This is a genomic window from Duganella radicis (assembly GCF_009720825.1).
Taxonomy (GTDB): domain Bacteria; phylum Pseudomonadota; class Gammaproteobacteria; order Burkholderiales; family Burkholderiaceae_D; genus Rugamonas; species Rugamonas radicis.
The window spans coordinates 1-57,671 of the sequence record NZ_WNKY01000024.1; the positions used below are offsets into that span (position 1 = coordinate 1).

A 57,671-nucleotide genomic window follows, 5' to 3' on the forward strand; every position below is an offset into this window, starting at 1 on the left:
CGGCCGTGGCCGGCGACCCCGCCATGCAACCGCCCATGGGCGCCGCCGCGGACACGGCCGGCGCGCCGCCGCCACCACCGCCCGCCTTGACCATGTCCGGCGTGCTGCGCAGCAGCGACAACCAGGTCACGGTGTGGCTCAACGGCGTGCCGCAACCGGGCCTGCAAGGCTTGCTGTCGCCGCAAGGCGTGGCCGCCACCAATCTGACCATGGTGCTGCCGTCGGGCCGCAAGATCACCCTCAAGGCCGGCCAGCGCTACGACCTGAATGAAAGCCGCATCAAGGATGTCAATGAACCCTAAGCTTGCGCGCCGGCGCCGGACGCAGTCCGGCTTCACGCTGGTGGAAATCGCCATCGTGCTGCTGATTGTCGGCCTGCTGATCGGCGGCCTGATCGCGCCGCTGTCGTCGCAGATGGAACAGCGCCGCGTCAGCGACACCCGGCGCGTGATGGACGAGGCGCGCGAGGCGCTGTTCGGCTTCGCGCTGCGCAACGGTTACCTGCCCTGCCCGGCCATCTCGGCCAGCAACGGCCTGGAGGATCGCACCAACAACAGCTGCAACAAGCGCTACGGCTACCTGCCATGGGCCACGCTGGGCGTCGGCCGGCTGGACGGCTGGAACCGTTTGATGGGCTATTCGGTGACGCCGGAGTTCGCCGATTCCAGCGCCCTGTTCACCCTGCGCAGCGCGCGCGACATCACCATCGCCACGCGCGCGCCCAACGGCCAGTTGACGGCGGCGACCGGCGTGAATGACATTCCGGCCGCCATCATCTCGTTCGGGCGCAATGGCTACGGCGCCACCAGCGACCAGAACACCATCGTCGCCGACGCCGGCGTCGGCAACATCGACGAAAAGACCAATCTGCAAAGCTCCGGCACCGCGCTGATCGCGCGCGAGCCAAGCGACGACCAGCGCGCGCCCGGCGGCGCGTTTGACGACATGGTGATCTGGATCTCGCCCAACATCCTGTACAACCGCATGGTGGCGGCGCAGCGCTTGCCATGATGCGGCCCGCGCTCACCATCGCCCGCTACACGCTGCTGGAGGCGCTGCGCAACCGGCTGCTGTGGCTACTGCTGATCATGGCGGCCGGCGCGGTGGCGGTCAGCGGCTTCCTGAATGAGCTGGCGCTGACCGAAAGCCGCCAGCTGCAAGCGGCCCTGCTGGGCGCGGTGCTGCGGCTGGCGGCGGTGTTCCTGATCGCCACCTTCGTGGTCACCAGCATGGCGCGCGAGGCCAACGACAAAGGATTGGAGCTGCTGCTGGCGCTGCCCATGCCGCGCGCCGTCTACCTGTTCGGCAAGCTGGCCGGCTTTGGCGCGCTGGCGGTGCTGCCGGCGCTGTTGTTCGGTGCGCTCGGCCTGTTTTTCGCGCCACCGGCGCAGGCGGCGCTGTGGGCGTTCTCGCTGCTGTGCGAATGCTGGATCGTGGCCGCCTTCAGCGTGCTGTGCATGCTGACCTTGAGCCAGGTGCTGCCGGCGCTGGCGGCGGCGTTCTCGTTTTACTTGCTGGCGCGCGTGGTGGCCGCCTTGCAGTTGCTGGGCCACGCCAGCGCCACCGTGCAAAGCGCCAGCCAGCGGGCGCTCAACGCCGGCATCGACGGCCTGGCGCTGCTGCTGCCGCATCTCGACCAGTTCACCCGCAGCGACTGGCTGGTCTACCACAGCGGCAGCGGCGCCGAGTTCGCCGCCATCGCCACCCAGACCGCGATCTACGTCGCCCTGCTGGCGGCCGCCGCGTTGTTCGACCTGCACCGCAAAGCCATCTGAGGCCGCGCATGACCGCCGCCGCCCCGCCGCCCGACGACCACGCCTCCTCGCCGGAGGGCGCCGGCCGTGCCGTCCCTTCGCCACCGCCCGGCGCTCGTATTGACGACGCGCCGCAGGGCGCCAGCCGGCCCGCCCCGGCCTCGCGGCCCGGCTTCCGTATCGGCGCCGCTCAGCGTCAGGCGCCGCGGGCGGTGCTGCTGGCGGTGCTGCTCGCGCTGGCGCTGCAAATCGGCTGGCAGGCCAGCCGTCCGCCGCCGCGCGCCCGCGCGCAGGATTTGCCGCCTGCGCCGTCGCTGGCCAGCCTGCGACTGGCCGCGCTGGGCGACCCGGTGGCGCTGTCCAAGGCCACCATGCTGTACGTGCAGGGCTTCGACGAACAAGCCGGCATCAGCATCGCCTGGCGCGACCTCGACTACCGCAAGGTGGTGGCCTGGCTGCAACGCGTGCTGGACCTCGACCCGCGCGGCCAGTACCCGCTGCTGGCCGCCAGCGAAGTGTATGGCGGCGTGACCGATCCGGCGCGCGCGCGCCTGATGCTGGACTTCGTCTACGCCAGCTACCTGGAAGACCCCGACCGCCGCTGGCCCTGGCTGGCGCACGCCGCGCTGGTGGCCAAGCACCGCCTGCACGACCTGCCGCTGGCGCGCCGCTACGCCGAAGCCATCCGTCTGCACGCCACCGGTCCCGGCGTGCCGGCCTGGGCGCGCGAGCTGGAGATCTTCATCGCCGAGGACATGAATGAAAGCGACAGTGCGCGCGCCCTGATCGGCGGCCTGCTGCGCAGCGGCCAGATCACCGATCCGCACGAACTCAAATTCTTATCCGACCGGCTGGACCAGCTGAATGCCGGCCACAAGCCCTGACCCGCTTGCTATACTAGCGCCATAAAAATCGAAAGGAATTCCCATGCGTCCAAGCCCACACATCACGCGCCAACGCGGCTTTACCCTGGTTGAAATCGCCATCGTGCTGGTCATCATCGGCCTGCTGCTGGGCGGCGTGCTGAAAGGCCAGGGTCTGATCGACAGCGCGCGCGTCAAGAACATCATCCAGCAATCGACCTCGCTGACGGCGGCGGTCAACGCCTACCAGGACAAATTCCGCGCCCTGCCCGGCGACGACGTGCAGGGCACCACCCACGCGCCCGGCGCCACCGGCAACGGCAACGGCGACGGCCAGATCGCCGAGTACCTGCTGGCGCCGCAGCACCTGGCGTTGTCCGGCTTCATCACCGGCTCCTTCAACGGCACCACCGACTTCATGACCAGCGCCCAGGGCGGCGCGGTCTACATCTACAACGACGTGGTGGCCGGCCGCGGCGGCAACGGCGTGCGCCTCGATAACCTGCCGGATTCGTTCGCCGAGCAGGTCGACAGCAAGCTGGACGATGGCAAATACAACACCGGTTCGGTGCGCGCCACCGGCCCCTACACCAACAACGGCAGCGTCATCCAGCGCACCGCCCTGTTCTTCTGAAATTAAAAGCACGGCCGTACTTTTATTCGTTTAGAATAGCTGTCACACCAACCAGCGGGAGACAGCATGTTTGAGGAATTCATCGGCACCAAGGCCGTGTCGGCGCGCCACCAGTTCGACGTGGCGGCGCTGGACGCCTGGCTGCGCCAGCACGTCGCCGGCTACCCGGACGGCGCGCTGAGCGTGGAGCAGTTCAAGGGCGGCCAGTCCAATCCCACCTTCAAACTCAGCATCGGCGGCCAGCACTACGTGTTGCGCACCAAGCCGGCGCCGGCCGCTAAACTGCTGCCCTCCGCCCACGCCATCGAGCGCGAATACCGCGTCATGGACGCGCTGCAAAAACACGGCTTCCCGGCCGCCCGCCAGTACGCCCTGTGCACCGACGAGTCGGTGATCGGGCGCGCCTTCTACGTGATGGAATTCGTCGCCGGGCGGGTATTGTGGGACCAGGCCCTGCCCGGCATGACGCCGGCCGAGCGCGCAGCCATCTACGACGAGATGAACCGCGTGATCGCCCAGCTGCACACGGTCGACTACGAGGCCATCGGCCTGGCCGACTACGGCAAGCCGGGCAACTACTTCGCGCGCCAGATCGAGCGCTGGAGCAAACAATACCTGGCCTCGCAGACCGAAACCATCGACGCCATGGAGCGGCTGATCGCCTGGCTGCCGGCCAACATCCCGGCCGGCGACGGTGGCGACAACTGCGCTTCCATCGTGCATGGTGACTTCCGCCTCGACAACCTGTTGTTCCACCCGACCGAGCCGCGCATCCTGGCGGTGCTGGACTGGGAACTGTCGACCCTGGGCCATCCGTTCGCCGATTTTTCCTATCACTGCATGAGCTGGCACATCGAGCCGGGCAAGTTCCGCGGCATCGCCGGCCTCGACCTGGCGGCGCTGGGCATTCCCTCGCAGCAGGAATACATCGCCCGCTATGCCGAGCGCACCGGCAAGCGGATCGCCTTGGCCGACTTCAATTTTTACCTGGCCTTCAATATGTTCCGGCTGGCGAGCATCATGCAAGGCATCATGAAGCGCCACGTCGACGGCACCGCCGCCAGCGCCCAGGCGCTGGAATCGGGCCGGATGGCGCGGCCGATGGCCGAACTGGGCTGGGCCTACGCTGGCGGCAAGGCCATCTGAGGCTGTGGCGGCCGAGCTTCGCCGCGGACAAAACCCCTTTGTGAAATCGTCCGCCTCGGCTACTATCGTGCTGCCAGCCCCCGACCGAGGCCAGACGCGTGCCAGAGACACAACGCAAACCGCTGCCATCCATCCGCTCGCAGATAGCGCTGCTGGTACTGGCTTGCGCCTTGCCGACGGTGGTCGGCTTCGGCGCCCTGGTGGCCCAGTTCTACGCCAACGAACGCGAAACCCTCAAGACTGACACCCAGCAGGCCGCGCGCGCCGTGGCCGCCGCCATCGACCGCGACCTGGTGCAAAGCGAGGGCGCGGCCATGGCGCTGGCCACCTCGCCCAGCGTGCGCGCCGGCGACCTGGCGGCCCTGCGGCTGCAGGCGGGCGCCTTGCTCAGTCCGCAGTTCCCGGCCTCGCAATTCATCCTCAGCGACGCCAGCGGCAAGATCGTGCTGAATGTGGGCGCGCCGCTGCCCGACACCTTCAATCCGGTCAACAACGCGCGCCGGCTGGCGCCGCTGTTCAGCCATGGCCGGCCGCAGATGTCGGTGGTGGTGGTGGCCGGCAGCGCGCTGCTGGCGATCGACGTCCCGGTGTTCATCGACAGCCGCATCCCCTACACCCTGACCGCCCTGCTCAAGCCGGACCGGCTGGCGCGCACCCTCAAGGACGAACACATCACCGCCGACCAGGCCATGACCCTGTTCGACGCCGACGGCAATATCGTCGCCCAGGCCGGCGGTCCGCGCCTGCTGCTGGGGCACGCGGCCGATCCGGCGCTGCGCGAGCACCTGCAAAAAGGGCCGGAAGCGCTGCTGGCGATCGAGGACGCGGCCGGCATCCCGGTCTACATGGGCCTGAGCCGGGCGCCGGTCAGCGGCGCCGCGGTGGCCATCGCCACGCCGCAGTCGCATGCCAGCCGTTCCCTGCTGGAAGCGGTGTCGCTGATCGCCCTGACCATGCTGGCGGTGCTGGCGGCCGGCTTCTCGCTGGCGTGGGCGGTGGGCGGCCGCATCGCCCGCTCGGTGCGCGAGCTGGTGGGACCGGCGCAGGCGCTGGCCAGCGGCAAGCCGTTCGCCATGCCGGCCACCTCCTTCCGCGAAGCCGACATGGTGGCGCACGCGCTGGGCGCGCTGGAGGGCGACCTGTTGCGCCACAGCCAGGAACTGGAAAGCCTGGTGGCCGAGCGCACCAGCCAGCTGGAAAAAAACCGCAGCCAGCTGGAAACCCTGTACGCCACCGCGCCGGTCGGCCTCAGCTACGTCGACGCCGAGCTGCGGGTGCTGCGCATCAACGACTACCTGGCCGCGCTCAACCGGCAAAAGGTGGTGGCCCACCTGGGCCGCCACATTGGCGACATGATTCCCGACGCCGAGGTGCGCAACACGGTGCTGGCCGATTACCGCATGGTGCTGGAAAGCGGCAAGCCGCTGACCGGCCTGGAACGCACCGGCTACCAGGGCGGCGACCCCAGCCAGCGCCGCCACTGGGTGGCCAGCTACTACCCGCAATTCGGCCCCGACGGCAAGATCATCGGCATCACCGCCCTGCTGCTGGACGTGACCGAGCAAAAGCGGGTGGAGGCGGAGCTGCTGCGCTCGCGCCAGCTTTTGAGCTCGGTGCTGGAAAACATCCCGGCCATGATCTTCCTCAAGCGCGCCGGCGACCTGCGCTTCGAGATCTTCAACCGCTACGGCGCCCAGATGCTGGGCACCACCAGCGAACGCATCATCGGCAAGACCGACTACGAGCTGATGCCGGCCGAGATGGCCGACGCCTTCAAGGCCGCCGACCAGCGCGTGCTGGCCACCGCGCCGGGCGTGGTCACCGACATCCCCGAGGAACCGCTGGTGACCGCCAACGGCACCCGCTACCTGACCACGCGCAAGGTGGCGCTGCGCGACGCGCACGGCCAGCCCACCCACGTGCTGGGCATCTCGCTCGACATCACCGACCGCAAGCAGGCCAGGGAAGTGCTGCACGCCACCGCCGAACGGCTGGCCGCCAGCGAACACTTCGTGCGCACCGTGACCGACAACCTGCCCGGCATGGTGGCCTACTGGGACGCCAGCCTGCGCTGCCGCTTCGCCAACCGCTACTTCCTCGACTGGCACGGGGTCAGCCAGCACGCCATCATCGGCGCCCACATGCCGGACGTGGTCGGCCAGCAGGAGTATGCCGAAGGCGAACCCTACGTGGCGGCCACGCTGGCCGGCGAGCCGCAGGGCTTTGCCGGCCGCCTGCGATGGCCGTCGGGCGAGATCAGCCACACCTGGGTCAATTACATTCCCGACCTCGACGATGCCGGCGCGGTTAAGGGTTTCTTTGTGCTAGTCTCCGATATCACCGAGTTGAAAGAAACGGAATTGCACTTGCAGGAGCTGAACGAAGAACTGATGGTGGCGCGCGACCGCGCCGAGGCCGCCAGCCGCGCCAAGAGCGAATTCCTGGCCAATATGAGCCACGAGATCCGCACCCCGATGAACGCCATCATCGGCCTGGCGCGCCTGCTGGAGGAGGCGCCGCTGGCGCCGCGCGAACGCGGCTACCTGCACAAGATCCAGTTCGCCACCCAGTCCCTGCTCAGCCTGGTGAACGACGTGCTCGACTTCTCGCGCGTGGAGGCCGGCCAGCTGGTGCTGGAGCACGCCCAGTTCAACCTGCAGCACATCCTCGACAGCATCAGCGTGATGCTGAGCGGCAGCGCCAGCGACAAGGGGGTGGAGCTGGTGTACAACATCGATCCCGCCATGCCGACCGAGCTGGCGGGCGACCCGATGCGCTTGCAGCAGGTGCTGCTCAACCTGGTCAGCAACGCCATCAAGTTCACCGCCCGCGGCGAGGTGGTGCTGTCGGTGCGCCCGGCCCCGGGCTCGGCCAGGCCGGGCGACCGCGCGCTGCTGGTGGAATTCCTGGTGCGCGACACCGGCATCGGCATCGCCGCCGAGCAGCAGGCCGGCATCTTCGAGGCGTTCTCGCAGGCCGACAGCAGCACCAGCCGCAAGTTCGGCGGCGCCGGGCTGGGCCTGGCGATCTGCCGCCAGCTGGCCGACATGATGGGCGGCGCCATCAGCGTCAGCAGCGCGCCCGGGCGCGGCGCGGAATTCCTGTTCGCCTGCCCGCTCGAATGCCCGACGCCGCTGGCGGCGCCGGAACCGCCGCCGGCCAGCAAGTCGCTGTCGGTGCTGATCATCGACGACAACGCCAGCGTGCGCCAGGCGCTGCTGGCGGCCGGCAACAGCTTCGGCTGGCACACCGCCTGCGCGGCCGGCGCCGAACAGGGCCTGGCCCTGCTGCAAGAATGCGCGCGCGCCGGCCGCCCCTACGACCTGCTGCTGCTGGACCGCGACATGCCGGGCGTGGACGGCGCCGCCATGCTGCAACAGCTGCCGCCCGGCCTGCACCTGCCGCCGGTGCTGATGATGACCTCGGAACACCAGGCCGCCACCCTGGTGCAGCAATCGGCCGCGCTCGGCCTGTCCGGCGTGCTGGCCAAGCCGGTCAGCCCGGCGCGGCTGCTGGAGCGGGTCAGCGCCATGCTGGCCGGCGACCATGCCACCGCCAACGTCCTGACCCAGCTGGAACACGCGCCGCTGCAAGACCGCCTGACCGGCATGCGCATCCTGCTGGTGGAAGACAATGAAATCAACCAGGAGGTGGCGCAGTACATGCTGCTGCATGCCGGCGCCTCGGTGGAAGTGGCGGCCAACGGCCAGCTGGCGGTGGAACTGCTGGCGGCCGCGCCCGAGCGCTACGACGTGGTGCTGATGGACGTGCAGATGCCGGTCATGAACGGCTACGACGCCACCCGCGAAATCCGCCGCCAGGGCCTGCTGACCCTGCCGATCATCGCCATGACCGCCAATGTGCTGGAAGACGACCGCCGCCGCGCCAACGAAGCCGGCATGAACGCCCACGTGGCCAAGCCGATCGACGTCGAGGAACTGATCTCGGTGCTGACCCGGCTGGTCACCATCCGCGGCGCCACGCGCGAGATGGTGGCGCCGGTGCCGGCCACACCGGCGCCCACCGCCCGACTGATGCCGCCGCTGTCGCCGCTGCCGGGCATCGACACCGAGGCGGCGCTGGCGCGGCTGGGCGGCAACCGCGAGGCCCTGACCGCCCTGCTCAAGCGCTTCGAACAGTCGCAGGGCGGCGCCGTGGCCGAGGTGCGCGGCCTGCTGTCCTCCGGCCAGCAGGCCCAGGCGGCGCAGGTGCTGCACCGCCTGCGCGGGGTGGCGGCCAACCTCGGCGCCAGCGACGTCGCCCGCCTGAGCGCGGCCGCCGAGGCCGTGCTGCACGCGCCGCCCGGCGACAGCCTGTCCCTGCCCGCCGCCCTGAACCGGCTGGAACAGGCGCTGGAAGTGGTCACGCGCACCGCCCGCGGCCTGGCGGCGCCGCCGCAGGATATTCCGGTAAGCAACACCGAACCGTCCGATCTGGAGCAAAAACTGGCGGAGCTGCAAAGTTTGCTTCAAAATAACAATCTGAAAGCACTGGAACACTACAGGGCGTTGCGCCCGGCGCTGGCCTCGGCCAGCCAGGCGCAAGCCTTGGGCGAGGCAGTGGAAACCCTCAATTTCAAGGCCGCGCGCCGGATGGTGGAAGACATGTTGCAGCGAAAGGAAAGTGCATGAGCTGGACCGATCTGGCGCGAAACGGGCGCATCCTGGTGGTGGACGACGCCATGGAAAACATCCAGATCCTGCACCATGCGCTGCGCGAGGAACACGAGGTGCTGTTCGCGCTGGACGGCGAGCAAGCCTTGCAGATCGCCCGCGAGCAGCAGCCGGACCTGATCCTGCTGGACGCCGTCATGCCCGGCATGGACGGCTACGCGGTGGTGGCGGCCCTGCGCGGCTCGCCGCGCCTGCAAGACATCCCGGTGATCTTCGTCACCGCCCTCAGCCAGCCGGAAGACGAGACGCGGGCGCTGGAAGGCGGCGCGGTCGACTTCATCAGCAAGCCCTTCAATGTGGCGGTGGTGCGGGCGCGCGTGCGCAGCCAGCTGACCATCAAGCGCCAGGCCGACGCCATGCGCGAGCTGAGCATGACCGACGGCCTGACCGGCGTGGCCAACCGCCGCAACTTCAACGACACCGTCGACGCCGAATGGCGCCGCTGCGCGCGCGCCGGCCTGCCGCTGTCGGTGATCATGATCGACATCGACCACTTCAAGCTGTACAACGACCACTACGGCCACCAGGCCGGCGACACCTGCCTGCAACAGGTGAGCGCGGCCATGAAGCGCTGCGCCACCCGGCCGCAGGACTTGCTGGCGCGCTACGGCGGCGAGGAATTCATCCTGCTGCTGCCGCAGGAAGGCCAGGAGGGCACGGAAGTGGTGGCCCAGCGCATCCTCGACGAAGTGCGCAAGCTGGCGATTCCGCACGCCGCCTCGCCCACCGCCCCCATCGTCACCCTGAGCATGGGGCTGGCCAGCATCCTGCCGCCGTCCGACGGCGTCGACCCGAGCGTCCTGATCCGCAACGCCGACGCCCTGCTCTACCGCGCCAAACAGACCGGCCGCAACCGCTACTGCCTGGCTTGATGGTTTGTCCCTAGCGTAAAAACACCCTGCTTGTCCACGCTGTTGTAAAAATGTATTTCACAAAAATACAAAACATTTTTACAATTATCAATGCTATATTGACAATTCCGTGACTCATCCTTATCAAGGGGGCATGGAAGAGCGCTGTCACAATAACCATACTAATCAGGGGTAGCTTTTATGAGAATTTCTACGCAAGGACTCACCATGATCGCCGTGGCGGCCGGCCTGCTGGCCGCATCGGCCGCGCAAGCCGGCAATGCCGAGTTGTTGACGCCGCTGACCGGCAACGCCACCGATCCGTCCAACTGGCGCTTCACGCCGGGCCAGAGCTTCAATGGCGTGGCCGGCGCGCTGGATGGCGTGGCGCGCATCACCTTCTCCAACTCGGCAGGCAACTGGGCCTGTTCCGGCTCGCTGCTGGCCGGCGGCCAGTACGTGCTGACCGCCGCCCACTGCGCGGACGACTTCACCAGCATGAAAGTCCAGTTCGGCTGGGCCAACGGCACCGCCGCCGTCACCCGCACCGTGGCGGTGGGCAGCGCCTACGTGAATCCGCACTGGAACGGCGATCTCGACACCGGCGCCGACATCGCCATCGTCAAGCTCAACCAGTCGGTCACCACCATCAACGGCTACAAGCTGAGCACCACCAACGACGTCGGCAAGGACTACCTGATGGCCGGCTACGGCACCACCACCGTCGGCGGCAGCAACACCGCGACCAACTGGAGCGACGGCGCCTGGGGGCATTACGGCTACAACACCTTCGACGTCGACAGCCAGAGCTACAACAAAATCAGCGACGACGCCATCCACTGGGGCTACGACGCCGCCTACTACGCGCCGGGCGTCACCTACATGAGCGACTACGACGATGGCACCAACGCCCACAACACCCTGGGCCGCATGTCGGACGTGGTGGGCGGCGGCTGGACCAGCGGCATCGGCCTCGGCTCCCAGGAAGCGCTGATCGCCGGCGGCGACTCGGGCGGCGGCGACTTCGTGTGGAACGGCTCGGAGTGGATCCTGTCGGGCGTGCACAGCTGGGGCTGGCAAGGCAGCGAATCCTGCCCGTACTTCGGCCTGAGCGGCTGCGACGTCAGCACCAAGAACTCGTCGAGCTACGGCGACCTGTCCGGCTCGACCGCGACCTTCTCGCACATCGCGTGGATCAATTCGGTGACGGCCGTGCCGGAACCGGCCACCTACGGCATGATGGTCTCGGGCCTGGCGCTGGTGGGCGCGCTGGCGCGCCGCCGTCGCCAACAACAAGCCTGATCCCCCAGCCCGCGCCACGGTACAGCAAAAAACGCTGTATCGTGCGCGGGTTGTTCTTTATGCTGAGCCGTTTCCACCTCTGGAAAGGCGAGCCATGAAGTACAGCGTCCTGTTGACTGCCCTGATGGCGGGCATAGTGCCGCCGGCCTACAGTCAGTGCTGCGGTTACGGCATGAGTTACGACAACGTGACCGTGTGGCCTCAGCCGATCCTGCATCACGCGGGCGAGCCGGAGCCCAAATACAAGAAACCGCCGCTGGTCACCGCCCCGCCCAACATCCAGGCCAACGCCAGCATCCTGTCGATGAATTTCCCGCCCGCGCAGCGCGCCGACGTCTCGGACGAAGCCTACGACGCCGTCACCCGCCAGTTCCGCGCCCAGGACAAACTGCGCGACATGCTCAAGAACAACCCGCCGGAAAAAGTGCGCGACGTCTTCGAACAAAGCGCCATGATCGGCGCCTTCATGGCGATGACGCAGAAATCCCTGAAGCAACATCCGCAACCGCCCAACGTCCGCCAGAACCTGATCGTCCTATCGCGCGTTGTTCTGACAGAACGAAATTGAATTCAGTTACAAAGAGTGAGATTTCCACCGTTACAGCTTCGGTATGCTAAGAAATCAGCCAAGGACGCCTTGCCAACCGCCGCACATGAGCTTTCTACGGCATGCCAGAGGAAACTATATGCATACTTGGTCAAACTACACGGTGATGGTGGTCGAGGACAGCTTAACGCAGCGAGTTTATCTGATTAGATTACTCCAAGAGCTGGGCTTTGGCCACGTGCTGGCAGCGACCGACGGGGTCGAGGCGATACGGCTATTGAAGGAAGTCGCGTCCGAGCCTCTCTACCTCGTCATCACTGATTTGGACATGCCTGGCATGGATGGAATCGAGCTGACCCAACGCATCACCGATGCCGCCTATGCTCAGCACATCATTGTCACCAGCGCCCGCGATCCGCGCTTGCTGGAAGTGGTGGAAAGCATGAGCGCAGAGGATGCCAAGCTGCCACTGCTGGGTACCTTGCTCAAGCCCATCAAGCGCGAAAGCCTGGTTGATTTAATCAGTCGTGCTCCAGAGCGCGGCAACGAAACCAGGTTCGACGCCAAGCACACTACCTTTACGCTGGATGAACTGGAGCTTGCTCTTGATCAGAAGCAGTTCTTGCCTTACTACCAACCCAAGGTTGCAATCAGTTCCGGTCAGGTTGTCGGAGCAGAAGCCTTGGCGCGATGGCAGCATCCCATACAGGGGATCGTCTCTCCATTTTTCTTCATCCCCATTCTGGAAGGCACGCCATTAATGGCAAAGCTGACGCTACTGCTGATCGAGCAAGTGCTGCGTGATATGGCCGCATGGCGTAGTGGTGGATTGTCCATCGATGTCTCAATCAATCTTTCTGCCGAGAACCTGGGTGATCGCGGCTTCATCGACCGCATTACCGATCTGGTAGCAAATTACGAAATTCCACCATCCTGCATCACATGGGAGGTGACGGAGACGACGGTCATGAATAATTTGTCGTCCTGTCTGGCGAATCTGGCGCGCCTTCGCCTGAAAGGCTATGGTTTAGCGATGGACGATTACGGCATTGGCTATTCGTCGATGCAGCAACTGTCACGCTGTCCGTTCACAGAACTGAAAATAGATAGAGCTTTCGTCGATGGCGCCGCGGAGCGACCTAACCGACGAGCGATCCTCGAAACCTCCATCGCCATGGGGGTGAAGCTAGCGGTCACGACGGTTGGAGAGGGAGTGGAATCGCTAGCCGACTGGCATTTACTGCGCGACCTCGCCTGTGATTTGGCACAAGGCTTTCTCATTGCAAAGCCGATGCCTGCCGACGACCTACCACACTGGGTCGATGCTAATCGCGCGCGCCTGACATCCTTGGCGCAATAAACCTTCCGGCTACGCCACGTGGGCGGGCGGCAAAGGCGTGCCGGGCTGCTTCAAGCGTCGCAAGAAGTGATAAATGTCACGGAACAAAGTGACGTTTGTCCGGTGATCAAATGCACGACTGTCCGTAGAATGCATCTCATCGGCAGTACACGAGCAGCACCTAAAACCTGAACCCCGTTTTAGTTGAGCATTAAAAAACCTACCCCCATCAACTTAAACGAGGTCCATCATGAACGCAGTCAAAAACTTCATCAACGACGAAGCCGGCATCACCGCTATCGAATACGCCCTGATGGCAGCCGCCATCGCCGCCGCGATCACCGCTGGCCTGGCCATCCTCGGCCCGAAAATCACCGCATCGCTGACCTACATTTCGGGCCTGATCAAATCGTCGTAATCACTGGCGGCGCAAACAAAAAGCCGGGGTGACTTGCTCCGGCTTTTTTCATTTTTACGAGCTAAAACATTCCCGATACAGCCGCGATGCGCTTCCCCTTACGCCCCAGAGCAGGCATTCGCAGTGGTGCCGCACGAAGACCGACGATGGCTTTTTACCCGACAGCTACTTTGACCGGCCCCTTCCAAGGACACACCTGTTCGAGCCAAAACCCAGATGGCCCCTTAGGTAGAGACATGCCCAGCAAGGTTGGATGAACCACGTATCCGGCTTTTGAAAACTGTATCGCCAGCTGTAGTCGGCGTTGCCGGAGAATTGGCCCATAATTTGGCGGTGCGTTACGGTATCGATTTCGCGCCCAGAATCGACTGAAGTGCAAATGCTCGCGTGCCGTTAGTGACCGCAGGAGTCTCCATCTTCCACTTATAGACATGGCGTAAATCGGACGCTTCAGCAACCGGTATGATTGGTCGAACGTTGCAAATTTCCGAGTGCTACGCCGTGATGGATATCTATCGTTACGTTGCCACTTCATTGCATCCCCAAGATGTGCGTGTCATCCCTCTTCTGCCTAAGGTCCGCTTCTGGCCGGTTGCAGCATTACCGCTCTATCACTTGAACTGCATGTTCATAACGCGTTTTAAACATTTGCGCGAACGAGACCACTTATTCCAGTGATTCGTTTTGATGACAGGTAGTGATGATGAGATGCTGTCCGTCCCCATCCTCACCAACGCACATCCAGTCTAGAGCATCCTCCCATTTAGCGGAGTCCTGGCCGAGTACGCAGAATAGTTCAATACGGTCCTGTAGCAACTCAAGCAACAACGCATCGTCCCGCTCGGAGTGATATCCAGACTTCGAAAGCAAAACAATTTTTCCAGAGTACGCCATATTTTCCAAAGGGTCTGCATTTAGCCGGTTTCCGCCTAAGCATACCCTCACACAGGTACGCCAGCTTGAAAATCAGTCGCTTTTTCCTCGCCTTCAGTGTACCTCTCTATACGCAGTCCAGCAGGTTTGAGGAAATAGGCCACCCATCTCGTACCCGTTGGTTCCGCATAGAGCATTCGCTCATAGTACTCAGCGGTTTCCCCAAGGACTGGCTTTACGAAGTTCAGATGCCTAGTAAGAAGCCACTTGACCAAGAACCGCCCCACAACCAAATCATGTTTTTAGCTCGTCAGCGCTAACTGCGGACTCATCCGACTCGTTCATATGCCATTCTTGGAATTGCGTTGGCGTGTCTTGTACGCCAGGACGTAACTGAAGTAATAGGCTGGAGCCAGGAAGCTAACGACAACCAACGCGATGAAGACACGAGGCCAAAAGCTGCTGGACATGTGCCCCAAATCCATGAAGGTACCAACGACCAGATCGAAGCAACTGAGCCAAAAGAGCGGCCGCCAGTATCTGAGAATCGCGGCGTCCCACTCCAGCACGACGATGAGAACCGCAGCCGCCAGCGAAAGTCCGGAAATAGACGTGATAATGACAAAGATCGGCGAATAGCCGAGATCGATGTTGTCTAAAGCCGCTAACTGCCCAATGAAGCCAACCAGAGTGGCATAGGCAGCAAGAATGAGTTTGGCAACTAATTCGGTCATGGCGAGTGTTTCTAACGTACTAAATTCAAAATAAAAATATCCGCCGAGTCGCGACTGATCACGAATGCTGCTGGAATCCGCGCTGGGCGGTGAAGCGTTCGAGGTGGTGGTCGACGTCCCCCAGCGTCAGCTCGATCATGGTCAGGCGCTTGAAGTGGTGGGCGGCCGGCAGTTCGTCGGTCACGCCCATGCCGCCGTGCAGTTGCACCGCTTGCTGGCCGATGTACTTCGCCGCTTGCCCGATCCGCACTTTGGCCGCCGACGCCACGCGGCGGCGTTCCTCCGCATCGCAATCCATGCGCGCCGCCACCAGCATCGCCATCGAGCGCGCTTGCTCCAGGTGGATGTACATGTCCGCCATGCGATGCTGCAAGGCCTGGAAGCTGCCGATCGCGATCCCGAATTGTTTGCGGGTTTTCAGATACTCCAGCGTGGCGTTGAAGATGGCGTCCATCGCGCCCACCGCTTCCGCGCACAGCAGGCTGACGCCGTAGTCCGCCGCCTCTTCCAGCATGTCCCAGCCGCCGCCCAACTTGCCCAGCAGCGCGGACGCCGGTACCGCCACGTGATTGAACTGCACGGTGGCCGCGCGCTGGCCGTCGATGGTGCGGTAGTCGCGGATCACCACGCCCTGCGTTTCGGCCGGCACCACGAACAGGCTGATGCCATTGGTGTCGCGTTGGGTGCCGGCGCTGCGTGCGGAAACGATCAGTGCCCCCGCTTGGCCGCCGTGGATCACCACGGTCTTGGTGCCATCGATGCGGTAGCCTTCGCCGTTGATGCTGGCGATGGTTTTAATATCGGCAAGGTCGTGGCGCGAATGCTTCTCGCCCAGCGCGCACGCCAGCTTGAGCTCGCCCTTGGCCACGTCTTCCAGCCGGTGATGCTGGTTGCCCGCCAGTTGCAGGAATTTGGCGCCCCACACGGTGGCGAAGTACGGTTCCACCACCAGTCCGCGCCCCAATTCCTGCATCACCACCAGCATATCCACCGCCGAGCCGCTGAAGCCGCCCTGCTCTTCGGGCACCGGCAAGGCCGTCATGCCCAGTTCCACCAGCGTATTCCATGCGACATCCGACACGCCGCTGGCCGAATGCACGATGCGCGTGCGGGTGTCAAACGTGTAGTCCTTGTCCACCCAGCGGCGCAGGGCGTCGGCAAATTGCTGCTGCTCTTCCGTGAAATTGAAATCCATTGCCGCTCCCTTACAGACCCAGAATCATCTGGGTGATGATGTTTTTCTGTATCTCGTTCGAACCACCGTAGATCGAGGTCTTGCGGTAGTTGAAGTAGTAGCCGGTGAGCGGCGCGGCCGCGTCGTCGCCGGTGACGGCATGGTCGGCCTTGCCTTCGAGGTAGTCGGTGTCGAACGGCAGCGCATCCGGCCCCAGCGCTTCGACCATCAGTTCGGTCAGTTGTTGCTGGATTTCCGAACCGCGGATTTTCAGCAGCGACGCTTCCGGCCCCGGCGCATGCGATTCGCGGGTGAGCACGCGCAGCACCGTGGTTTCCAGCGCCATCAGCTCGATTTCGACGTTGGCCACCTTGGTCGCGTACACCGGGTCCTGCATCAGCGGCTTGCCGTGCTTGTAGTGTTCGGAGGCGATCTTTTTCAGGAACAGCAACTCGCGCTTGGAACGGCCCACCGCCGCGATGCCGGTGCGCTCGTGGCCCAGCAGGTATTTGGCGTAGGTCCAGCCCTTGTTTTCCTGGCCGATCAGGTTTTGCACCGGCACTTTCACGTTGTCGAAGAAGACTTCGTTCACTTCGTGGTCTTCATCCAGCATGATGATGGGACGCACCGTGATGCCTGGCGATTTCATGTCGATCAGCAGGAAGGAAATGCCTTCCTGCTTGCGCACGGTGGTGTCGGTGCGCACCAGGCAGAAGATCATGTCGGCGTGCTGCGCCAGCGTGGTCCAGGTTTTCTGGCCGTTGACGATGTAGTGGTCGCCCACGCGCTCGGCGGTGGTTTTCAGGGAGGCCAGATCGGAGCCGGAGCCAGGCTCGGAATAACCCTGGCACCACCAGTCATCGCAATTCAGGATGCGCGGCAGGTAGTGGGCTTTTTGCGCATCGTTACCGAAGGCCATGATCACCGGCGCCACCATGTTGACGCCAAACGGCAGGATCGGCGGGGTGCCGGCGCGCGCGCACTCCTCTTCCCAGATGTGGCGCTGGGTGGCGCTCCAGCCGGGACCGCCGTACTCGACCGGCCAGCCGGGCGCGGCCCAGCCCTGGCGGGCGACGATCTGGTGCCAGCGCACGTAGTCCGAGCGGCTCAGGCGCAGGTGGTTGCGGACTTTCTTTTGCAGGTCGCTCGGCAGATTGGTGTCCAGGAAGCCCCGCACCATATCGCGAAACGCCAGGTCCGCAGCCGTGTAAGTCAAATCCATGCTGTCTCCTTATGTGCCAAAAAGCACGATCGTTCACAACGATTGTACTCCCATGTCTCTTTTCATAGGGCGACAGAATCCGGGATTTTGTTCACTCTCAGGAAAGCTTTTTATCAAGCCACAAAAGTGGCCTGTCCGGATTGCAAAAGTGGCCGGACCAATCTAGAATGGTCTGACCAAATAAACGTTTAACAATAACGAGACGAAAACCCGTGACCTCCCCAACCGCCCTGCTCGCGGCAGTCGCCGCCGCCCTGCTCGCCCTTCCCGCCCACGCCGAAGGCCCTTACCGCAATCCGGACAACAAAAGCGTCTACGACGCTGGCGAAGGCACTTACACCGTGCCCTACAAAAAGCCGACCGTGGCTGAGATCACCGCTTCGCTCGACCGCATCCGCGGCTACATGGAAGTCACCACGCCGACCAGGGTGGTCCACAAGGACAGCGGCGTGCAGATCACCGATTTCAGCAAGCCGGTGGCCGACGCCATCGTCGAGCCGAGCAGCGCCGAGTGGGGCATCCAGGTCTACGAAATGGGCGTGGTGCATGCCGGCCTGATGAAAGCCGCCGCCGTCACCGGCGACAAGAAGTACACCGCCATGATCGAGCGCCACTTCCAGTTCATGCACGACAAGCTGCCCTACTTCAAGGCCCAGGAAGAACAGTTCCACCTCAAGCGCGCCAACAGCTTCGCCCGCTTTATCGAGCCGCGCTCGCTGGACGATGCCGGTTCCATGTGCGCCGCCCTGATCCGCGCCCGCTTCGCCAAAATCGGCCCGGACATGAGCCAGTTCATCGACGTGTGCAGCAACTGGGTCACCAAAAAACAATTCCGCCTGAAAGACGGCACGCTGGCGCGCGAGCGTCCGCAAGCGGTGTCGCTGTGGGCCGACGATATGTACATGGGCATGATGCCGCTGGGCGAAATCGGCCACCTGACCGGCAAGCGCGAGTACTACGACGACGCCGTCAAGAACGTGCTGCAAATGACCGGCTACCTGTTCAATCCGCAAAACGGCCTGTACACCCACGGCTGGAACGCCAACAATCCGGACGCGCCGCGCTTCTACTGGGCGCGCGCCAACGGCTGGGCGGCGCTGACCATGAGCGACCTGCTGGACGTGCTGCCGAAAAACCATCCCGGCTATCCGAAAGTGCTGGCGCAGCTGCGCCTGTCCCTGCGCGGCATCGCCGAACAGCAGTCGGGCGAGGGCCTGTGGCACCAGATGATCGACCGCCACGATTCCTATCTTGAAACCTCGGCCAGCGCCATGTTCACCTACGTGATCGCGCACGCCATCAACGAAGGCTGGATCAGCCCGGCAACCTACGGCTCGATCGCGCAAGCCGGCTGGGTCGGCCTGCAAACCCGCATCAACGCGCGCGGCCAGGTGGAAGGCACTTGCGTCGGCACCACCTTCGCCAGCGACCACATCTACTACTACAACCGCCCGACCAGCGTCGACGCGCTGCACGGCTACGGCCCGGCGCTGCTGGCCGGCGCCGAAATGATCAAGCTGCTCAACAATCCGAAGATCGACATCCAGGTCAAGCTGCGCACCTACCACTACGTGCCGAAAGATGCCGGCGCCACCAACTACAGTCATGAATAAGAGGACCGCCATGCGTACTTATCTGTTACCGATCGCCGCCCTGCTGGCCGGCGGCGCGCTGCACGCGGCCGAGCTGGCGCGCATCACCGTGACCAACGATCTCGATCAGGCGCGGCCGTCGGAAACCATCGCCATTCCGTGGAGCGAGATCAACCGCGCGCTGCCGGGCGCGCTGATCCAGAAAATCGCGGTCAAGGACAGCAAGGGCAATCTGCTGCCCTACCAGGTCAGCAATGTGAAGCCGCGGGCCAAGGACCCGCAGGGCATCGGCGTCGCCTACGGCGAGCTGTACTTCCAGCACAGCTTTGCCGCCGGCGAAAAACAGGCCAGCTTCACGGTCGAGAAAACCGAGACGGTGACCCAGCCATTCGCCGCCAAGACCTTCGCCCGCTACGTGCCGGAACGCCTGGATGACTTCGCGTGGGAAAACGACCACGTCGGCCACCGCACCTACGGCCCGGCGCTGGGCGCACCGGACACGGCGGGCGTGGGCAAGGAAGTGCTGGTCACGAGCGGGCTGGACATCTGGTTCAAGCGCGTGAACTATCCAATCGTCGACCGCTGGTACAACAAGGGGCACGACCATTATCACCACGACGAAGGTGAAGGCATGGACATGTACAACGTCGGCAAATCGCGCGGCGCCGGCGGCACCGGCGTGTGGGACGGCAAGCAACTGTACGTGGGCCGCAACTACGCCGCGTGGAAAGTGCTGGCCAACGGTCCGATCCGCAGCGTGTTCGAGCTGAGCTACGACAGCTGGGATGCGGCCGGCGCCAAGGTCAGCGAAGTCAAGCGCTTCACCGTCGATGCCGGCCAGGACTTCGACACCATGGACAGCACCTTCACCTTCAGCGGCCCGTCGCAGCTGACGGTGGCGGTAGGCCTGAACAAAAAGCCGGCCGACAAGAACCAGAATGAAAAAATCGCCGTCGGCCGCGACGGCGTGGCGCTGACGCAATGGGTAACGCAAGACACCAAAGGCGCGTTCGGCATCGCCATCGTACTGCCAACCGCCACCGGCACGGCGGAAGATCCGCTGAACGAGCTGATCCTCGCACCGGTGGAATCCGGCAAACCGCTGCGCTACTACATCGGCGCGGCCTGGGACCGTGCCGGCCACGTGAAGACGGCGGCCGAGTGGCAGGAGAAAGTCAAACTCCAGGCCGCCCGCGCCGCCCACCCGCTGAAAGCCACCGTCGCGCCCTAACCCCAACCGGGGTCAGTTCTTGCATTCATACATGAGCTCGTGTGCGATTGCAAGAACTGACCCCGGGTTATTGCATGAGCTCGTGTTCGATTGCAAGAACTGACCCCGGGTTATTGCATGGTGTAGGTTTGCTGGGCGGTGTCGACCGCGTAGTTGTTGGCGCTGTCCCAGTAGGTGTAGTTGTAGCGCACCACGTCGCCCGCTTTCAGGCCGCTCGCGGTGTGGCTGTTGATGCCACCCGCCTGCGTCATCCGCACGTTCAGTTGGCCGCCGTTGTTGACGGTGTAGTGCACGTCCGCCCAGCCCGATGTGTTGATGGTGAACTTGAGCATCGTTGCGCTGGTCTGGGTGGCGGCCGGCGCCGGCGTTGGGGTCGGAACAGGTGTCGGTGTCGGCGTAGGCGTTGGAGTGGGCGTAGGAGTCGGGGTGGGCGCCACGCCGCTATCCCAGATCACGTCGTCCACCGACATCTGGAACGCCGACTGCGGCAAGGCCGCGCCATCGCTGGCGATCTGGAACAGGTCCAGCATCGATTGCAGCGCCACTTTCGGCCCGGCCAGGTCGGCGATCGGAATGGTGGCCGTGCCCCAGTCGCCATTGCGCACCAGCCCGTAGGCGGTGGCGTTGGCCGGGAATTTCACCGCGTTCTGGTTGGTGTAGGTATCCTGGATGCCCACCGTGAAGGCGACATTGGCCGGGATCTTGATCTTCAACTTCAGATTGCCATTGCGGAAGCCGCTCATGTCGCGCGCCTGGCGCGATTGCACACTGCCGCCAAACCATGAGCCCGGCGTGTTGAAACTCCACGACAGCGCATTCGCCCCCTCATACGGCGCGATGTTCCCGGCCGAGGTGGACGCCGTATTCCACACGAACACGTCCGAGGTGTTGCCCGCCTCCAGCTTGTTGTTGACCACGGTGTTATCGGTGTACACGCCGAACTTGCCCACCTCCGCCGGCGTCTGGTTGCCCAGCTTGACCGCGCCTTTGCCGTCCAGCTGATACACCCGTACATAGTCAACATACATGGTGCCCGGCAGCGGCGCCGTCACCTGCGCCGGCGTGGCCGCGTCGGTGAAGTTGCCGCCCACCGCCAGGTTGAACAACAGGTAGAACGGCGCTTGCAGCGCGGACGAATTCACCGGCAGCGGGCTGTTGTACAAGTCGTACTCCAGTCCCTTGTCGATCACCGTGAAGCGCATCTGCGACTCGGTCCAGTAGAAGCGGTAAATCACAAAGCGGTTGGCCAGCGATTGCGATGGCACGTACCAGTTCTTGGTCTGCCACGCGGTCGAGGCGGCGCAGCTTTCATTGCCCGGCACGCAGGCCGCCTGCTGCCAGGTGATGACGTTGGCGCCGACAAAGTTGTCGATGCCCGGGGCCGGCGTGCCGGCCGCCGCGCGGCCGCCGGCCTTGTGCCCCATTTCCATGATGTCGATCTCGCCCTTGCGCGGCCAGGTCTGCGGGCTCACGCCCAGCATCCACGCCGCCGGCCACAAGCCGGTGCCGAGTGCCGGCGTGGCCATGCGGATTTCCACCATGCCGTACTGCACCTGCACCTTGTTGAAGGAATCGATTTTGCCGGAGGTGAAGACGTTGCCGCCGACCGTCTGGCTGCGCGCCTGGATCGCCAACGCCCGCGTGCCCGATTCGAACGGCACGTTGACGATGGACAGGTTGGCGGGGCTGTAGTACTCCAGCTCCTGATTGCCATAGCCGCACAGATTGATCTGGCAGCCATTGCCGTCGTAGGTGGTCCACAAGCTGGTGTTGAGCGCCGTGCCGTTGAACTCTTCCGACCACAGCAAGGCGCCGATGACGGGACTGGTGACGCTGGCCGTCGCCGGCATGCCATACGCCAGCATCAGGCTGGCGGCGACGGTGGACAAAACGAACCCTGGGTTTTTCATTATGTCTCCTTATCCACACTCCGAAACAGATTGGAAACGATTCCAATCGCGTCAACAAAATATATTCCGATAAATATTTTTTGTCAACGCCGACACGCAAGCGTGCACAACTTGCTGTATTAAATAGACAGTCGGCCAACTATTCCGTATGCTTCTAGACGTAATTCCATTGCCACAGGGCATGGAGCATTTATATGGTTACTTGTGCGCGATTTACTCTTACCTGTTGCTAGGGCCGCAGCCCTCGCCCTGGCGCCGCTGCTTGCCCACGCCGCGGCCACGCCCTGGCAGAAGCTTGCGCCCACCATGTTCGAGCATCTGGCGCCGGCCGAGCGCGGTTTCCCCAACCCGATCACGATGAGCATCGCCCAGGATGGCGACGGCTTCATCTGGTTTGCCACCCAGGCCGGCCTCGGCCGCTGGGATGGCTACCGCATGCGCAATTTCTTCTTCAAGGCCGACGACCCGCACACCCTGCCGGGCGACTTCGTGCAGACCCTGCACGTCGACCGCCAGGGGCGGCTGTGGCTGGGCACCACCACCGGCGGCGTGGCCATGTACGACAAGCGCGGCGAGCGCTTCGTGCGCTACCCGGCCGGCCCGCAGGGCCTGAGCAGCCCGGCCATCACCGCGCTGGCCAGCGACCCGCGCGGCGGCATCTGGGTCGGCACCGCGGCCGGCCTCGATTACATCGACACCGACGGCGCCATCCGCCACTACCCGCGCGAAGCCAGCGCCGCCGGCGGCCCGCGCAGCAACCAGATCCGCGCGCTGGCGGTCGATCCGGCCGGCGACCTGTGGATCGGCTCCGCCGCCGGCCTGACGCGCCGCGACAGCGGCAACGGCAAGTTTGAGGACCTGCCGCTGACCAACGCCCCGGCCGACGCCGTGCTGTCGCTGGCCGCCACCGGCAGCGGCGAGGTGGTGTTCGGCACCCTCAAGAGCGGCGTCGGCGTGGCGCGCGCCGGCGACGCCGCCCGCCTGCTGACGCTGGCGCAGGTGAAGGATGCCGGCAGCGCCATGGTGCTGTCGCTGAGCGAGGCCAAGCCCGGCCTGTGGTGGGCGGCCACCTACGGCGGCGGCGTGATCGAATTCGACCTCAACGGCAACGGCCGCCGCATCGTGCACCGGCCAGCCACCGCCATCAGCCTGGGCCATGACCGCACCGCCGCCGTGCTGCGCGACCGCAGCGGCCTGGTGTGGGTGGCCAACGAGCGCGGCGTCGACATCCACAACCCGGCCAACGACACCGTGGCCACCATCCTGGACGGCGCCGGCCTGCCGGAAATTTCCGCCTTCGCCTTCCTGACCGACGCCGGCCAGCGCCTGTGGGTGGCGCTGGGCGACCAGGGCATCGACCTGATCGGTCCGGACGGCACCCGCAGCGCCGGCCTGCGCCCCGATCCCGCCCGCCCTGAAACCGCCCTGCCCAACCGCCTGATCCTCGGCATGGCCGAGGCCGAACCGCAGGAGGCCTGGATCGCCACCGCGCTCGGCCTGTATCACACCAGCGGCAAGGGCACGCGGGTGCGGCGCGTGCCGCTGCCGCAGGCCGATCCGTATCCGCGCATCGGCAGCATCGTGCGCCAGGGCGAGCTGCTGTGGCTGGGCGTGCCGGGCGGCCTGCTGCGCTACGACTTGCGCAGCCGCGGCGCCCAGCTGTACGGCCAGGGCCCGGCCGCCAGCGGCGGCCTGAGCGACAGCCGCATCACCACCATGCGCGCCGCGCCGGACGGCACGCTGTGGGTCGGCACCCGCAACGGCTTGAACCATTTCGATCCGGCCACCGGCAAGGCCGAGCAAATCCTGCCCGACGTCGTGCCCAACCAGTCGCTGCCGCACAGCGTGATCACCTCGCTGGCCTTCGACCAGCAAGGACGGCTGTGGATCGGCAGCAATGGCGCCGGCATCAGCATCCTGGCCGGAGAAAACCAGGACGGCTCGCGCCGCTTCCTGCGCCTCGGCATGGCCGATGGCCTGCCCAGCCTGACCGTCGCCGCGCTCCAGCCGGACAGCGCGGGCCGCATGTGGCTGTCGTCCACCGACGGCTTGGCCACGGTCGACACCAACACGCTCAAGGCGCACATCCTGGACCGCGCCGCCGGGCTGGTGTTCCAGCCCTACATCGTCGGCGCGGCCGGCCGCACGGCGCAGGACGACTTGGTGTTCGGCACCTCGGGCGGCTATGTGGTGGTGCGGCCGGAATTGCCGCATCCGTGGCGCTACCAGCCACCGCTGGTGGTCAGCTCGGTGCGGCTCGATCGTCAGATGGTGGCGGCCGCGCCGCTGCTGGCGCCTGACGCGCACGCGCTGGAGATCCCGCCCGGCACGCGCAAGGTGGAAGTGGAAGTCGCCGCGCTGGACTACTCGGCCAGTCACCGCAACCGCTACGCCTTCCGCCTGGAAGGCTACGACAAGGACTGGGTGGAGGCCGACGCCAGCCACCGCGCCGCCACCTACGCCAACGTGCCGCCCGGTCGCTATCGGTTGGCCATGCGCGGCAGCAACCGCGACGGCACCTGGAGTCCGCATGAACTGAGCATGGAGCTGCATTTCCTGCCGGCCTGGTATCAGACCTGGTGGGCGCGCTTGGGCGCGGTGCTGGCGGTGCTGGTTTCCGGCTGGGGCGCCTATCGCTGGCGCGTGCGCAACCTGCAACAGGAGGTCTATTCGCGCACGCTGCACCTGGAGCGCGTGCACGCCATCGTCAAGTCGATCAACGATGAGCTGGATTTCGACGCCCTGCTGCATACCATTCTGCGCGAATCGAGCGCCATCGGCGAAGTGGGCGTGGCCTATGCGCTGATCTGCGAGGCGCCCGGCGGCCCGCTGGCCATCCGCGCCAGTTGGGGCCACGACGCCCTGCCCTCGGCGCGCGCCGGCATGTCGCTGGCGGCGGCGCAGGCCCAGTTTGTCGACGCGGCCAAGGTGATCGCGCCGGACATGTTCCTCAAGCAGAGCACCATGCTGGCGGTGCAGATCCGCGCCGAGCAGCAGGTGCAGGGTTATCTCGTGTTCAAGCAAAGCACGCCGTTCGCGCGCAAGGATATCGAGATGTTCATGGCGCTGAAGGAACCGTTCGTCTCGGCTTTCCAGAAGGCCAGCGCCATCAGCGCCATCCAGCGCGCGCGCGCCGATGCCGAGGCCTCCACCCGCGCCAAGAGCGAATTCCTGGCCAATATCAGCCACGAGATCCGCACGCCGATGAATGCGATTCTCGGCTTCGCCGGCCTCGGCACGCATCTGGACCTGCCGGCCAAGCCGCACGATTACTTCACCAAGATCGGCCGCGCCGGCCAGAACCTGCTCAACATCATCGACGACGTGCTGGACTTCGCCAAGATCGAATCCGGCAAGCTGGAACTGGAGTCGGTGCCGTTCGACCTGTCCGAAACGCTGGTGCAGATCGCCGACCTGTTCTCGTGGCGCGCGGCCGAAAAAGGCCTGGAGCTGCTGGCCTGGGCCAAGCCGGACGTGCCGCTGCGGCTGGTGGGCGATCCGCTGCGCCTGAACCAGGTACTGGTCAACCTGGTCGGCAACGCCCTCAAGTTCACCGCGCGCGGCCATATCAGCCTGTGCGTGGAGCTGGCGGCGCCACTCGAAAACGGCGTGCCGGTGCGGCTGCGCTTCAACGTGGAGGACACCGGCGTCGGCATCAGCGCCGAGCAGCAGGAGCGCCTGTTCCGCGCCTTCTCGCAGGCCGATACCAGCACCACCCGCCTGTACGGCGGCACGGGGCTGGGACTGGCGATCTCGCAGCAACTGGTGCAGGCTATGGGCGGCCAGATCGTCATCGACAGCCGTCCCGATCACGGCAGCCGCTTCCACTTCGAACTGGCGCTGCAATGCCAGCAGGACGCCGCGCCAACGCTGGCGCCTTCCGCCGCCGCCGGCAAGCGCGTGCTGGTGGTGGCCGCCAACGCCAGCATGCGCGACATGCTGGAACAACAGCTGCACAGCGAAGCCTATCTGGTCAGCACGGTCAACAGCGGCGCCGCGGCGCTGGATTACCTGTCGCGCGACGCGGCCGATCTGGTGCTGCTGGACTGGGACCTGCCGCACCTGAACGGCGGCGCCACGGCGCAGCGCATGCGCGCCGCCCACGCCGCCTTGCCGATGGTGTTGATGATGACCGAGTTCTCGCGCGAAGCGGCCGAGCTGGCGTCGGCCCAGGCGGGCGTCAGCGCGCTGCTGGTCAAGCCGGTGCACGCGGCGCAGTTGCGCCAGGCGGTGCTGGTCGGCTTGGGCCTGGCGCTGCCGGTGCGGCCGGATTTGTCGGCCTCGCCCAAGCTGTCGGAAATGGCGCAGCGCATCGCCGGCGCGCGCGTGCTGGTGGTGGACGACAACGTCATCAACCAGCAGGTGGCGCGGGAGGTGCTGCTGGGCGCCGGCGTGCAGGTGGAGCTGGCCGGCAGCGGCATCGAAGCCATGCACCTGGTGGACCAAGGCCAGTACGACGCGGTGCTGATGGACATCCAGATGCCCGGCATGGATGGCTACGAGACCACGGCCCGCATCCGCGCCCGGCCCGAACATGCGCAACTGCCGCTGATCGCCATGACGGCGCACGCCGTGGCCGGCTTCCGCGAGAGCAGCCTGGGCATGGGCATGAACGATTACGTCACCAAGCCGATCGATCCGGAACGTTTGTTCACGGTGCTGGCGACGCAGATCCGGCGCGCGCCCGAACGCAGCGCGGCGATGCCACCGCCGCCGGCCGGCGCGCACGCGGGGCCCGCGACAATGACCGCGGCCGGCATGGACAGCGCCGCCGCGCTGTCGCGGCTGGGCGGCAACCGCAAGCTGCTGGCGGTGCTGCTGGAGCGTTTCGTGCAGGATTTCGAGGCCACGCCGGAGCAGTTGCGCGCGGCGCTGGCGCACGGCGCCTACGAGCAGGCGGCGCTGCTGGTGCACAAGGTGCGCGGCGCGGCCGGCAATCTGTCGATGCCGGAGCTGCACCGCAGCGCCGGCGAACTGGAACAAGTACTGCTGTCGCCGCAGCGCGAGCAGCATCAGGCCGCGCTGGCGGCGTTTGCCGCCGCGCTGGAACAGGTGATGGAAGGCGTGGCCGGTCAGATCGCGTCGGTCTCGCCGTAGCGCAGTTCGACCATGGTGCGCGGGCCGTTGGCCGCCGGGCCGCAACCGCATACCGCCACCACCGCATGGCGCAGGTGATCGAGGTTCAGCATCCGCTCGATATCGACATCATTGATGGCGGCCGTCACAAAGGCCGGCATGCCCGCTTCCGTCGCCAGCAGGTAGAAGGTCTGCGACAGATGGCCGGCATCCAGCGCCAGCGCGCGGTAGGCCTTCTGGTGATTGCGGTACTTCCAGAAGCTGCGCTCCATGCGCCCCACCATCAGCACCTGCAAGGGCGCATCGGCCAGCCAGTGCTGGTCGGCCAGCACCTGTTTGGCCAGCGCCGCCGCGGCCACGCTGTCGAGCGCGCGCAACGGCCGCAGCTCATGCTCGATCGGATGATAGTGGTACAGGCCGGGCGCCACGCCATCCACACGCTGCGCCAGCACGAAGGCTTCCACCGGATGCAGGCCGCCGCCCGATGGGCTGGTCTTTTTTAGCACCGAGCTATGCGGACCGATGGTGCGCACCTCCTGTGCGCCGAAGGTCCGATGCAGCAGGCGCGCCGCCACCTCCAGCGGCACGCCGGCCTGCACATCGAAATTGCGGCCGGTGTAACGGTGCAGCAGTTGCTCATCCAGATGGCCGCCCGGCGCCGCCGGCAGCTTGAGCGCGCCCTGCGCCGGCAGATCGAACGTCGGTGGCGGCGGTTCGCCAAACTGGTCGAGCAAGGCCTGGAAGCTGGGCGCCTCCATGCCGTTCTCGCTGGTGACTTCCCGCCAGCGGCCGAAGGTATGCGCCAGCGCCGACAACGGCCGCCAGTGGGTGGCGCGCAAAGTCTCGTCGCGTTCGCGGGTGGTGGCGTATTGCGGCGTATCGCCGATCAGCAAACCCAGCGCCAGCAAGCGCGCCACGCAGTCCTCGCCGTGACGCTGCTCGCAGGCGGCGCGCTCGTTCCACACGGTCTGGCTGATGGCGCCCAACGCCGCCAGCTCGCCGCCGTCGATCGTCAGCTCCTGATCCAGATGTGGCGCCAGCGCCACCCAGTGGCTGTCGGCCGCCAGGCCGCTGCCGCCGGCCAGCACGGCCCGCCAGTCGATGGACAATTGTTCGCGTGATTCGATGTACAGCACTGCGCAGCGGCGGATCTTCATGGCGTTCCATTTCAGGCTCAGGGAAGTGCTGAGTCTAGCCTATGCCCATGCCCGCTGGCAACGATCAGGCTTGGCAAATGCGGAGCTTTGCCGTAGCATGACTCGCGCATGGAGACATGCCATTCATTATTCCAACCGAGGGACATACTATATGAAAAATTCCAGCGAACTCAGCGCCATCCTCGATAAACTCGCGCACGATCACGACTTCCGCGAACACCTGCTGACCGACCCGGTCGCCGCACTGGCAGGCGTGGGCGTGACCCTGCATCCGGACGAGGTGCCTGCGCAGCGCAGCCTGCCATCGCAAGCCGCCATCGCCGCCGACAAGGAGCAACTGGTCAGCCACCTGGAAAGCACGGCTTCCATGTGGCCTTTCCTGCTGTCCGGCGCCGTCCTGCCAAGCTGAGTTCCCGCCCCGCTAGTCGATCGTGACCGCCAGCTCGCGGTTGCGATTGGCGGCATTGCCGGCATAGTCCTGCGCCGTGATGCGCAGGATGTAATTGCCCGGCCCCAGTTCCCCCACCTTCCACGCCCCCGGCGTCAGCCTGCCGTTGATCAGCTTGTTGTTGATGGCGTAGGCAAAGCGCGTCTCCGTTGCGCCATGCACCGTGATGCCGCTGTTGGCCGCATACACCAGCTTGACCGCGTCACGGTTGCGCGGCAGACGGTCGTACTGCTGCGTGATGATGGGTTCGGTCATGCCGGGTATGGTGTCGCCATCCTGGTTCAGCAGCTGGTAGCCGAGCTTGTAGACGCCCAGGCGGCGGCGCTTCTGGTTGCCGTTGATCTGGTCGCTGGCGTCGACCACGATCTGCGCCTCCCCCAGGCTGCGCGGAATCAGCAGACGGCCGTCACGCTTTTCGGTCAGCGGCTTGCCCTTGGCGTCCAGCACGCTGATGCTGTTGATTTCGGGCGCGATGGTGTCCTCCAGATCGATGAACGGCAGCAGCAGCGGATTGAGCGGACCGCCGTTCGGCTTGTAGTCGAGGTGGACGTGCGCCATGCGGTTGATGGTGCCCAGCGTTTCCCCGGCCGCGAAGCGCGTGCCGCGCTTGACGCGCACCGCCGTCGCCGCGCCCTTTTCATTGCGGCTGACCAGGAAGCGCGGATCCAGCGGCTTGTCTTTCGCGTCGCGGCCGACGCGCATGTGCACGTACTGCATGCCGGCCAGCGCCAGCCCTTCCGACAATTCGCCATAACCCCAGCTGGCGCGCGGATCGGTGATCTTGCCGGCCGTGACCACCTGCACCGGCGTGCCGATGGCGGCCTGCACATCGAGCCCGGTGTGGAAATGATCGCGGCTCTCGCCATCGAAATTGCCGCGCACCTCGCCCATCAGGCCGACCACTTCGTGCGGCTTGTTCTGCGGCTTGACCGGCCACTGGATAGTGGCGCTGTGCGACGGCAGGCCCGGCGGCGGCACGTCGGCTTGCGGCTCCTCGTCCGCGCTCACCACGTCGATGCGGTGCAGGCGGAAGGTGGCGCCGTCGGTCACGAACAGCGAACCATCCCTGGCCAGCGCGATGCCGCGTGGCGAGTACAGGCGCACCGCGCCGTCGGCGCCGGTGGCCGCCTCGGCCGGATGATCGATATCGCGCAAGGCCACCACCTCGCCGGCCGGCGTGATCTGCGCCACCCGGCCGTGCCCGCTGCTGGCGAGGTAAAGGAAGCCGTCGCCGGTCAGGGCCAGGCCGACTGGCGAACGCAGCAGCGAATCGCGGTCGTCCTCCTTCGCGACGGCGATGGTGCTGACCGTGCCATCCCGGGCCAGCTTGCGGATGGCGTGATTGGCCGTGTCGGCAATGTACAGATCGCCGCTGGCGCTGATGGCCAGGCCGGTCGGTGTGTCGAACAGGGCTTGCGCCGCCGCGCCGTCCGCCTTGCCGGCACGCTTGCCGCCGGCGATGGTGGTCACCGTGCCATCCGGCGCGATGCGGCGGATGCGGTCGTTATAAGTGTCGGCCACGTAGACGTTGCCGTCGGCATCGACCGCCACGCCGAGCGGACCGTTGAACTGGGCGCCGGCGCCCTTGCCATCCTTGTCGCCGGCCATGCCATCGCCAGCCAGCGTCGACACCGTGCCATCGGGCGTCACCTTGCGGATGGCGTTGTTGCCGGTATCGGCCACGTACAGATTGCCGGCGCCGTCAATCGCCAGGCCAGACGGGGTATTGAATGCGGCCGCGCCGCCCTTGCCTTCGGCATAGCCCTCGGCGCCGCCAGCCAGCAGCGTGCTGACGCCGGCCAGGTCGATCTTGCGAATGCTGTTGTTGTCGCCGCCGTCGGCGACGTAGAGATTGCCTTCCTGGTCCAGCACCACGCCAAAAGGATCGGCAAAGCGCGTGCGGCGGCCGTTGCCATTGCTGGCGCCGGGCAGGCCATCGCCGGCCACGGTGGTCACGCGCGCGTGCCAGCCGGTCGGCGTGCCGGCCGCCCTGGGCCGCGCCACCGGGCTGGCTGCTTCATGTTGGGACGGTTTGTGCAGCACCAGATAGGCGACGCCGCCGCCGACCGCCGCGCCACCCAGCGCCAGCGCCAGCGCCAGCAATGCGAGTTTGAATTGAGCAGGAGACACTTATCTGAACCTAAACGTTGATATATAGAAAGCTTACCCGATCTCGGGCCCGTTCAGGCAAAAAAAAGGCCCGCTCTGGGAGCGGGCCGAAGTCTATTTCCTTGGAGGAGATAGAGGAGACAAACGAAGTATGCTGCGTCACAGCATATAAATCCAATTTATCTTTCCAATGCCAGACATTCACACGAGGAATGTCTGGCGAATTTTGCCTGGTTATTTGCTGTCGGCGGCGTAGGGCAGCACGCGGGAGGCCATGCGGGTGTCGGTTTTCAGCACGCTGACCTCGTCCGACAGGATGTGCACCGCTTCGTTCAGCAGCACATCCTTGGCGGCCTTGGCGGCCTTTTCCGCTTCCAGCTCGGCCGCCAGCGAACGCTCGGCGCCCTGCAGGCCGTCGTCGCTGCGCAGCGCGCCTTTCACCCCCGCCACTTTCGGCGACGGCGCCGGCTTGCCGTTGGCCGGCTTAGCCGAGATCGCCTTGTTGAGGGCGTCTCTCGGGTCCGGCACCAGGATGGGATCGTCCGCGCCCGGCGTGTTCGACAGCAGGCGCGCCTCGCGCAGCTTGGCGCGCGCCTCCTGCTGGTCGCGCTCCTTGCGGCGCGCGGCTTCGTTCAGCGAGATCGAGTTTTCCTTGCGCTGCTTCTTCACCAGCGCGATGTCCTCGGCCAGGTACTGGAAGTCCTTGTCCTTGGCCACGCGGGCATCGTGCTTCTTATCCAGCAGCGGCACGATTTCCTTCATGTCGCCGGTCGGGATGTAGATGGCCGGCTTGATCTGGGTCCACGGCAAGGCGTTCTCGTAGCTCGATTCGCCAAAGGTGTCGGAATCGCCCATGGTCGGCAGCTTGATGTCCGGCGTCACGCCGCGCAGCTGGGTGGTGCCGCCATTGATGCGGAAGAATTGCGCGATGGTGAACTTCAGCTCGCCATAGTGCACCTTGTCGTTCTGGGCAAAGCGGTCCAGTCCGAACAGGGTTTGCACCGTGCCCTTGCCGAAGCTCGGCTCGCCGATGATGAGACCACGGCCGTAATCCTGGATCGCGGCGGCAAAGATTTCCGAGGCCGAGGCCGAACCACGGTTGATCAGCACGCCCATCGGACCGTCCCAGGCCATGCCCGGATTGGTGTCGCTCTCGACCTCGACCTTGTTGTCGCCGTTGCGCTGCATGACCACCGGGCCCTTGTCGATGAACAGGCCGGTCAGTTCCACCGCCTCGGTCAGCGAGCCGCCGCCGTTGTTGCGCAGGTCGATCAGCACGTTGTCGACCTTGTCCTTTTTCAGCTCGGCCAGCAGGCGCGCGACGTCGCGCGTGGCCGACTTGAAGTCCTTGTCGCCCTTGCGGCGCGCTTCGAAGTCCATGTAGAAGGTCGGCAGCGAAATCACGCCCACCCGGCGCTTGGCGGCGCCATCCTTGACTTCATAGATGGTTTTCTTGGCCGACTGCTCTTCCATGCTGATCTTTTGGCGCACCAGAGAGACGAACTGGTGCTTGGCATCGGCGCCGCCATCGGCCGGGATGATTTCCAGCTTGACGGTCGAGTCTTTCGGACCGCGGATCAGCGCCACCACGTCGTCCAGGCGCCAGCCCAGCACTTCGGTCATCGGCGTTTTCTCATCCTTGGCCACGCCGACGATCTTGTCGCCGACCTTGATCTTGCCGGACAGGCCGGCCGGGCTGCCGGTCACCACCTCGCGCACCACGGTGTAGTCGTCGCGCGATTGCAGCACGCAACCGATGCCCTCCAGCGACAGGCGCATGGCGATGTCGAAGTTTTCCGCCGCGCGCGGGCCGAGGTAGTTGGTATGCGGCTCGATCGACATGGCGTAGGCGTTCATGAAGATCTGGAACACATCCTCATTGGTCAGCTTGCGTGACGGGCTGAGGTAGCCCTCGTAACGCTTGTCCAGCGTCTCGCGGATGGCCTTGTCGTCCTTGCCGGCCAGCTTCAGGCGCAGCCACTCGTTCTTGACACGCTTGCGCCACAGGTCCTTGACCTCGGCGTCGCTCTTGGCCCACTCGGCCTTTTCGCGGTCGTACTGATAGCTTTCGTCGGAGGTGAATTCAAACTTGCCCTGCTTGACCAGTTCGCGCGCGTAGGCGATGCGCTCGTTGAAGCGCTGCTGGTACAGGTTGAAGATGGCAAACGGCACGCTCAGGTTTTCGCCATTGATGGCGTCGTCCAGGCGGGTGCGCACGATGGCGTATTGATCGATGTCGCCTTGGGTGAAGAACATTTTCTCCGCGTCCAGCGACTTGAAGTAGCGGTCGAAAATTTTCTCAGACATGGCGTCGTCCAGCGGCGCCGGTTTGTAGTGCAGCTTGCTCAGCACCCGCGAGGCCCACAGGGCCGCCTGGGTTTGGCCCGGCTGGGGCTTGAGCGCGGTGTCGGCCGTTTTTTCCGGCACGGCGGCGCCGGCCTGCACTGACAGGGCCGCCAGAACGGCCACCAACAGCATTTGCTTCTTCATCGGCTTACTCCGAAAGATAATGGGTTTGTTGCATGGATGCGTGCCGCTTCATTCTACAGGATAGCAGTCAGCGTACGGGGCTGGTATGCCGGAGTTTCACTGGCTAAGCTTAAGGATAGCTGAAATGAAACATGCCTTCACCCGCTTTTACCAGACAGAAATACTTCCTCTTTGTTTACAAGTCATTGTTTTATAAATAGAAATCTTTCGAGCAGTTCTTCAGTTTAGTTGCTTTGCAGCAAAAATCTGGTATCATTCTGGTCTCAGCTTCATTTGACGGCCTGCGCAACCCACCAGCGGCAGTGCCCACTTGCCTTTGCAGTGCTCCACCGTCTCCGGAGCACGCTCGATTAAGAGCGACCTCAACCGCAGTACCTTTTCTCTAAGAAGATCAATGAAAACAATATTCAATCCCCGTGACTGGGGTGTCGGTAGCAAAATTACCGTTTTTACTTTCGGCCTGATCAGTGTGATCCTGGCCATCCTGCTCACCCTGATTAACCTGAGCACCTCGTCGATGTTGAAAGAGCGCGCCAAGGCCAACGTGGCCAACACGCTCAACGGCATCAGCAATACCGTGGAGGTGTTCAACACCGCCATGATGAACGAGGCCTCCAGCTTCGCCCGCCTGTTTGCCTCGCAGTTCAGCGGCGGCCAGTTCACCCTGGACCCGGCCGCCACGGTCGACATCGGCGGCAAGCCGACGCCATCGCTCAAGTTTGCCGGCAAGACGCTGAACATGGACTTCGGCATCCCGGATAAATTCACCACCGAGACCGGCGTCATCGTCACCATCTTTGCCGCCAGCGGCGACGAGTTCGTGCGCGTGACCACCTCCCTGAAAAAGGAAAACGGCGAGCGCGCCGTGGGCACCCAGCTGGACCACGCCCACCCGAGCTATCCGCTGCTGCGCGCCGGCAGCAACTACATCGGCCTGGCCACCCTGTTCGGCAAGCAGTTCATCACGCAATACGATCCGATCAAGGATGACAGCGGCAAGGTGATCGGCGTGCTGTTCATCGGCCTCGACATCTCCAGAAACATGGCGATGCTGAAGGAGAAAATCAAGGCCATCAAGATCGGCGAGACCGGCTATGTCTATGTGCTGAACGCGGCGGCCGGCAAGACCCAGGGCAATGCGCTGGTCCATCCTTCCCAGGAAGGCAACAGTCTGCTCGACAGCAAGAGCAGCGACGGCGTGCCCTTCGTCAAGGAGATGCTGGAGGCCAAATCGGGCAGCATGACCTATGACTGGGCCGACAAGGCCGGCGAGACGCCGCGCGAGAAGATGGTCGACTTCCACACCTTCAAGCCGTGGAACTGGCTGATCGCGGGCGGCACCTACACCGAGGAGATCACCCAGGAGGCCGGCCAGCTGCGCAACCGCTACGCCTTGCTGGGCCTGATCGCGCTGGTGCTGTTTGCCGGCGTGCTGTTCCTGCTGGTGCGCTCGGTGGTGTCGCGTCCGCTGGCACGCGCCACCGAGGCGGCCGACCGCATCGCCAAGGGCGACCTGGACGTGCACCTGCAAATCGATAACAAGGATGAGATCGGCCTGGTGCTGCGCTCGCTGAACAACATCAGCGACAACCTGTCCGGCGTAGTCGGCCAGGTGCGCGCGGGCGCCGAGCAGATCACCACCGCCTCCAGCGAAATCGCCCAGGGCAATCTGGACCTGTCGGGCCGCACCGAGGAACAGGCCTCCAGCCTGGAGGAAACCGCCGCCTCGATGGAGGAGCTGAGCACCGCCGTGACGCAGAACGCCGAGAACGCCTCGCAAGCCAACCAGATGGCGCTGGCGGCATCCGGCATCGCCGCCAAGGGTGGCGAGGTGGTGGCGCAGGTGGTCGATACCATGGGTTCGATCACCGCGTCCTCGCGCAAGATTGCCGACATTATTTCCGTGATTGACGGCATCGCGTTCCAGACCAACATCCTGGCGCTGAATGCGGCGGTGGAAGCGGCGCGCGCTGGCGAACAGGGCCGCGGCTTTGCGGTGGTGGCGTCGGAAGTGCGCAGCCTGGCGCAGCGTTCGGCCACGGCGGCCAAGGAGATCAAGGAACTGATCGACGATTCCGTCAGCAAGGTGGAAGTGGGCAGCAAGCAGGTGGAACAGGCCGGCACCACCATGCAGGAAGTGGTGGAAAGCGTGCGCCGCGTGACCGACATCATGGCCGAGATCAGCCACGCCAGCGAAGAGCAGCGCGCTGGCATCGGCCAGGTGCACGAAGCCATCACGCAGATGGACCAGGTGACGCAGCAGAACGCCGCGCTGGTGGAACAAGCCGCCGCTGCCGCGCAAGCGCTGCAAGACCAGGCGCATGAACTGGAAGACGTGGTGCGCATCTTCAAGCTGGGCAGCCAGCCGGCGCTGCGCCATGAACGCCGTCTGGCGCTGAAGTAATCTCGGCTGAAGCCAGCCATGGCCGCCCGGTGAAAACCGTGGCGGCTTTTTTTATCCCAACACCTGCTTGAGCGACTGCGCCTCCAGCAGCGCCTCACTCCAGGCATCCAATTCCGCCAGACTAGCCTTGGCCAATTTTTTGCGGGCGCTTTTCGAAAGCGGCCCAAAGCGCCGCTCAAGCAAACGCTCCAATACCGCGACCGCCCCTTCCTTGCGTCCTCTTTCCAGCCCTTGCTCCAGCCCTTGTTTCATACCGACTTCCATGCCATCTTCAAAAAACATCTGCTCCAGAGGGTTCCTTAATTCCATTTCTTGCTCCTTGTCCAATTGAAGAACAGCCAGCCAGTAACGTCTCTGATACGACCGTGGCAAAACCATCATCCAGTTAATCACCTTGAACAACACGATTATGCGCTTCCTGCTCCAGCGATGCAGGAACAGTTGCCTCGTTAAGTGCCGCTTCGAGATATAAAGTTCGTCCGAGTTGTGGCGAGCCTGTTGGGTACGCAAATGGGCCTCGGCGACCCAGGCAATCGGATTGTGCGAGGCCAACAAAGCGTCGCCGCCAATTCTTTGGCGCGGAAGCGCGGCCGTTTCGACCAATCGATTTCAGGGCTGATCTCTGGAAAAAAGAAAGCAACGAAATGACGGAAAGCATGCGTCAGGGCGGCTTTCCAGGGCAGGTCGTAGCGGGCGGACGGTGCGGTGGCAGGCATCAGCCCAGTCTACGGCCACACTACCCCCTCGCCGTATTGATGCGGTACAAGGGTTATAATTGCGGGATGCCTACTCTCTTCCAGCACCGGCGCCTGACCAGCCTGATCGTCTTCGTGACGATCCTGCTGAATTTGTGCGCGCCCGCGATTGGCAAGGCGGTGACGGTGCTGGCCGCCGATCCGCTGGTCCTGGATATTTGCAGCGCTTCGCCAGCCCCGGCGCCGGCCAAGCAGCCCGGCCACGCCATCAAGCATTGCGTGTTCTGCGCCCCCTACAGCGGCAGCGAGGCGCCGCCGCCTGCGCCGGCCGGCCTGCTATCCGTGCTGGAGGGCCACGACGATTACCCGCTGCCGCGGCACGACGTGCCGGCAGCGGCCAGCCCGCGCACGACCGCACAGCCGCGCGGCCCGCCCGCCGCCTGAGACGACACATCGCACCGCCGCGCCCCGCCCCGCTGCGTCGCGCGGCATCCGTAACATGCGTTTTACAGGACTCTCTATGCAACGTCGTATCTTCATGTCGTCGTTGGCCGCCTTGCCTTTGTTGGCGGGCGCGGCGCACGCCGCCGGTTTCAATTCCATCGACATCACCGGCGCCAGCATCGGCCCCGACTACCAGCTGTTCTACACCGACGGCAAACCCGCCTCGCTGCGCGACTTCAAGGGCAAATATGTGATGCTGTTCTTCGGCTTCACCCAGTGCCCGGACGTCTGCCCCACCGCCCTCGCGCGCGCGGTGGAGATCAAGCGTCTGCTGGGCGCCGATGGCAACAAGGTGCAGGTGGTGTTCGTCACCGTCGATCCGGAGCGCGACACCGCCGCGCTGCTGACCGAATACACGCGCGCCTTCGATCCCGGCTTCGTGGCCGTGCGCGGCAACCAGGAACAAACCGCCAAGGCCGCCAAGGACTTCAAGATCTTTTATCGCAAGGTGCCGAGCGGCAGTTCCTACACCATGGACCACACCGCCCTCACCTACGTGTTCGACGCCAACGGCAAAATCCGCCTGGCGATGAAGCACGAACAAACCGCCCAGCAATGCGCCGACGATCTGCGCCAGCTGATGAACCCCAAAAAAGAAACCGGCTTCCTGAAAGGACTCTTCCAATGAAAAAATTACTCTCGCTCTTCCTGATGGCCGCGCTGCCGGCGCTGGCCCAGGTCACCGTCGGCGAACCGTGGGTGCGCGCCACCGTGGCCGCACAAAAAGCCACCGGCGCCTTCATGACGCTCACCTCCACCCAAAACGCCAAACTGGTCGGCGTCAGCTCGCCCGCCGCCGGCGTGGTGGAAGTCCACGAAATGAAAATGGAAAACGACATGATGAAAATGCGCCAGCTGCCAGCGCTGGATCTGCCGGCCGGCAAGCCAGTCAAGCTGGCCCCGGGCGGCTATCACCTGATGCTGCTGGACCTGAAGCAAGCACTGAAAGACGGCGACAAGATCCCGCTGACGCTGGAGATTGAAGACGCGCAAAAGGTGCGCAGCAAGGTGCAGGTCGAAGCCCCGGTCAGGCCGCTGAATTCCGCCGCGGCGCACTGAGCAGCGGCAGGCCCGGGGCCTGCCGCTGGGTTTCCGCGGCTTACATCCTCCAGCGCAGCGTCAAGCCAAACACGCGGTCATAGCGGCGGATATCGCGTGGATTGCTCGGTATGCCATGGTAGTCGTGGTAGGTCCGGTCAAGCAGGTTCTCGACGTCGAAGGTCACGCCCATGTTCTCGTTGATCCGGTACGACACCGACGCGTCGGCGGTCTCGATCGGATCGACGATCAGGTCGAAGCCCAGCGCGCGGTAGTTGTACGCATCCACGAACTTGCCGCGGTAGTTGTAGGCCAGGCGGCCGGACCACGGGCCACGCTCATACAGGGCGACGATGTTGTACGCATTCTTCGACATGCCCACGAACGGGTTGCGCTTGCCCTCATCCTCCAGGTAGCCCTTCATATAGGTGTAGTTCAGCTCCGTGCCGAAGCCGCTCAGCCAGCCCGGCAGGAAGTCATAGAACTGGCGGTAGGCCAGCTCGACGCCTTTCAGCTCACCGTCGTTGACGTTACGCGGACGCGTCATGCGAACCTGTTTGCCATCGATGGTTTCCATCGCCAGCTTGTTGATCACATAGTTCTCGAACTTGTGCTTGAAGGCCGTGGCGGTGATGCTGCCGGTCGGCGCGAAGTACCACTCCAGCGAGGCGTCGTAGTTCTTGCCGACGATGGGTTTCAGGTCCGGATTGCCACCGTTGCCGTCGTAGACGCCCAGGGTGTCGGGTGCCGAGCTGACGAATTGGCCCGGATTGAATGCGCCGAAATCGGGCCGCTGGATGGCCTTGCCGGCATTGAAGCGGGCGATCCAGTCCTTGCTCAACAGCGCCTTCATGGTCAGGTTCGGCAGCACGTCGGTGTCGGAGCTCTTGCGGTTGGCCGCGACCGGCGTGTTGTTCACGTTGCTGAAGCCATTCACATCCAGCTCGGTGCGCACCAGGCGCACGCCGGCCGTGCCTTCGACCGGGATGGCGCCTGCCTGGAAGCCGAAGCGGGTCTTGCCGTAGAAGGCGCGGGTGTCCTCCTGGTTGTTGTACAGCGAGAACGGGTCCGGATCGCTCTTGCCGCTGCGGCCATACAGCTTGCGGGTGGCGTCGAGATTGGCGTGCTGGTAGTCGGCGCACACCACCAGCCATTGGTTCATGCCGTAGTCGTTCGCCAGCGGCATGGAGGGACAGGCCATGCCCGGCACCGAACCGATGTCGGGCATGCCGAACCGCGGCCCCATGAAGCCATTGCTTTCGTGCATATACGACGAGGTGCGCTTCGCCACACGCACGCCGGCGCTGAACTCGCGGAAGAAGCTCTCGTCGCCGTTGTTATAAGTCGCGTCGGCGCGCCAGTCGTTCGAGGCGCCGCGCGAGGCTTGCCAGAGGTCGAGGAAGGCGCCCATCCGATAGTTCTTCGGGTCCATCATGTTATAGCCGGGATAGTCAAACCAGGCGCCGCCATTGACGTAGGTCTTGCCGGTGACCGCCGGCGGGTCGGCCAGCAGTTCCATGATCGGCAAGGACTGTTCCCAGTGGGTGTAGGTGCGGGCCAGCTCGGAGGTCACACGCAGCTCCGGGGTCACGTTCCAGCGCGCGCCGACGGCGCCCTGGTGGCCGGTCGAGTCGTCCTGCGGGGTCTGGTTGGAACTCAGTGTGAAGAAGTGGTAGTTGCCGGCCGGCCGGGTGGCGCTGATGGTGGCGATCTGATTAGTCCCCGGGAACAGCGTGTACGTCGGATTGGTGCGCAGCGCATTGCCCCAGTCGATGTCGCCGCTCGCCGTCCATGGCTGGGCCAGCCAGCCCTGGTGGCCGACGAAGAACTGGCGCTCGGCGTCGTGATCGATGCGGGTGGACCAGCCCTCGGCATACACTTCCACGTCGCGGTTGGGGCGCCATTGCACCGCCCAGTTGCCGGCCCAGCGATTGCGTATCCCGGTATAGTTGACGTGGCCCAGGTCATACGGGCCGGTGATGTTGGGGTCGCTGGTCACGGTCTTGTCCGGCGGCGAGTTCCAGGTCACCTCGTCGTGATAGGTGCCCTTTTGGAACGATAGCCCGGCCAGCACGCCGATCTCGCCGATGCCGGTTTTCCAGCGGTTCGACACCATGCCCGACAGTTGGGGATCGTCGGCCTTGGACTTGTCGCGGTGCTCGACGCGGCCATTGATGTTGGCGGTGAAGCCCTTGAAGTCAAACGGACGCGAGGTGCGCACGTCGATCACGCCGGCGGTGCCGCCCTCGACCATGTCGGCACTCTGGGTCTTGTAGACATCCACGCGTTGCAGCATGGTGGTCGGGATGTCGGCCAGGTACAGGCTGCGGCCGTTGGCGGTGTACACCTCGCGGCCATTCAGCAGCGTCACCAGGCCGGGCAGCCCGCGCACGATGACGGAGCTGGCCTCGCCGAATTCACGGCGGATTTGCACGCCAGACACGCGCCCCAGCACCTCGGCCACGTTCTTGTCCGGGAACTTGCCGGCCTCCTCGGCGACGATGGAATCGAGCACCTCGTCGGCGTTGCGTTTGATTGTCTGCGCGCTTTGCGCCGCCTTGCGCACGCCGGTCACCTGCACCACGTTGCTGTCCGGTGTGACAGTGGGTTGGTCCTGTGCCCAGACCGAGGCGCCGGTCAGCAGACCGGTGGCCAACAGGGAGGCGACGCTTGCCTTGAGCGTAAAGGTGTAATGCCGGGGCGCGCATTGGCCCGTTGAGGAATGATGCATAAGTCTCCCAATAATTGTTATATGAATCGTTACACGGGTGTTGCCAGATCCATATTGGCAACACGATGTTTTGCAATCCAATCAATTATTCGGCGGACTTGATATCCGGTCTGACATCGGGGTTTCCCGCCGCAGGCTTTAGCCAAGGGCCGGCGGCGGGAAGACGGAAATCCCTACGGCAAATTCAGGAAATCCCGACAGGCCCAGCCGGGCTCACACGCCGGCTGGGCTGCTTTTTCGCAACAGTTTTATTTGATGAACGGCCAGCCATCGGCGGTAAAGCCCAGCTGATTGATGGCCAGCGTGGCGCGGCCGCCATTGTTACCGTCGTAATAGTGATAGACGAACGTCGGCGTGTTGTTATTGCCGGTGTCGGTGAAGACGCTGCCGCCGCCCGGGCCGATGATGTTGCCGTGGGTGCTGACCAGGATGGTGCCGCCGCCGGCAGTCAGCGCTACACCGCCGCGGTCAACGTATGGACCGGTCACGCTAGTGGCGCGGCCGACGATGGTGCGGTAGGTGCTGGTCGTGCCATTGCAGCAGGCATTGATCGGCGCGAAGTAGTAGTAATAGCCATTGTAGTAGTAGATGAACGGCCCCTCCTCGCCCGCCGATGGCTGGCCCCGTTTTGCCAGCGTGACCACGGAAGTGTTGGCTTTTTTCAGCCCGGTCGCGGGGTCGAGCTGCATCAAGTGGGTGCCATCGGTCCACGAGCCCCACGCCATCCACCAGTTGCCGCTGGCATCAAGGAAAGGCGCCGGGTCGATCGCATTGTCCGTGGTGGCCCAGAAGCCCGCCGGCGGCGCAGTGGTGCTGCTGTTCCAGGACTTGGTGACAAAACCCTTGTCGACCCATGGTCCCGCCGGCGATGCGCTGGTGGCCACGCCGATCACGGCCTCGGCGCCGGTGCTGGGCAAATACGGGATCGAGTAGTACTGGTAATAGGTGCCGTTCACAAACATCAGGCTGGGCGCCCAAATGTCGGTGTTGGCGCCGTTGTTCCAGCCCTTCGGCGTCTGCAAACCGCTCCAGGTGCTGAAATCCGGCCCGATCGGCGGGCAGTTCGGCGCGTAACCGCCCATCTGCGCGGTGGTGCAGTTGGTGTACATCGAGAAGTTGACGCCGTCCGTCGAGGTGGCCAAAGTCTGGTGCGATCCATACAGCCAGTATTTGCCGCTGCCGTCGCGCAGCATATACGGGTCGTGCACGAAGATGCCATTGCCGGCCACTGTGCGCGGCGCCGGATAAGGGCTGACCTGGGTGTTCACCAGTTGCCATTCCTGGCAGGTGCAGCCGGTCGAGCCCCACTGGTCGATGGTGGCCGTATTCAGCGTGCTGGCCATGTACGCTTCCAGATATTTGCCGCTGTTGACGTTCTGGATCAGGAAGTTGCCGTCGGCGGCCTGGGTGACGGTCCACAGATGATCCCGGGTGCCGTTGTCGGACCATTGCACGACCTGGGCGCCGTCGGCGGTGGAAGCGTTGGCGACACCCAGCACCTGATGCGTCAACATATTTTCAATGTTGTACTGGCCATTCCCCATCGGCATAAAGTGCCAGAGGTGGTCGGTGGTGCCGTTGTCCTGCCATTGAACGACCTTGGCCCCGGCCTGCTGGCTGGCGCCGTCAATGCCCAGCACCAGGCCGCTGTTAACATTCCTGATCTTGTACTGCACGCTGGTGTTGATGGTGATCGGGGTGGCCGCGTGCGCGCAAGCGAATATGCTGGTCAGTCCGACCAGCATGGCGATATATAGCAATATTCTTTTCATCGGTGCTCCTCCAGTGGAAATGGGATAGGCCATTGCCGCCATCGCCGTACTTTCCGCGATCGCAACAATGGTCGACAAATTGTTCCCGGCAACACTTGAAAGCACCAATCGTATTTTCCTCGTGCCCAATATGCTTTTCAATATCAGGCCTGGCAGCTCAACGCCGCCCACTGACCCCGTCAAAGGTCATCGCCAGCATGTGGCGGACGATATCGTCGTCCGCCATCTTGCTGAATTTCTTTAAATACTCCACCGCCGGATCGCAGGTCCGTGCGTAATAGCTGAACAGGATGGCGTCGGACGGCAAGTCCTTGTTCAGCAATCCCTCCTTCTGTCCCTGCTTGACCAAGCCCTCCAGCTGACGGTTCAGCTTGACCACGCGCAGCATGTACTTCACATTGCGCATCAACATATCGCGTACATGCGGACTGGTGGACGGCAAAAACGGCAGCCCGTCGTTCAGGCGCACCCGCAGCGCCCACTCCAGCAAGGCCGACAACTTCTCCACCGGCCCCATCGCCGGGTCGAGTCCCGCCACCTGCTCGATCGCCCCGTCCAGCAAGCGGATCATGGCCTCGCCCACCAGCTCTTCCTTGGACTTGAAATGCTTGTACAGGCTGGGCTTGGAAATCCCCACCGCGCCGGACACATCATCCATGGTCATCAAGTCATAGCCCTTGCTGCCCAGCACGGCCGTGGCGGCGTCCAGGATAGCGTTTTCGCGCAGCTTGAAAGCCTGGTCTTTGAAGCTGAATTTGGAAAGAATACTCATCGGTAAATTTTCGCTACTAATCAGTAGCGTTTCTGATTTATTGGTAGTAATATTATCACGTCGGTATAAAAACGCCACCCTATCCAATGACACCACCACGTAAACGCATCGCCGTGATCGGCGCCGGGATCTCCGGCCTGGCCTCTGCCTATTTCCTCAACCGCCACCACGACGTGGCGCTGTTCGAGGCCGGCAGCTATCTCGGCGGCCATGCCAACACTGTGGATATCGAACTGGAAGGCCAGCGCCGCGCCGTCGATACCGGCTTTTTGGTCTACAACGAAAAGACCTATCCTAATCTGATCGCCCTGTTCGCCGAACTGGGCGTGGACAGCATCTCCAGCGACATGTCGTTTGGCGTGTCGATGGATGACGGCGCACTGGAATGGGCCGGCACCAATCTCGACACCGTGTTCGCCCAGCGCCGCAACATGGCCTCGCCATCCTTCCTGCGCATGCTGCGCGACATCCTGCATTTCAACCGCCGCGCCGGGGATTTTCTCGCCGAATGCACCTCGGATGGCGCCACGCTCGGCCAACTGCTGGACCGCCACGGCTACAGCCGCGCCTTCCGCGATGCCTATCTGCTGCCAATGGCCGCCGCTATCTGGTCCAGTTCGCCGCGTGACATCCTGGATTTCCCGGCCGCGACCTTTTTGCGTTTCTGCCTCAACCACGCCTTGTTGCAGGTGAATGGCCGGCCGCAATGGCGCACCGTGCGCGGCGGTTCGCGCAACTACGTGCAAGCCATCGCCGCTACCCTGTCCGACTGCCGGCTGAACACGCCGGTGCACGAGGTGCGCCGCCTCGACGGCAAGGTGCAACTGCGCAGCGGCACGCAGAGCGCGCCGGAGGTGTTCGACGCACTGGTGTTCGCCACCCACGCTCCGGCCACGCTCGCCCTGCTGGCCGACGCCAGCGCACGCGAGCGAGCTATCCTGGGCGCGGTGCGCTACCAGCCCAACACCGCCTGGCTGCATACCGACGCGGGCCTGCTGCCGCGGCGGCGCAAAGTGTGGTCGGCCTGGAATTACCTGTCGACGCGCCAGACCGATGGCAGCCGCCCGGTCTGCGTCAGCTACTGGCTGAACCAGCTGCAAAGCCTGCCGTTCAGCCAGCCCGTGGTGGTGACGCTGAATCCGCCAACACCGCCAGCCGCCGCGTCGGTGCTGGCGCGCTTTGAGTACGACCATCCCATCATGGACCAGCCGGCCATCGACGCGCAGCAGGCGCTGCCTGAGATTCAAGGCAAAGACGGCGTGTGGTACGCCGGCGCCTGGACCGGCTACGGCTTCCATGAAGACGGCCTGAAGTCGGCCTTGCGCATCGCCGCCGCCTTCGATGCCGCGCCTGCCTGGGCCACGCTGCCATGAACGCGCCCGCCCAGTTGATCCACGCCCGCGTGATGCACGCGCGCCTGCGGCCGGTGTTGAACCGCTTTGTCTACCCGGTGTTTTATGTGCGCCTGAATCTGGCGCGGCTGGAGGAATGCCAGTCACGCTGGTTTGGCGTCGACCGCCGCCGGCCACTGTCGCTGCGCACGCGCGACTACGGCCCGCGCGACGGCTCCAGCCTGGAACAATGGATGCGCGCCCAGCTGGCCGCGCACCACATCGCCGCCGATGGGGAGATCTGGCTGCAAACCTTCCCGCGCGTGTTTGGCTACGCCTTCAACCCGGTCAGCTTCTGGCACTGCCATGACGCGGCCGGCCAGCTGCGCGCGGTGCTGGCCGAGGTCAACAACACCTTCGGCGAAACCCATTGCTACCTGCTGCACATCGGCGCTGACGGCACGGCCATCTGCGTCAAGCAGATGCACGTGTCGCCGTTTTGCCCGCTCACGGGCGGCTACCGCTTCCGCTTCCATCTGGCCGGCGCGCGCCCGCGCACCGGCATCGACTACCACGACGACCAGGGCCTGCTGATCCGCACCACGCTGTCCGGCCGCGCCGAGCCGCTGCGCGACCGCACGCTGGCCATGGCCCTGCTGCGCTATCCACTGCTGGGCCTTGGCGTCGTGCTGCGCATTCACTGGCAGGCCTTGCGGCTGTGGATCAAGGGCGTGCCCTTGTTCCGCAAGCCCCCGCGTCCCGCCACTCACATCACCGTCCACGAGGAGCCGCTCCGATGAGCCAAACATTGTCGACCACCGTGCAGACTGCGCCTGCCGCTGCCCGGCTATTCCTGAATCTGCTGGGCCGCATCAGCCAGGGCCACCTCGAACTGATCACGCCCGACCACACGCGCATGGTGTTTGGCGACGCCCACAACGGCCCCGGCGCCACGCTGGAAGTGCACGACTGGCGCGCCTGCGCCCGCATCCTGCGCGCCGGCGATATCGGTCTGGCCGAGGCCTGGGGCGGCGGCTGGATCGACAGTCCGGATCTGGTGGCGCTGCTGCGGCTGGCCTTGCGCAACGAGGCGGCGCTGGAGCCGGCGTTTTTTGGCGGCGTGCTGGCGCGTTGCTGGTACCGGCTGCGTCACTGGCTGCGGCCGAATACACGCAACGGCAGCCGCCGTAATATCCATAGCCACTACGATATCGGCAACGATTTCTATCGTCTGTGGCTCGACCGCAGCTGGACTTATTCGGCGGCGATTTTCGATGGCGATTACAGCATGCCACTGGAGCAAGCGCAGTACCGCAAATATCAACGCGTTATCAACACGCTCGCCCTGCGCGCCGGCGACCGTGTACTGGAAATCGGCTGCGGCTGGGGCGGATTTGCCGAGCATGCGGCGCGCCAGGGCATTCATGTGCATGGCCTGACGATTTCGCCGTCGCAGTTGCAGATCGCGCAGCAGCGCATTGCGGCGGTGGGCCTGGACCATCTGGCGCGGCTGGAATTGCGCGATTACCGCGATATCGATGGCAGTTACGATGCGGTGGTGTCGATCGAGATGTTCGAGGCGGTCGGCGAACGGTATTGGCCGCAGTATTTCGACACCGTGCAGGCGCGGCTCAAGCCCGGTGGCAAAGCGCTGGTGCAGTCCATCACCATCGGCGAGCGCCACTTCCCGCGCTATCGCAGCAGCACGGACTTCATCCAGCAATACATCTTCCCCGGCGGGATGCTGCCAAGTGTGGAGCGCTTTGAGCGCGACGCTGCACGTGCCGGCCTGCACAGCGAGGCGCCCTATGCCTTCGGCCGCGACTACGCGGAAACGCTGCGGCGCTGGCGCGGCGATTACCACGCCGCGCGCGCGCACGTGATGACGCAAGGGTTCGATGATCACTTCATGCGCATCTGGGATTTGTATTTCGCGTATTGCGAAGCGGCGTTTGACGAGGGGCGTACCGATGTGGTCCAGTTCCTGCTCCACAAACGCTAGGCGTCTGCTGGGCGCGGCGTTGATGCTGGCGGCCATGGCCGGCTTGCCCTTGGCGGCCGCCGGCGCAGGCGTCGCCTCTGCTGCGACCGCCACGGCCGACTGGCGCGCGCTGATACCGCAAGCGCAAGCGCTGGGCGGCGGCGACATGAGCTGGTTCGGCTTTCGCATCTACCGCGCCACGTTGTGGTCGGCCAGCCGCCCGTTCGATGCCACGCAACCGTTCGCGCTGCAACTGAGCTACTACCGCAGCATCAGCCGCGAACGCCTTGTCCGCACCAGCATCGATGAAATCCGCCGCCTCAGTCCCGCACCTGTCGCCGCTGCGACGCTCACGCGCTGGGAAGCGCTGCTCGACACGGCGTTCATCGACGTGGCCGAAGGCGACGAACTGACCGGCGTTTATCTGCCCGGCAAAGGCATGCGGCTGTACGACCGTCAGCGCCTGCTGGCGGAGCTGGACGACGAAACGCTGGCACGCGCCTTCTTCGACATCTGGCTTAATCCGGACAGCCGTGACCGGAAGCTGCGCCAGCGCCTGATGGGATCTGCGCCATGAGCAACGCCGCCTACGGCCTGCTGGGCGCACCGTTGGCGATGGCGGCACTGCCGCTGTTCGTGCAGCTGCCGGCCTACTACGCCACGCATCTGGGCGTCGCGCTGGCGCCGCTCGGCGGCGTGCTGTTTGGGGCGCGCCTGCTGGACATGCTGCAAGATCCGCTGCTCGGCCACCTGCTCGACCGCACCCAGATGCAACGCCGACGCTGGATGCTGCTGGGCGCGACCGTACTGGCACTCACCTTCGCCGCGCTGTGGCTGCCGCCGCAAGCCGCCGCGCCGGGCGCATGGTTGGCAGTGATGCTGGTGCTGGCCTACGGCGCCCACAGCCTGGTCAACATCGCCTATCTCGCATGGGGCGCCCAATTGCCCGCAACGACCCGGGTGCCGGAGGCCCTTGGTGCGGACGAGGCAACGCCCTCTGAACGCGGCGTCATCGCGACGGGCGCGGCGGTCACACAGCGCGTCTTAAGCCCAACGGGCACGAGGGCTGGGGCGCGCGCGCCAGGCGCGCTGGGCGCGATCGCCTGGCGCGAAGGCCTGGGATTGGCCGGCATGTTGGCGGCAAGCCTGATTCCTGCCGCGATTCTGGCCGGCGACGCGGCGCAGCTGCGCACGCGGCTGGCCGCTTACAGCATCGGCTACGCGCTGCTGCTGTCGATCGCGATGCTGGCCCTGCTGCGCCACGCACCCGCGCCAGTGCCGCGTGGCGCCGGCGGCGACTGGCGCGAGACGGTGCGCGAAGTCATGCACAACCAAGCCTTGCGCACGCTGCTGCTGCCTTACTTTATCAACGCGCTGGCGGTGGCGATTCCCGCCACGCTGGCGCTGTTCTACATCAACGACCAACTGGGCGCTCCGCAGCTGGCCGGCATTTTCCTGGCCTGCTACTTCGGCGCGGCCGCCTGCGGCTTGCCGGCGTGGACCGCGCTGGCGCGCCGACTCGGACCACAGCGCTGCTGGCGGCTCGGCATGCTGCTGTCAGTCGCCGGCTTCTGCGGCGCGGCGCTGCTGGGGCCGGGCGATCTGCTGGCCTATGGCGCCGTCTGCATCGCCGCCGGCCTGGCGCTGGGCGCGGATCTGGCGCTGCCGCCGGCACTGCTGGCCGAAGCGCTGGGCGAACGGCTCGGCCCCGGGGCCGGCTTCGGCCTGTTCACGCTGCTTGGCAAGCTGGCACTCGCCCTTGCCGGCCTGTCGCTGCCACTGCTCGCCTGGCTGGACTACCAGCCCGGCACCGGCGCCGCAACGCCGCTGGTGCTGGCCTACGCCGTCCTGCCTTGCCTGCTCAAACTGCTCGCCATCGCCACCTTCAGGAGCCCGACATGAAACCGCGATACCTCATCCTGCTGGCCACCATGCTGGCCGGCTGCGCCGGTCCCGACGTCCAGCAATACAAGTCGGTGCAACCGGCGCTCGATCTGGCCGAATACTTCAACGGCACCACAGACGCCTGGGGCATGTTCCAGCGCAGGAACGGCGAAGTGGCCAGGTGCTTCCATGTCGAAATCACCGGCGCGCAGGAACAGAACAAGCTGACACTGGACGAGCGCTTCCGCTACGACGACGGCACCAGGCAGCAGCGCATCTGGAACCTGACACGTGCCGGCGACGGCCTGTGGCACGGCACCGCCGCCGACGTCAAGGGCGAAGCGCAAGGCGAAGTGGCCGGCAACGCCCTGCGCTGGCAATACACCCTGCTGCTGCCGGTCGACGGCACCACCTACGAAGTCCAGTTCGACGACTGGATGTTCCTGATCGACCGCTGCACCATGATGAACCGCGCCAGCATGCGCAAGTTCGGCTTTGAAGTAGGCCAGGTCACGCTGACCTTCCGGAGACGCGCATGCGCGCCTTGAACCAGCAGTTGCGCGACTGGGCCGGACTGCGCGTCTGGGTCATCGGCGCCTCCAGCGGCATCGGCGCGGCGCTGGCCGCCGAGGCGTTGCAAGCCGGCGCCCGCGTGGCGCTGTCCGCCAGACGCGGCGAACGCCTGCAAGCCGTCGCCGCCGGCCACCCGCAGGCGCTGGTCGCGCCGTTCGACATCCTCGACGCCCAGGCCTGGCGCCAGCGCCACGCGCAAATCAACCAACTGTTCGGCGGCATCGACCTGATCGTCTTCTGCGCCGCCGAATACCATCCGGAACGCAGCTGGGAAGTCGATCCCGAGGGCGCCGCCCGCACGCTCCAGACCAACCTGGGCAGCGTCTACACCGGCCTGTCCACCGTGCTGCCGGACATGCTGGCGCGCGGCAGCGGCGGCATCGCCATCGTGGCCAGCGTGGCCGGCTACTTCGGCATGCCCAACGCCAGCGTCTACGGTCCCAGCAAAGCGGCGCTGATCAATCTGGCCGAACTGCTGTACGTCGATCTGCGCCCGCGCGGCCTGAGCGTCTACCTGATCAACCCCGGCTTCGTGCAAACGCCGCTCACGGCCAAGAACGACTTCGCCATGCCGGCCCTGCAAACACCGCAAGCGGCGGCACGCGCGATCCGCCGCGGCCTGGCCTCGGGACGCTTCGAAATCCATTTCCCGCGCCGCTTCACGCTGGCGCTTAAACTGGCGCGCTGGCTGCCCTACCGCCTGCGCTTCCCGCTGATTTCACGACTGGTACGCACATGACCCAACTGAACGCCCTGCTCGACTGGTACGCCACGCTGACGCCGCACACCATCAGCCGCGCCGCCGAATTGTACGCAGCCGACGCCCACTTCCGCGATCCCTTCAATAACGTACGCGGCGTGGACGCCATCGAAACCATCATGCGTCACATGTTCGAGCACACCGGGAACCCGCACTTCATCATTCATGAGCGCATGGCGCAGGGAGAACAGGCGTTTGCCACCTGGACCTTCGTCTGCACCTTGCGCGGCCGCGAGTACCAGATCGAGGGCGGCTCGCACTTCCGCTTCAACAACGAGGGTCTGGTGACGCTGCACCGCGATTACTGGGATGCGGCGGAAGAATTGCTGCAAAAGCTGCCGGTGGTCGGCGCGCCGATCCGCTGGCTGCGCCGCCGCCTCAGCGCCACAGCGTGACCGCCCACCAGGCCAGAGCGGCAATCAGCAGGTAGGGCCACGAGCGCAACGAGATTTTCCAGTCGGTGCTCGAGGGCCAGCAGGCGAGGAATTGCGGCGCCACGGCAAACGCCAGCGCCACGTCGACCCACTGGAAATGCAAGCCAGTGCGCGTGCGCCACCAGGCCACGATAAACGGCAGCACCACCACCACGAATGGCGCCAGCGCCGACGGCGCCGCGTTATACCAGCGCACCCGCGTCAGGCGCACCGATCCCAGCTCCCAGCCCTGCCCCACGCGGCGTGGAATCACGGTGAACGCGGCCGGCCGCGCCCCCGTCAGCAGCCCGGCGACAAAATGCGCCAGCTCATGACAGATAGTCCCTGCGACAGTAAAGAGGAAAAAGAAGGGATGCCGCGCCGATAAAGCACGGATCAGCAGCGCCAGCAACAGCGACGGCGCCAGGTAGAGGAGGATGTCGCGGTGCTCGCACAACCACGAGGGGGCGAGCACGCTACATTCAAACAGGCTGCTCATGCGGCATCCTCGCACGGACGCCGCAGGCAGTCAATCTTGCTGCTTACACCGCGTCCAGGGCGGCGTTGAAGGTCGCGCTTGGGCGCATCACAGCGGCGGTCTTGGCTGGATCCGGATAGTAGTAACCACCGATATCCTGGGCCTTGCCCTGCACGCTGTTCAGTTCCGACACGATCTTGGCTTCGTTGTCAGCCAGCTGTTTCGCCAGCGGCGCGAAGTGCGCAGCCAGTTCCTTGTCTTCGGTCTGCGCGGCCAGGGCTTGTGCCCAGTACATCGACAGGTAGAAGTGGCTGCCGCGGTTATCCAGCTCGCCGGTGCGCGACGATGGCGATTTGCTGTTGTCCAGCAGCTTGCCGGTGGCCGCGTCCAGGGTCTTGGCCAGGATTTGCGCCTTGGCGTTGCCTTCCTTGATGCCCAGCTCTTCCAGCGACACGGCCAGCGCCAGGAATTCGCCCAGCGAATCCCAACGCAGGTGGTTTTCTTCCACCAGCTGCTTCACGTGCTTCGGCGCCGAACCGCCGGCGCCGGTCTCGTACATGCCGCCGCCCGCCATCAGCGGAACGATGGACAGCATCTTGGCCGAGGTGCCCAGTTCCAGGATCGGGAACAGGTCGGTCAGGTAGTCGCGCAGAATGTTGCCGGTCACCGAGATGGTGTCCAGGCCGCGCGAGACGCGCTCCAGGGTGTAACGCATGGCGCGCACTTGCGACATGATGGAAATTTCCAGGCCCTTGGTGTCGTGCTCCTTCAGATACACCTGGACCTTCTTGATCACTTCGTTTTCGTGCGGACGGTACGGGTCCAGCCAGAACACGGCAGGCATGCCGGAGTTGCGGGCGCGGGTCACGGCCAGTTTCACCCAGTCGCGGATCGGCGCGTCCTTCACCTGGCACATGCGCCAGATGTCGCCCTGCTCCACGGTCTGGGTCAGCAGCACTTCGCCGGTGTCCAGGTCGGTGATGTTGGCGGTGCCGCCTTCCGGCACTTCGAAGGTCTTGTCGTGCGAACCGTATTCCTCGGCTTGCTGCGCCATCAGGCCGACGTTAGGCACGGTGCCCATGGTGGTCGGGTCGAAGTTGCCGTGCCATTTGCAGAAGTTGATCATCTCCTGGTAGATACGGGCGAAGGTCGACTCCGGCATCACGGCCTTGACGTCGGCGGTGCGGCCATCGGCGCCCCACATCTTGCCGCCGATACGGATCATGGCCGGCATCGAGGCGTCGACGATCACGTCGTTCGGCGAGTGGAAGTTGGTGATGCCCTTGGCCGAGTCGACCATGGCCAGCTTCGGACGGTGTTCCAGGCAGGCGTGCAGGTCTTTCAGGATTTCGTCCTTCTGCGACGCTGGCAGCTTCTCGATCTTTTCGTACAGGTTGACCATGCCGTTGTTGACGTTCACGCCCAGCTCATCGAAGGTCTTGGCGTGCTTCTGGAACGCGTCCTTGTAGAAGATGCGCACGCAGTGGCCGAACACGATCGGGTGCGACACCTTCATCATGGTCGCCTTCACGTGCAGCGAGAACATCACGCCGGTTTTGTAGGCGTCGTCGATTTCCTTCTCGTAGAACTCCAGCAGCGCCTTTTTGCTCATGAACATGGAGTCGATGATCTCGCCGGCTTGCAGCGCGACCTTCGGTTTCAGCACCAGGGTCTTGCCCGAATCGGTGATCAGTTCCATCTTGACGTTGCGCGGCTTGTCCAGGGTCATGGACTTTTCGCCGTGGTAGAAGTCGCCGGCATGCATGTGCGACACGTGGGTGCGCGACGCCTGGCTCCATTCGCCCATCGAGTGCGGGTGCTTGCGGGCGTATTCCTTGACCGCTTTCGGCGCGCGGCGGTCCGAGTTACCTTCGCGCAGCACCGGGTTCACGGCCGAGCCGATGCACTTGCTGTAGCGCGCCTTCAGGGCTTTTTCTTCGTCGGTTTTTGGATCTTCAGGGAAGTCCGGCAGCTTGTAGCCCTTGCCTTGCAGTTCGCGGATGGCCGCTTGCAGCTGGGCCACCGAAGCCGAGATGTTCGGCAGCTTGATGATGTTGGCTTCAGGCTTGAGGGTCAGGGCGCCCAGTTCGGACAGGTTGTTCGGTACTTTTTGCTCGTCCGTCAGGAATTCAGGGAACTCGGCCAACACGCGCGCAGCGACCGAAATGTCGCTGGAGACCACGTCGACGCCGGCCGGTGCAGTGAACTTCTTGATGATGGGCAGCAGGGAGTACGTTGCCAGCAGCGGCGCTTCGTCCGTCAGCGTGTAGATGATCTTCGATTTTTGTGATGCCATGTTCATTCCCTCGTAAACGATCTGTGGAGTAATTCGCCCGTTATTTTAAACCTTTGCCCCCCTATTTGTGCAAATGATGCCACTCCGTACATAGGGTTTAATGTCGTCATACAACCATGGGGCGCACCCGCTTGGTGCATTGGGTTAAAAATCAACAAGTTAAACGTTTACTAGTGAAGCAAAAGCAGATATCCAGTTGTATGATGTCTGATATCTAGGCTATGATCATCGGACCAAAAGTATGGAGACCCGCATGACCACGCACCAACCTCAAGCCACACGCGTCCGCTGGATGATCCTGGCCATTCTGTTTGCAGTAACCACCATCAACTACGCCGACCGCGCCACCATCGCGATCGCCGGCCCCGAGCTGAAAAAGCTGCTGGGCCTGTCTCCGGTACAAATGGGCTTCGTGTTCTCCGCGTTTGCCTGGTCCTACGTTCTGGCGCAATTGCCGGGCGGCTGGCTGCTGGACCGTTTCGGTTCCAAGGTCACCTACTTCTTCAGCATCTTCCTGTGGTCGCTGTTCACCATGCTGATGGGCGGCGTCGGCTTCTTCACCGGCGCGGCGGCGGTGGCGGCGCTGTTCACGCTGCGCCTGCTGATCGGCGCGGCGGAAGCGCCCTCCTTCCCGGGCAACTCGCGCATCGCCTCGGCCTGGTTCCCGACCAATGAGCGCGGCACGGCGGCGGCCATCTTCAACTCGGCGCAGTATTTCGCCACCGTGCTGTTCGCCCCCATCATGGGCTGGCTGGTGCACTCCTTCGGCTGGGAGAGCGTGTTCTTCGTGATGGGCGGCCTCGGCATCGTGATGGCCTTCATCTGGCTGAAGACCGTGTACGGCCCGAAAGACCACCCGAAGGCCAACGCGGCCGAGCTCGCCTACATCGAAGCCGGCGGCGCGCTGGTGGATCTGGAAAGCAAAAACAAAGTCGCGGCCACCACCAAGCTGGACACCTGGGCCTGCATCAAGCAACTACTGGGCAACCGCATGCTGCTGGGCGTGTACATCGGCCAGTATTGCATCAACACCCTGACCTACTTCTTCCTGACCTGGTTCCCGGTGTATCTGGTGCAGGAGCGTCACATGACGATTCTGAAAGCCGGCTTCGTGGCCGCGCTGCCGGCGGTGGCGGGCTTCCTCGGCGGCGTGCTGGGCGGCGTGATTTCCGACCGTCTGATCAAGGCCGGCAAATCGCAATCGGTGGCGCGCAAGACCCCTATCGTGTGCGGCATGCTGCTGTCGACCACCATGATCATCTGCAACTATGTTGAGGCGGACTGGCTGGTGATCACCGTGATGTCGCTGGCCTTCTTCGGCAAAGGCATCGGCGCGCTGGGCTGGGCGGTGGTGGCCGACACCTCGCCCAAAGAAGCCGGCGGCATGAGCGGCGCGCTGTTCAACACCTTCGGCAACACGGCCGGCATCACCACCCCTATCGTCATCGGCTACATTCTGGAAAAGACCGGTTCCTTCTCCGGCGCGCTGGTGTTCGTTGGCGCCAACGCCGTGGTCACCATCCTGTGCTACCTGCTGATGGTCGGCGAAATCAAACGCTTCGAATTCAAGACGCCAGTCATGCGCAAACTCGAACCCGTCCGCGACGCAGCCTGATTCATCTCCTCGTTGATCCTCAACGATTTAGCGCCCACTCTTCGGAGTGGGCTTTTTTTGTGCACGACAAAGCGGCCCTCTTCCTGTAAATTGTTGGAATCAATTTACTTGTCTAAATATTCATGCTTCCACGGCCTCGCCTGATGTTCTCCTTGCGGTACGCGCTGATTTTGCTGACCGCGATCGGGTTGCTGCCGCTGGCCTTGCTGGGGGCGTGGAATATCCACGCGGCCGGCCAGTACAAGGAACGCGAACAGGAGCGATGGATGCTCGACCTGGCGCGCGCCCTGTCCAGTGCTGTCGATGCCGAGCTTGACAGTGCGGTCACTGTCCTGAACAACCTGGGCGGCGCGCCTTCGCTGCAAAACAACGATTTGCCCGCCTTTTACAGTGCGGCCAGCACACTGGTGGCGACCCAGCCCGACTGGCTGGGCGTGATCCTCACCGACGATACCGGCAAGATTCTGTTCCGCACCATGGACCACTACGGCGCCGCTGCCAGGGACCTGGTCGATCGGGACAGCTTGCAACAACTGCTTACCCATGGCAAACCAGTCGCCGGCAGCATCTCGCGTGGGCCGCGCGGACGTACGGCGTTTCCGGTGCGGGTGGCCGTAGGCGGCGGCGCCGGCCAGCGTTATACCCTCACCGCCGTCATCCTTCCCGACCGCATGGTGCGCCTGATCGCGCGCCAGCAGGTGCCCGCGAACGCCGTCATCGCGGTGCGCGACGGCAGGCGCTTGCTGGTGGCACGCTCGCAAAATCAGGAACGCAAAGTCGGCGACGCGCCCAGTCCCTCGCTGACCGCGCTGATGCAAAGCGCGGGGCCGGAAGGCTACGGCAACGTCGTCAGCAGCGAAGGCATGCGGCTGGCCACCGGCTACACCACGCGCTCGCGCTATGGTTGGGCGGTGGTGGTCGGCCAGCCGGCCGACAGCCTGCGGGACGCCGCGTTCGAGCGCATGGGCGTGTTTGGCGTGGGCATTGTGCTTTCGCTGCTGGCTTGTATCGCGGCAGCCTCGCTGCTGGCGAACCGGCTGGTGGGTACCATCCAGTCCCTGCGGCAGAATGCCGCCGCGCTGGGCTCCGGCGCGCCGCTGGCTCTGGCGCCCTCGGCCATCACCGAGATCGAACAAATCGGCCTGGCGCTGGAACAGGCCGAGCGCCAGCGCACGGCGCAGGAGCTCGAACGCGCGCAACTGCTCGATTCGCTGAACCGCGCGCTGTCCAGCCACCAGACGGCGCTGGCCGAGGCGCGCGAGGCCGGGCGCGCCAAGGATGAATTCCTCGCCATGCTGGGCCACGAACTACGCAATCCGCTCAGTCCCATCGTCACCTCGCTCGATTTGCTCGATCTACGCGACGAACCGTCCAGCCGCAAGGAGCGGCGCGTGATGCGGCGCCAGGTCAATCACCTGCGCCGGCTGGTCGATGATTTGCTGGACGTTTCGCGCATCACCTCCGGCAAGTTGCAACTGGAAGCGCGTGCGGTCAATCTGGCCGACGTCGCGCGCCACGCCGTGGCGTCGATGCCAGGCCAGCCGATCACCTTGAACACAGCGCCCGCAGTGTGGGTACATGGCGACGACAGCCGGCTGGCGCAGGTGCTCAACAACCTGCTGTCCAACGCCGACCGCTTCGGCAGCGGCGCCACCCAGGTCACATTGGCGGCCGACGCCACGCACGCGCGGCTGACCGTCAGCGACAATGGCATCGGCATGAGCGAGGAATTGATGGCGCGGGTATTCGAGCCGTTCCAGCAAGCGCCGCAATCGCTGGCCCGGCGCAGCGGCGGCCTCGGGCTGGGTCTGGCCATCGTGCGCAAGATCGTCGATCTGCACGACGGCCAGGTGAGCGCCCGCAGCGCCGGCGCTGGTCTGGGCAGCCAGTTTGAAGTGGTGCTGCCGCTGTGCGCGCCGCCTGCCGAGGAAGCCCCGCTGACGGCGCTGGACCGCTCCGCCAGCATGCAGCTGCTGCTGGTGGACGATAACGTCGACGCCGCGCTGGCCGGCGCCGCCCTGCTGGAACTGCTGGGCCACGAGGTGCGCATCGCCCACACCGCCGCCGAGGCGCTGGACCAGGTCCGCCACCGGCGGCCGCAAGTGGCCATCCTCGACATCGGCCTGCCGGACATGGACGGCTACGCGCTGGCCGCCGCGATTCGCGAAGCAACCGGCGACGCCGCGCTCCGGCTGGTGGCGTTGACCGGCTACGGCCAGCAGGAAGACGTGGTCCGCGCCTACGCTGCCAGATTCGATCTGCACCTGACCAAGCCAGCCACGGTGGCCGACCTGCAACGCGCCACCGCGCCGCTGGCCTAGCTCCTCGCGGCGGCGACGGCGGCCACGCTGCTGTCGTGGGTGAAGCCGTGGTGTTTGAGGATCTCGATCAATTCCTCCGGCGGACTGCCGAGGCGCAGGTTCTCGGCGATCCAGCCGTGCCAGTCGGCGCTGACTTCCCGGCCCTCTTCCGGCAGTCCCAGATCCATGATGATGCGCGCCAGCAGCGCATTGATGCGTTGGGTATCGATCAGGTGCTGGACCACGGTGTGGCCCGAATACGGATAGGGATGCAGCGTGCAGTTGCCCATTGCCGCCAGCCGGTGCGCATGCATGGCGTCCAGGTTGACGGATTCTTTGCCGCCTTGATCCGGCCTGGTGCCGAAGATGATGTGCATGTCGGGCAGCGCGCCATTGCGGCTGAGGCCCAGCGCCTGCAAGTCGTCATAGCCGGACGCCGGTGGATTCGCCGCCAGGTCGCGCATCACCGACAGCCAGCGGCGTTCGTGGTACAGCAAGGCTTGCGCCGGATCGAGGAAGGACAGCGGCCCGAAAGCCAGCACCTGCTGCACGTCCAGCAGCAAGCCATACATCAGCGCCGC

At 64.7% G+C, this 57,671-nt stretch carries 45 protein-coding genes (1 of these 45 running past the window's edge); 30 read left to right on the top strand and 15 right to left on the bottom strand.

What is annotated here, in order from left to right:
* The 12 genes from GM676_RS31585 to GM676_RS19795 all read left to right on the top strand — a co-directional run.
* Window positions 1-302 (top strand): hypothetical protein (locus tag GM676_RS31585; RefSeq protein ID WP_211923268.1); only part of this gene is annotated, 302 nt, incomplete at its 5' end.
* Window positions 292-1,011 carry a prepilin-type N-terminal cleavage/methylation domain-containing protein gene (locus tag GM676_RS19745; protein ID WP_155465605.1) on the top strand — a complete coding sequence of 240 codons (720 nt, stop codon included), beginning with the start codon at window positions 292-294 and terminating at the stop codon, window positions 1,009-1,011. The genes GM676_RS31585 and GM676_RS19745, both read left to right, overlap by 11 nt.
* On the top strand, window positions 1,008-1,775 hold the full coding sequence (locus GM676_RS19750; RefSeq protein WP_155465606.1) for an ABC transporter permease: 768 nt from the start codon (window positions 1,008-1,010) through the stop codon (window positions 1,773-1,775). Before GM676_RS19745 ends, GM676_RS19750 begins: the two co-directional genes overlap by 4 nt.
* Before the next feature lie 8 nt (window positions 1,776-1,783).
* A complete protein-coding gene (locus GM676_RS19755) occupies window positions 1,784-2,638 on the top strand; it encodes a hypothetical protein (protein WP_229262779.1) in 855 nt (284 codons plus the stop codon).
* A gap of 43 nt (window positions 2,639-2,681) precedes the next feature.
* On the top strand, window positions 2,682-3,251 hold the full coding sequence (locus GM676_RS19760; RefSeq protein WP_155465607.1) for a prepilin-type N-terminal cleavage/methylation domain-containing protein: 570 nt from the start codon (window positions 2,682-2,684) through the stop codon (window positions 3,249-3,251).
* Between the two features lie 66 nt (window positions 3,252-3,317).
* Window positions 3,318-4,397: a phosphotransferase gene (locus GM676_RS19765; RefSeq protein ID WP_155465608.1), complete on the top strand. Its 1,080-nt coding sequence runs from the start codon at window positions 3,318-3,320 to the stop codon at window positions 4,395-4,397.
* 98 nt (window positions 4,398-4,495) lie between these two features.
* The gene (locus GM676_RS19770; protein ID WP_371866307.1) at window positions 4,496-9,028 is read left to right on the top strand and encodes a PAS domain-containing protein; all 4,533 of its coding nucleotides are present in this window, start codon (window positions 4,496-4,498) and stop codon (window positions 9,026-9,028) included.
* Window positions 9,025-9,942, top strand: a complete 918-nt coding sequence (locus GM676_RS19775) for a diguanylate cyclase domain-containing protein (protein WP_155465609.1) — start codon at window positions 9,025-9,027, stop codon at window positions 9,940-9,942. Before GM676_RS19770 ends, GM676_RS19775 begins: the two co-directional genes overlap by 4 nt.
* 180 nt (window positions 9,943-10,122) lie before the next feature.
* A complete protein-coding gene (locus tag GM676_RS19780; protein ID WP_155465610.1) occupies window positions 10,123-11,223 on the top strand; it encodes a trypsin-like serine protease in 1,101 nt (366 codons plus the stop codon).
* A gap of 94 nt (window positions 11,224-11,317) precedes the next feature.
* Window positions 11,318-11,791 (top strand): hypothetical protein, encoded by a 474-nt coding sequence (locus tag GM676_RS19785; protein WP_155465611.1) that lies wholly within the window; start codon window positions 11,318-11,320, stop codon window positions 11,789-11,791.
* A gap of 118 nt (window positions 11,792-11,909) precedes the next feature.
* A complete protein-coding gene (locus GM676_RS19790) occupies window positions 11,910-13,130 on the top strand; it encodes an EAL domain-containing response regulator (protein ID WP_170304325.1) in 1,221 nt (406 codons plus the stop codon).
* A gap of 229 nt (window positions 13,131-13,359) precedes the next feature.
* Complete coding sequence (locus GM676_RS19795; RefSeq protein ID WP_092269705.1) at window positions 13,360-13,527, top strand: Flp family type IVb pilin; 168 nt, start codon at window positions 13,360-13,362, stop codon at window positions 13,525-13,527.
* Between the two features lie 666 nt (window positions 13,528-14,193).
* Here the strand turns inward: GM676_RS19795 and GM676_RS33115 are convergent.
* The 4 genes from GM676_RS33115 to GM676_RS19810 form a co-directional block, all read right to left on the bottom strand.
* The gene (locus tag GM676_RS33115) at window positions 14,194-14,421 is read right to left on the bottom strand and encodes a DUF7684 family protein (protein ID WP_503826188.1); all 228 of its coding nucleotides are present in this window, start codon (window positions 14,419-14,421) and stop codon (window positions 14,194-14,196) included.
* Between the two features lie 320 nt (window positions 14,422-14,741).
* Window positions 14,742-15,134 carry a hypothetical protein gene (locus GM676_RS19800; RefSeq protein ID WP_155465613.1) on the bottom strand — a complete coding sequence of 131 codons (393 nt, stop codon included), beginning with the start codon at window positions 15,132-15,134 and terminating at the stop codon, window positions 14,742-14,744.
* A 58-nt stretch (window positions 15,135-15,192) separates the two neighbouring features.
* Window positions 15,193-16,329 carry an acyl-CoA dehydrogenase family protein gene (locus GM676_RS19805; protein WP_155465614.1) on the bottom strand — a complete coding sequence of 379 codons (1,137 nt, stop codon included), beginning with the start codon at window positions 16,327-16,329 and terminating at the stop codon, window positions 15,193-15,195.
* A gap of 10 nt (window positions 16,330-16,339) precedes the next feature.
* Window positions 16,340-17,530, bottom strand: coding sequence for an acyl-CoA dehydrogenase family protein (locus tag GM676_RS19810; RefSeq protein ID WP_155465615.1), 1,191 nt, complete (start codon window positions 17,528-17,530; stop codon window positions 16,340-16,342).
* A gap of 212 nt (window positions 17,531-17,742) precedes the next feature.
* On the opposite strand from GM676_RS19810, the gene GM676_RS19815 reads away from it, so the two are divergent.
* Entirely contained in the window at window positions 17,743-19,143 is a 1,401-nt protein-coding gene (locus tag GM676_RS19815; RefSeq protein ID WP_371866309.1) for a glycoside hydrolase family 88/105 protein, read from the top strand.
* A gap of 10 nt (window positions 19,144-19,153) precedes the next feature.
* Window positions 19,154-20,353 (top strand): DUF4861 family protein, encoded by a 1,200-nt coding sequence (locus GM676_RS19820; protein ID WP_155465616.1) that lies wholly within the window; start codon window positions 19,154-19,156, stop codon window positions 20,351-20,353.
* Between the two features lie 110 nt (window positions 20,354-20,463).
* Here GM676_RS19820 and GM676_RS19825 read toward each other — a convergent pair whose 3' ends face one another.
* The gene (locus tag GM676_RS19825; protein ID WP_155465617.1) at window positions 20,464-22,263 is read right to left on the bottom strand and encodes a glycoside hydrolase family 16 protein; all 1,800 of its coding nucleotides are present in this window, start codon (window positions 22,261-22,263) and stop codon (window positions 20,464-20,466) included.
* 306 nt (window positions 22,264-22,569) lie between these two features.
* Between GM676_RS19825 and GM676_RS19830 the strand changes: the two genes are divergently transcribed.
* Window positions 22,570-27,360 (top strand): hybrid sensor histidine kinase/response regulator, encoded by a 4,791-nt coding sequence (locus tag GM676_RS19830; protein ID WP_155465618.1) that lies wholly within the window; start codon window positions 22,570-22,572, stop codon window positions 27,358-27,360.
* Here GM676_RS19830 and GM676_RS19835 read toward each other — a convergent pair.
* On the bottom strand, window positions 27,336-28,496 hold the full coding sequence (locus GM676_RS19835) for a putative peptide maturation dehydrogenase (protein WP_155465619.1): 1,161 nt from the start codon (window positions 28,494-28,496) through the stop codon (window positions 27,336-27,338). The genes GM676_RS19830 and GM676_RS19835 overlap by 25 nt on opposite strands.
* Before the next feature lie 151 nt (window positions 28,497-28,647).
* On the opposite strand from GM676_RS19835, the gene GM676_RS31590 reads away from it, so the two are divergent.
* Window positions 28,648-28,905: an NHLP-related RiPP peptide gene (locus tag GM676_RS31590; RefSeq protein WP_170304326.1), complete on the top strand. Its 258-nt coding sequence runs from the start codon at window positions 28,648-28,650 to the stop codon at window positions 28,903-28,905.
* A 12-nt stretch (window positions 28,906-28,917) separates the two neighbouring features.
* Here the strand turns inward: GM676_RS31590 and GM676_RS19845 are convergent, their stop codons facing one another.
* Window positions 28,918-31,074, bottom strand: a complete 2,157-nt coding sequence (locus tag GM676_RS19845) for a gluconolaconase (RefSeq protein WP_371866310.1) — start codon at window positions 31,072-31,074, stop codon at window positions 28,918-28,920.
* A gap of 213 nt (window positions 31,075-31,287) precedes the next feature.
* Window positions 31,288-33,543, bottom strand: coding sequence for a carboxy terminal-processing peptidase (locus GM676_RS19850; RefSeq protein WP_155465621.1), 2,256 nt, complete (start codon window positions 33,541-33,543; stop codon window positions 31,288-31,290).
* 394 nt (window positions 33,544-33,937) lie between these two features.
* Between GM676_RS19850 and GM676_RS19855 the strand changes: the two genes are divergently transcribed.
* Window positions 33,938-35,947 (top strand): methyl-accepting chemotaxis protein, encoded by a 2,010-nt coding sequence (locus GM676_RS19855; RefSeq protein ID WP_155465622.1) that lies wholly within the window; start codon window positions 33,938-33,940, stop codon window positions 35,945-35,947.
* Between the two features lie 51 nt (window positions 35,948-35,998).
* Here the strand turns inward: GM676_RS19855 and GM676_RS19860 are convergent, their stop codons facing one another.
* Window positions 35,999-36,550, bottom strand: a complete 552-nt coding sequence (locus GM676_RS19860; protein ID WP_155465623.1) for a DUF4351 domain-containing protein — start codon at window positions 36,548-36,550, stop codon at window positions 35,999-36,001.
* 179 nt (window positions 36,551-36,729) lie between these two features.
* Here GM676_RS19860 and GM676_RS19865 point away from each other — a divergent pair, with 179 nt between their 5' ends.
* The 3 genes from GM676_RS19865 (at window position 36,730) to GM676_RS19875 (ending at window position 38,205) form a co-directional block, all read left to right on the top strand.
* Window positions 36,730-37,086: a DUF2946 family protein gene (locus GM676_RS19865; RefSeq protein WP_211923269.1), complete on the top strand. Its 357-nt coding sequence runs from the start codon at window positions 36,730-36,732 to the stop codon at window positions 37,084-37,086.
* Between the two features lie 76 nt (window positions 37,087-37,162).
* A complete protein-coding gene (locus GM676_RS19870) occupies window positions 37,163-37,774 on the top strand; it encodes an SCO family protein (protein WP_155465625.1) in 612 nt (203 codons plus the stop codon).
* The gene (locus tag GM676_RS19875; RefSeq protein ID WP_155465626.1) at window positions 37,771-38,205 is read left to right on the top strand and encodes a copper chaperone PCu(A)C; all 435 of its coding nucleotides are present in this window, start codon (window positions 37,771-37,773) and stop codon (window positions 38,203-38,205) included. Before GM676_RS19870 ends, GM676_RS19875 begins: the two co-directional genes overlap by 4 nt.
* Window positions 38,206-38,245: 40 nt before the next feature.
* On the opposite strand, the gene GM676_RS19880 is transcribed toward GM676_RS19875, so the two are convergent.
* The 3 genes from GM676_RS19880 to GM676_RS19890 all read right to left on the bottom strand — a co-directional run bounded on the left by GM676_RS19880 (window position 38,246) and on the right by GM676_RS19890 (window position 43,459).
* Window positions 38,246-40,915, bottom strand: coding sequence for a TonB-dependent receptor (locus tag GM676_RS19880; protein ID WP_155465627.1), 2,670 nt, complete (start codon window positions 40,913-40,915; stop codon window positions 38,246-38,248).
* Window positions 40,916-41,163: 248 nt separating this feature from the next.
* On the bottom strand, window positions 41,164-42,687 hold the full coding sequence (locus GM676_RS19885) for a family 43 glycosylhydrolase (RefSeq protein ID WP_170304327.1): 1,524 nt from the start codon (window positions 42,685-42,687) through the stop codon (window positions 41,164-41,166).
* Between the two features lie 157 nt (window positions 42,688-42,844).
* Window positions 42,845-43,459: a TetR/AcrR family transcriptional regulator gene (locus GM676_RS19890; protein ID WP_155465629.1), complete on the bottom strand. Its 615-nt coding sequence runs from the start codon at window positions 43,457-43,459 to the stop codon at window positions 42,845-42,847.
* Window positions 43,460-43,545: 86 nt separating this feature from the next.
* Here GM676_RS19890 and GM676_RS19895 point away from each other — a divergent pair, with 86 nt between their 5' ends.
* From GM676_RS19895 to GM676_RS19930, 8 genes are read left to right on the top strand one after another with little or no spacing between them, the layout of a single operon-like run.
* On the top strand, window positions 43,546-44,832 hold the full coding sequence (locus tag GM676_RS19895; protein WP_155465630.1) for an NAD(P)/FAD-dependent oxidoreductase: 1,287 nt from the start codon (window positions 43,546-43,548) through the stop codon (window positions 44,830-44,832).
* Complete coding sequence (locus GM676_RS19900) at window positions 44,829-45,590, top strand: DUF1365 domain-containing protein (RefSeq protein WP_155465631.1); 762 nt, start codon at window positions 44,829-44,831, stop codon at window positions 45,588-45,590. Before GM676_RS19895 ends, GM676_RS19900 begins: the two co-directional genes overlap by 4 nt.
* Window positions 45,587-46,792, top strand: coding sequence for an SAM-dependent methyltransferase (locus tag GM676_RS19905; protein WP_155465632.1), 1,206 nt, complete (start codon window positions 45,587-45,589; stop codon window positions 46,790-46,792). The genes GM676_RS19900 and GM676_RS19905 overlap by 4 nt, the downstream gene beginning before the upstream one ends.
* 22 nt (window positions 46,793-46,814) lie before the next feature.
* On the top strand, window positions 46,815-47,348 hold the full coding sequence (locus tag GM676_RS19910) for a chalcone isomerase family protein (RefSeq protein WP_155465633.1): 534 nt from the start codon (window positions 46,815-46,817) through the stop codon (window positions 47,346-47,348).
* Window positions 47,345-48,673 carry an MFS transporter gene (locus GM676_RS19915; protein ID WP_155465634.1) on the top strand — a complete coding sequence of 443 codons (1,329 nt, stop codon included), beginning with the start codon at window positions 47,345-47,347 and terminating at the stop codon, window positions 48,671-48,673. Before GM676_RS19910 ends, GM676_RS19915 begins: the two co-directional genes overlap by 4 nt.
* A complete protein-coding gene (locus tag GM676_RS19920) occupies window positions 48,670-49,203 on the top strand; it encodes a DUF3833 domain-containing protein (RefSeq protein ID WP_155465635.1) in 534 nt (177 codons plus the stop codon). The genes GM676_RS19915 and GM676_RS19920 overlap by 4 nt, the downstream gene beginning before the upstream one ends.
* Window positions 49,191-49,967 carry an SDR family NAD(P)-dependent oxidoreductase gene (locus GM676_RS19925; RefSeq protein ID WP_155465636.1) on the top strand — a complete coding sequence of 259 codons (777 nt, stop codon included), beginning with the start codon at window positions 49,191-49,193 and terminating at the stop codon, window positions 49,965-49,967. The genes GM676_RS19920 and GM676_RS19925 overlap by 13 nt, the downstream gene beginning before the upstream one ends.
* Window positions 49,964-50,383, top strand: coding sequence for a nuclear transport factor 2 family protein (locus GM676_RS19930; RefSeq protein ID WP_155465637.1), 420 nt, complete (start codon window positions 49,964-49,966; stop codon window positions 50,381-50,383). Before GM676_RS19925 ends, GM676_RS19930 begins: the two co-directional genes overlap by 4 nt.
* Here GM676_RS19930 and GM676_RS19935 read toward each other — a convergent pair.
* Entirely contained in the window at window positions 50,367-50,900 is a 534-nt protein-coding gene (locus GM676_RS19935; protein ID WP_155465638.1) for a hypothetical protein, read from the bottom strand. The two genes, GM676_RS19930 and GM676_RS19935, sit on opposite strands and share 17 nt — an antisense overlap.
* A gap of 43 nt (window positions 50,901-50,943) precedes the next feature.
* On the bottom strand, window positions 50,944-53,175 hold the full coding sequence (locus GM676_RS19940) for an NADP-dependent isocitrate dehydrogenase (RefSeq protein WP_155465639.1): 2,232 nt from the start codon (window positions 53,173-53,175) through the stop codon (window positions 50,944-50,946).
* Window positions 53,176-53,428: 253 nt separating this feature from the next.
* Here GM676_RS19940 and GM676_RS19945 point away from each other — a divergent pair, with 253 nt between their 5' ends.
* Entirely contained in the window at window positions 53,429-54,790 is a 1,362-nt protein-coding gene (locus tag GM676_RS19945) for an MFS transporter (protein ID WP_155465640.1), read from the top strand.
* Window positions 54,791-54,912: 122 nt separating this feature from the next.
* On the top strand, window positions 54,913-57,111 hold the full coding sequence (locus GM676_RS19950) for a hybrid sensor histidine kinase/response regulator (RefSeq protein ID WP_155465641.1): 2,199 nt from the start codon (window positions 54,913-54,915) through the stop codon (window positions 57,109-57,111).
* Here the strand turns inward: GM676_RS19950 and GM676_RS19955 are convergent.
* Window positions 57,108-57,671: the 3' portion of an alpha/beta fold hydrolase gene (locus tag GM676_RS19955; RefSeq protein WP_155465642.1), read on the bottom strand. It continues 357 nt past the right edge of the window; the window shows 564 of its 921 coding nt (coding positions 358-921); its start codon lies off the right edge, out of view; the stop codon is at window positions 57,108-57,110. The two genes, GM676_RS19950 and GM676_RS19955, sit on opposite strands and share 4 nt — an antisense overlap.

Excerpts from the sequence above, each read along its gene's own strand:
- GM676_RS19745 (WP_155465605.1), top strand. The coding sequence starts at position 292 with ATGAACCCTAAGCTTGCGCGCCGGCGCCGGACGCAGTCCGGCTTCACG.
- GM676_RS19750 (WP_155465606.1), top strand. The coding sequence starts at position 1,008 with ATGATGCGGCCCGCGCTCACCATCGCCCGCTACACGCTGCTGGAGGCG.
- GM676_RS19755 (WP_229262779.1), top strand. The coding sequence starts at position 1,784 with ATGACCGCCGCCGCCCCGCCGCCCGACGACCACGCCTCCTCGCCGGAG.
- GM676_RS19760 (WP_155465607.1), top strand. The coding sequence starts at position 2,682 with ATGCGTCCAAGCCCACACATCACGCGCCAACGCGGCTTTACCCTGGTT.
- GM676_RS19765 (WP_155465608.1), top strand. The coding sequence starts at position 3,318 with ATGTTTGAGGAATTCATCGGCACCAAGGCCGTGTCGGCGCGCCACCAG.
- GM676_RS19775 (WP_155465609.1), top strand. The coding sequence starts at position 9,025 with ATGAGCTGGACCGATCTGGCGCGAAACGGGCGCATCCTGGTGGTGGAC.
- GM676_RS19780 (WP_155465610.1), top strand. The coding sequence starts at position 10,123 with ATGAGAATTTCTACGCAAGGACTCACCATGATCGCCGTGGCGGCCGGC.
- GM676_RS19785 (WP_155465611.1), top strand. The coding sequence starts at position 11,318 with ATGAAGTACAGCGTCCTGTTGACTGCCCTGATGGCGGGCATAGTGCCG.
- GM676_RS19790 (WP_170304325.1), top strand. The coding sequence starts at position 11,910 with ATGCATACTTGGTCAAACTACACGGTGATGGTGGTCGAGGACAGCTTA.
- GM676_RS19795 (WP_092269705.1), top strand. The coding sequence starts at position 13,360 with ATGAACGCAGTCAAAAACTTCATCAACGACGAAGCCGGCATCACCGCT.
- GM676_RS33115 (WP_503826188.1), bottom strand. The coding sequence starts at position 14,421 with ATGGCGTACTCTGGAAAAATTGTTTTGCTTTCGAAGTCTGGATATCAC.
- GM676_RS19800 (WP_155465613.1), bottom strand. The coding sequence starts at position 15,134 with ATGACCGAATTAGTTGCCAAACTCATTCTTGCTGCCTATGCCACTCTG.
- GM676_RS19805 (WP_155465614.1), bottom strand. The coding sequence starts at position 16,329 with ATGGATTTCAATTTCACGGAAGAGCAGCAGCAATTTGCCGACGCCCTG.
- GM676_RS19810 (WP_155465615.1), bottom strand. The coding sequence starts at position 17,530 with ATGGATTTGACTTACACGGCTGCGGACCTGGCGTTTCGCGATATGGTG.
- GM676_RS19820 (WP_155465616.1), top strand. The coding sequence starts at position 19,154 with ATGCGTACTTATCTGTTACCGATCGCCGCCCTGCTGGCCGGCGGCGCG.
- GM676_RS19825 (WP_155465617.1), bottom strand. The coding sequence starts at position 22,263 with ATGAAAAACCCAGGGTTCGTTTTGTCCACCGTCGCCGCCAGCCTGATG.
- GM676_RS19830 (WP_155465618.1), top strand. The coding sequence starts at position 22,570 with ATGTTCGAGCATCTGGCGCCGGCCGAGCGCGGTTTCCCCAACCCGATC.
- GM676_RS19835 (WP_155465619.1), bottom strand. The coding sequence starts at position 28,496 with ATGAAGATCCGCCGCTGCGCAGTGCTGTACATCGAATCACGCGAACAA.
- GM676_RS31590 (WP_170304326.1), top strand. The coding sequence starts at position 28,648 with ATGAAAAATTCCAGCGAACTCAGCGCCATCCTCGATAAACTCGCGCAC.
- GM676_RS19850 (WP_155465621.1), bottom strand. The coding sequence starts at position 33,543 with ATGAAGAAGCAAATGCTGTTGGTGGCCGTTCTGGCGGCCCTGTCAGTG.
- GM676_RS19855 (WP_155465622.1), top strand. The coding sequence starts at position 33,938 with ATGAAAACAATATTCAATCCCCGTGACTGGGGTGTCGGTAGCAAAATT.
- GM676_RS19865 (WP_211923269.1), top strand. The coding sequence starts at position 36,730 with ATGCCTACTCTCTTCCAGCACCGGCGCCTGACCAGCCTGATCGTCTTC.
- GM676_RS19870 (WP_155465625.1), top strand. The coding sequence starts at position 37,163 with ATGCAACGTCGTATCTTCATGTCGTCGTTGGCCGCCTTGCCTTTGTTG.
- GM676_RS19875 (WP_155465626.1), top strand. The coding sequence starts at position 37,771 with ATGAAAAAATTACTCTCGCTCTTCCTGATGGCCGCGCTGCCGGCGCTG.
- GM676_RS19880 (WP_155465627.1), bottom strand. The coding sequence starts at position 40,915 with ATGCATCATTCCTCAACGGGCCAATGCGCGCCCCGGCATTACACCTTT.
- GM676_RS19885 (WP_170304327.1), bottom strand. The coding sequence starts at position 42,687 with ATGAAAAGAATATTGCTATATATCGCCATGCTGGTCGGACTGACCAGC.
- GM676_RS19890 (WP_155465629.1), bottom strand. The coding sequence starts at position 43,459 with ATGAGTATTCTTTCCAAATTCAGCTTCAAAGACCAGGCTTTCAAGCTG.
- GM676_RS19895 (WP_155465630.1), top strand. The coding sequence starts at position 43,546 with ATGACACCACCACGTAAACGCATCGCCGTGATCGGCGCCGGGATCTCC.
- GM676_RS19900 (WP_155465631.1), top strand. The coding sequence starts at position 44,829 with ATGAACGCGCCCGCCCAGTTGATCCACGCCCGCGTGATGCACGCGCGC.
- GM676_RS19905 (WP_155465632.1), top strand. The coding sequence starts at position 45,587 with ATGAGCCAAACATTGTCGACCACCGTGCAGACTGCGCCTGCCGCTGCC.
- GM676_RS19910 (WP_155465633.1), top strand. The coding sequence starts at position 46,815 with ATGCTGGCGGCCATGGCCGGCTTGCCCTTGGCGGCCGCCGGCGCAGGC.
- GM676_RS19915 (WP_155465634.1), top strand. The coding sequence starts at position 47,345 with ATGAGCAACGCCGCCTACGGCCTGCTGGGCGCACCGTTGGCGATGGCG.
- GM676_RS19920 (WP_155465635.1), top strand. The coding sequence starts at position 48,670 with ATGAAACCGCGATACCTCATCCTGCTGGCCACCATGCTGGCCGGCTGC.
- GM676_RS19925 (WP_155465636.1), top strand. The coding sequence starts at position 49,191 with ATGCGCGCCTTGAACCAGCAGTTGCGCGACTGGGCCGGACTGCGCGTC.
- GM676_RS19930 (WP_155465637.1), top strand. The coding sequence starts at position 49,964 with ATGACCCAACTGAACGCCCTGCTCGACTGGTACGCCACGCTGACGCCG.
- GM676_RS19935 (WP_155465638.1), bottom strand. The coding sequence starts at position 50,900 with ATGAGCAGCCTGTTTGAATGTAGCGTGCTCGCCCCCTCGTGGTTGTGC.
- GM676_RS19940 (WP_155465639.1), bottom strand. The coding sequence starts at position 53,175 with ATGGCATCACAAAAATCGAAGATCATCTACACGCTGACGGACGAAGCG.
- GM676_RS19945 (WP_155465640.1), top strand. The coding sequence starts at position 53,429 with ATGACCACGCACCAACCTCAAGCCACACGCGTCCGCTGGATGATCCTG.
- GM676_RS19950 (WP_155465641.1), top strand. The coding sequence starts at position 54,913 with ATGCTTCCACGGCCTCGCCTGATGTTCTCCTTGCGGTACGCGCTGATT.